The following is a 57,671-nucleotide window of genomic DNA, read 5'->3' on the forward strand; positions in this document are numbered from 1 at the left end:
TACCATTATTATCTAGAACAACTTGGCTAAGTTTGTCATTAATATCATCAATATATTCTGATACAAATTCAGGAATTTTATCGCTTGGAATGACTGACTCAATCACTTGTAAATTATTATTAACTGCAATCGTCATGATAATCTCCAATCTTTAAATACTAATCAGGAGTTATTAGTATTTAATTTTTCCATCTTTTGATAATGATTCATATCCCATCTTATCAAGCCATTCTGGGAGTGTAATGTTTTCCATGATATCCATATCTTTATCAGGAGTAAGAATAGAGCCACCAGGAATCGAATCAATAGGCATAGCAATGTAAGGCGCAACGGTGATTGCGTTACCAACTTGACCTGGTTCCATCATTGCATGAGCAAATCCAATCCATGAGCTTGTAAATACGGCACCGCCATTTTCACCAGTTGTGTTTTCACCACAAGCAGCGATTGACTTAGCCATAGCTTCACGACGACCTTTTAAATATTCAATCAATTCATCTTCATTAGGTGTTTCCCATACACCAGCATCTTCAACGTACATGCTGGAATACTTAGTAGGGTCTTTTGCAAATGAGATTGCAATAGCTGACCAAACACCATATCCTTGACCAGGCTTCATATCGGCATCATTCTTTGGACGTTCTGCAGTAACACCTTTATTAGCACAAACAATGAATGAACCCGGAGCTGGGTAATGACGCATATCATCTTTAGTACCAAAATATTCAACAAGAGTATCTTGTAAAGGCTTTGCGTCATAAATAGGAAGTTCACTACCATCCCATTGTTTTTCAGTAAACAATGGTTTAGCTTTATCAATTTCTGGGTTATGTAAAATATCGTAACCTAGAACAGTACCTTGTACTCCGGAAAAACTTGATGCTGTAGTCATATTAATTTGACCGATATAAGCATTCTTAGTTTCAGCACGGTCGTATGAAACGATACCATCAAGTACCATATCATCTGTCTTATCAACAACGCCTGCATCTACTTTCAAACCAGAAACATATCCAGCACCAATATTATCTGGTTCCATGTAACCACGTGACCATTTCTTATAGGGACTGATAGAGGTGCGATCAACACCAAGTGAATGTAACTTTGCTTCTAATTCTGACATATATGAAACCTCCAAATGTATTATTTGAAAAACTTCAAGAAAGCGCTTTAATGTTGTTTACAAGCATATGATAACACAAGTTAATAAATTAACAAGGCTATTTTCATAAATTATTTAATTATTTTATATAGTAATTCCAAAAAGTTTATACATCAATGTTTTAGTACATTTAAGTAAAATAAAAAGTATCAAATTCAAGAATTAGGCTGAAGGAATTCATGAATTTGATACTTTTTTAATTATTTATGAAATTAATGCATAGACACCGTAAATCCCCACCACAATAATGATTGCGGCAAAAATCCATTCTCCACGAGTAAATACTCGCTTATTATGTTGTTTTCTTGCCCATACGTAGAATGGAATACCAATGGCATAAACAATAAACGCAATTGCAATATATCTAATACCGGCTGAAAATGCCATAATTAAAGTATACAAGAACGCTAGAACGCCAATTATCATGGCCTTCTTTGGTGAATGTTTTGAACCTTGATCGAATTTTTTGGTCTTATGACTAATCTTTAACAGATACATTTCTGAAATCAAATAAGGTGGAATGGTCATTGTACCAACAACGGTTAACAGCATTTGATAAGCATTCAAATCAAAGTGAGCAAAAATAATAACAATTTGAATTACTAAAGTAGCCATAAGTACTGAAAAATCTGGAACACCATTTTTAGATACATGTGCAAAAGCTTTTGGGAATGACCCATCTTCTGCAGCAGCGTGTTGTGGCAACTCCGCTGACATTTGAATCCACGAAATCCAACTTGAAAATACAGCAAAAAGCAATGCCACAGTAATCACATCACGACCAATAGTACTATGCCATAAGTCAGTTAAAATATATGCCGTAGATGGTGATGTTAAATTGGCCAATTGACCATATGAATAAACACCAAGCGACAACATACCAACTAATGTGTACATAACAATACAAATCACAAAACCAGCAATGGTTGCCTTAGATACTTGCTTAGGATCTTTTGCTTTCCCTGACATAACAACAGCACCTTCAACACCACCAAATAACCATAGTGTAACCATCATAGTAGCCATAACCTGGTGAAATACACTTCCCATTGGTTTATCACTAAGAGATGGAACGGCCTTTGTCGCATTTGCATTAGTAGTAAATGTGGTTAAATTAAAATGTGAAATAACAGTTACTAAAAATACCACAATAACAGCTAACAAAATTGCGGTTGCTACTTTTTGAACAGTGCTTGAAACTTCAACACCCTTTAAAACCAACGCCGATAATGCCCAAGTAATAATTGAAGCACCAATGACAGAAGGCCAATTATTTCCTCCAGTAAATGTACCTGGGAAGAAATAATCAAGAGTACTCATTGTTAAAACAGCATATGCCGCATTAGCTGCACACTCACATATGAAATATCCCCATGCAGTAAAGAAACCTGTAAATGAACCAAAACCAACTTCGCCATACTTATATAATCCAGCGGTTAAATCCGGTTTTACATCACTAAGAATTACAAAAGTTTCTGCAATAAACCAAATACCAATAGCCGTGGTAATCCATGCAATTATTTGTGCATTAACCCCAGCAACAATCGACATATTTTTAGGTAAATCAAATACACCAGAACCAACCATTGCGCTGACACAAAGAGCAACAAGGCCGACGAACCCCATTTTACCTGCTTGAACATTCTTTGACTTTGAATCGTCCATAGTGCAGACACCCTTTCTTAAAAGCATTAATAAATGCTTCACATATTTAATTTTTGTAAACAACATGTAGTCAGCGCTTTCAAAGTTCATTATTACACTATTATCTTACTAATACAACAAAAATTAGCCAATCAGTAATTAAATGATATATCACAACTGATAGACTAATTTATGTCCTAATTTCTTATAATCACTTATTTCACAACACATCCAACGGTTGCTTCTTAATCGGTTTTGGATAGTATTTCGCAATTGCTTGCCACTCAGTCGCACTTAACTCTAAATCCATGGCCGCCAAATTAGCCAATACGTGTTTTACTTGGCTAGACTGTGGAATAGCCAAGGTTTCACCATTGCGAATTACCCAGGCTAACATCAACTGAAAAACCGAAACTTGGTGGTTAGTTGCAATCTCTTTTAAAACTGGATTAGCAAGCAAATGATTACCTAACGTATCCGCTTGAGCGATTGGTGAATAGGCAATTAGCGGTAACTGATGAGCTTGCATCCACGGTATTAAATCATATTCAATTCCTCGTGAACCCAAATTATACAGCACTTCATTAGTAACACAGTGATTACCGTTTTCAATTTGCCACAGGGCTTGCATATCTGCGGTGTCAAAATTAGAAACGCCCCAATGCAAAATTTTTCCGGCCTTTTTAGCGGCTTCCATTGCGGCCACCGTTTCGGTAAGAGAAATATTTCCCGTCCAATGCAGTAAGTATAAATCCAAATAATCGGTGCCCAAACGCTGTAAACTCGCATCTAAACTTTTAGGGAGTAAATCCATGGAAGCATTCCACGGATAGACCTTGGAAATTAGATAAAGGTCGGAACGAACAAACGAAGAAATCGCTTCCCCCACTAAGGTTTCCGACCGACCTTCACCATACATTTCAGCAGTATCAACTGCCACTACCCCTCGTTTTAAGCCCTGCTTAATTCCCGCCTGTAAGGCCGCAATTTCTAAGGATCGTCGGCTAGTATCATCCCCCATATGCCACGTTCCTAGTCCCATTGGTAATACTTTTTGCCCGGCCAAATTTACCATTTTCATTTGTTAACGCTCCTTTACTAGCTTTAATTATCACTTTACCATTAGTCCCCCTGATAAAAAAAAAAAACATCCGGCACTGGATACTTTTTAATATTTCACTGTAAAATTTTGGGGTTGTTGAGCCACCACTAAGGGATGTTTTTCTAAATAATCCGTAATTAACTCTGTCATATCCATATTAACCTCACGCACTACTTTATCCGCTGAAAACATCGGGTAGTCACCGCCACCGTTACCCCGGTACTGATTCATTGTGATCAATAAAGTTTGATTAGGGGTCACCGGTTGGCCATGGTATTGTAACTGGATTACTCGCTCGCCCACTGGACGGTTTAAATCAAAAGTGTACTCAATCCCCGAGTAAAAATCATAATTAAAATGCTGGAACTTGGGTTTTAAAAAAGCTGCTGCTACCACTACTCGATTAGCTTGCAACGCAAAGTAGCTGGCACTCCGTTCTAATGCTAACTTCAAATCGGCACCACTAATCCGTTCTACTACCAAAGTATTAGGATAAACGTAACTATTTAGCACTTGTCTAATAGTTATCACAGACCCATAACCATGCACTTCGTCATTAAAAAGGGCCGTCGCTGCAATATCGGTCTTAGTGGCTGCCATTTGTACTTGATTAATAAATTGTAAGTACGCATGCCCTTCCAGTCGTGCTTTTAAGGGATCAGTGACAATCATCTGGTCACCCACCACTCGTCCAAGTGGTTGATCCAACCAATGTTGCATATCATTCTCCAATTGTAGGGTATTGCTCATTAACGTCGGATCCGGAGCTTCAGTTGCCGTTGCCAGTAATTTAGCAGTAGAATTCGTCACTTGGTTATCGGCATTTAATTGAAGTTCAATCAACCCCACCATTTGACCACGTTCCCCCGGCTGAGTTACTGGCACTCCGTTAATTAGTTGGGCAATTTGACGATGTTGATGTCCCGTTATCAAAGCATCAATCCCAGAAACCTCAGTTAAAATGCGAGAACCTTCATTTTCATTAGTTAACGGTTCCGTGGCTAAGCCAGTGTGAGGATCATATTCTAAGCCGCCATGATACGAAACCACCACCACATCAGCCATCTTTCGTAACTTTGGTACCCACTTTTTAGCGGTAGCTAGGGCTGATTCAAATTTCAAGCCGGGAAGATGTTCTGCTCGTTCCCAGCGGGGGACAAAGGCGGTGGTCAGGCCGAGGATCGCGATCTTAACGCCTTGTTGTTCAATAATTTGATAGGGTTGATCCACAATATGTTGCGCCCTTCCCCCCTTGATATTAGCGCCTAATAAGGGGTAATTTCGCTCTGTTTCAGTGGAACGAAGATAAGCTAAGCCATAATTAAATTCATGATTACCTAATACTCCCGCATCATAGCCGATGTCAGCTGTAATTTGCGAAAATATACTTTGCTTAGCAACCGGCAGCTTTTTCACTACATAACTAGTTAATGGTGAGCCTTGAATCCAATCACCATTTTCAATAGCTATTACTATCTCATCAGCCGATGCCGTTTGTTTGTACCGTTTAATAATCCCCGCGGCCTTAAGCATGCCGTATTCTGCTACGTTAGTTTTGGTACTGTAATTAGTAGGATATAAATATCCATGGACATCACTAGTAGATAAAATTTTAATTTTCATTTTAAACTAACTTCTTTCGTAACCAACCCGATAGACTATCAATGGCTAACACCATGATAATAATTCCCAACAAAATAATTCCGACCCGCGGCCAATTTCTAGTCTGAATGGCAAACAGCATCGGCGTACCAATGCCTCCCGCCCCAACCATTCCCAGAATAGTAGCGGAACGAACGGCAATTTCAAACCGATACAATGTATAAGAAATGAATTCGGGTAAAATAGTCGGTAACGTTGCTAAAGCAAAAACTTGCGTTGCATTACCTCCTACACTTACAATAGCCTCTTCAGCGCCGTCATCCATATTTTCAATAGCTTCACTAAATAGTTTTCCTAACATTCCCACTGAATGAACTCCCACAGCTAGTACTCCCGCATACGAACCGGGCCCAACTGCTTTAATAAACATGATCGCCAATACAATTTCGGGAAATGTTCGGATTAACGTTAAGACAAATTTGCCACTGGTCGAACGGACGTGCCATTTTTCACTTGGACTTTGAGCAGCCCAAAAGGCGAACGGAACACTAATAACCGCTGAAATAATAGTTCCCAAAAAGGCAATTGCTAGGGTTTGGACAATTAAAGATACTAAATCTTCGCCACTACCATTATAGACATAGGCCCAATCGGGATGAAAAATACCTGAAATAATAGATTTAGATACTGAACTAGCCGATGCCTGAATGCCACTTAGCTTTAGTCCTTGCAGCGACCAAACATAAATAATCAAGACAATCAAAGCCCAAAAGAGCCAACCGTAACGGTCATAGTAACTTTTTTTAATTGTTAATTCCGGTGATTTTTCCATTACATTAATCGCTCCCTCAAGTAATTACTAATGATATTAATGATAAAGACTACCACTAAGGTCATAATGATAATTACTGCTGTTTGACTATAGTTAAATTCATTTAATGAGCGCTGTAAGTACACCCCAATTCCGCCGGCACCCAAATATCCTAGAACCGTGGAAGCTCGGACATTAATTTCTAAAGTATACAAAAAATAACTAATAAATTGGTTAAGGACCTGCGGGACAACCGCGAAATGAATGATTTGTAATTTACGTGCCCCCACAGATTTCATAGCCTCGATAGGGCCTTCATCAATGGTTTCAATAACTTCATAAAATAATTTAGAAACCATCCCAAACGAAAAGATAGCCAAGGTCACCACCCCGGCGGTAGCGCCAATACCAAATACCGCGACAAAAATGGCGGCTAATAACAAGTCGGGTAAGGTTCGGACCAAATCCAACCCAAACCGCACCAGCCCCCGGATCCATGAATTTTGCACAATATTGCTAGCAGCTAAAAATGCCAATGGGATTGCAAAGCAGGTACCAATTGTAGTCCCAATAATGGCCATTTGGATCGTTTCTAAGATAGGTTGCCCAATAATAGTAATGTAAGCCCAATCGGGATGGGCCATTCGGACTAACAAATTGGTGAACTGATCTAAATTACCCCAAAACATGGCCAGATCCACCCCGGCTACTTGTGCCGATAAAATAATTAATAGCCCGGTAATTATTACTAGACTAATAGTTTTAAGATGATACTTTTGCCACCAAGATTGTCGTGGCAACCGCTTCATTACATCCATGCTGTCCTCCTACATTGGCTGATAAATTTGATTTAGATCCTCTTCCGTTACCTGATCAATGGGTTCGTCATATACTAATTGACCAGCTCTCATTCCCACAATCCGATCCGCATATTTCAGAGCTAACGGTACTGAATGTAGATTAACAATCACTGTAATGCCATCTTCTTGATTTAATTTTTGCAAATCATTCATAACCGCTGTCGTCGTTAACGGATCCAGCGACGCAATCGGTTCGTCAGCTAAAATAATCTTGGGATCTTGCATCAAGGTACGAGCAATTGCTACTCGTTGTTGCTGACCGCCCGACAATTGATCAGCACGCATATAAATTTTTTCTAACAAGTTAACTCGATCCAACGCTTGGGCGGCTTTTCGCTTGTCGGCTTTAGAATAAAGACCTAAGATGCTTTTCCAGGTAGGATAATAACTAATTTTGCCCGATAAAACGTTATGTTCCACGCTAGAGCGCTTAACCAAGTTAAAATTTTGAAAAATCATCCCGACTTTGCGCCGCAACTCCCTTAATGCGGTTCCTTTCAGCGTGGCCACTTCAACCCCATCCACCAACACCTTACCGGAACTGGGGCGGTGCATTTGATTAATCGTCCGCATTAAGGTACTCTTGCCAGCTCCTGATAGCCCTACCACCACCAAAAATTCTCCTGGATTAACTTTTAAATTAATCGCTTTTAATCCCACCGTACCGTTGTCATAAACTTTATTAACATTTTGAAATTCAATAATTGGTTGGGCCTTCATCTGGTATATCCTCCAAAAAAATGGCTGGAAATACTCAATAATCATATTTCGGCAGCCATTTCTATTATTAATTTTTACGTTCTCAATTTAATTAATTATCTAATTTCGCAGCTTCTTTGTCGTATTTACGAATAATATCAAAGTTACTATCTTTGGAATCAACATATCCTTCGTGACTATAGACACTCGAGATGATTTGGTGACCTTTCTTGGTTTTAGCAATATCTTTAAAGGCTTGCGAAATTTTCTTTTGCCATTTTGCACTCATATCGCCTCTAACCGTGATGGTATCATTAGGAATTTTATCAGTAGTATAAATCGGTACTACTTTTTGCATTACGTCCGGTTCATCTTTTTGCACTAACTTGCGTGCCCCTTGGAAAACAAAGGCGGCATCGGTATTTTTGTTATATACCGACAAGACCCCTTGATCGTGGCCTTTTACTTGTACCGTTTTAATCTTATCTTTGTTGATGTTAACGCCGTGATTAAGCATTTCTACCGCCGGATAAATCCAGCCAGCAGTGGAGGTAGTATCTTGCGTAGCAATAGTTTTATTCTTTAAATCCTTAAGATTTTTAATCCCGCTATCTTTGCGAACCAAGATTTGCGAACGATAATAGTCAACTAATTGTTTAGTGGCTTGGTCATTGGGCTCCTTAACTCCATACCGTTGTGCTTGTAATAAGACCTTAGCGTTATATTGTTTATGGGCCAAAACATAAGCATCTGGTGGCAAATAACCCACATCGACTTTCTTAGATCCCATTGCTTCCACAATGGTATTGTAGTCAGTGGAAACAGCGACTTTTACCGGAATCCCCAATTCCTTTTTCAATAGTCCTTCTAGGGGTTTAGCCTTAGCCTCAATTGTGCCCGCATTAGACGATGGCACAAACTCAACGGTTAACTTCTTAGGAGTGTAGTTGGTACTCTTTTGAGCCGTTTTACCACAGCCGACAAGGCCAACGGACAATAAAAGCAACGAAGCCGCAACAATTCCGTATTTCACATGGTGGTTAGATATCATCAAATGGTCCCTCCAAAAATATATTATCGTTCCTGGTTCATGAAATATCTTAGTCCATACGAACGAACTTAGTCAATAATAATTTAATTTAAGTTCGTGTTTTATCGTTTTAAAAGCTTATATACAGCTTTAAATTATTTTTTAAACAACAAACACGAACTATATTCCTTAACAAGCACGAAAAAAGCCTCTTGTCTGTTCAGACAAAGAGGCTAGTTTTTAGTTGCGTTGATTTAGAGGTTCCCTAAATAAAGGGAGCACTTTACCGGCAACTTGATAGCCTCACGGGACTAATTTAAAGTTACTTATCGATTTAATGGGTTAATTTATCCTAGCATGTTAATCCTGATTTGACTAGCCTAACTTGTCGGCAAAGACACCGTGATGGCGGGATGATCACTTGTTAATTCAATCGTTTGGTTGGCAATCACCATTTTGCCATACCCGCCCTTGACAAGCGTCACTGTCACTTCAGTCTGCATAATTTCAAACGCATATTCGCAATCTCGTAACGTTAACTTAAATGCTAATCGTTGCCATTGAATCGGTAAATGGGGCTGTAATGTAAAGACAGCAGCGTTATTCATAACGCCAGCAAATCCATAAATAATAGCTTGCCATGATCCGCCAGCATTACCAGCATGAATACCGTTAGCAGTGTTTTTTTGTAGGTCTAATAAATCCGTTTGAACTGCTTCCGTAAAGAAATTATAGGCTTCATCGGCATACCCAATTCTAGCTGCCAAAATAGCAAATGACGAGCGAGATAAGCTGGAATCGTGACTGGTAATGGGTTCATAGAAATCATAATCTCGTTTGAGTTGTTCCAACGGGTTACCATTAGGAAATAAAATATCCGCTAGCACCGTATCTGCTTGCTTGTTAACCTGATAGTGATAAAGCGTCAGTGGGTGGTGATGCAGTAGCAATGGAAACTTACCAGAGTCAATATCTTCTAGCGGCATTCGTTTAAGTTGATTAAAGTCTTGAAACTGAAGTTTAATTTGCTTTTGCTGATCGTATGGCAAGTAAATCGAGCGAGCTGCATCAGTCATTGCCTCAATTTCAGCATCAGTAATCCCCAACCAACTCAATAAATCAGCATCCTTTTCACTAAGAATATGGGCATACTTGACCGCCATTTCTAAATTATGTTGCACCATGACGTTAGTGTAGTAATTATTATTTACCAAAGCACTATATTCATCAGGACCAGTTACTGTATTAATAACAAACCAACGTTTTCCATCAATTTCAGCGTAATTACCATATTCAAGCCAAAAGCGGGCCGTTTGCACTAACATTTCAAAACCACTTTGCCGTAAAAATTCATAATCTTCGGTCACCGTAACATATTGATCAATAGCATAGGCAATATCTGCATTAATATGAAATTGAGCTAACCCTGCTGGCCAGTACGAACTAGCCTCTCGACCATTAATAGTGCGCCAAGCAAAAGTCGCCCCAGTTAAGAAGCCCAGGTTACGGGCTTGTTGCAAAGCCATCGGTAAGGTTTGCGCTCTAAATTCCAGTAGTTTGCGAGCAGTTTGCGGTTGAGTATAAATGAAAAATGGTAGCATAAAAATTTCAGTATCCCAAAAATATTGACCGCCATAGCCGTTACCGGTCAGGCCTTTAGCTGGAATGTTAGTGCGTCCATCACGACCAACTGATTGATTAAGTTGAAATAAATCAAATCGCAAACTAGTTTGCACACTCTTATCACCATCAATTGCAATGTCACTATGCTGCCAGAATTTGGCCCACTTCTCGGCTGAAACTGCGAAAGCTTCATCGAATTTCACCTGGTGCATTGCCTTTAAGAAATCAGCGTTAGAAAATCCCTCATTATTATTAACCACTGGTCCAATACCGTAAATAAAACTCAGTTGCTTAAGTCGCCCTGCTTCTGCTTGGTAGGTAGTGCGATAGCCCAATTCATCTGGAGTATTCAATTCCATTTCACTGACCATATCATCTTCTTGATCCACCAAATGCCAGGTTAAGGTCACTGATTGTTGACTTTGTGAGGTCATGACCTCGTATGCCGGTTGTAATTTATTAGACAACGGAAAACCATTTAATAAGCCCATACTGTGATTAACTCGGACATCATCAGTAGGTTCATTGGTGTTTTGATTAACATTATCATGTTGCTTAATGATGGTTACCGTCCGGTTAAAATTAAGTGGTAACACTGAATAACGAATACCATATACCGCCTCATCGGCTAAGCTCGCAAAGCTTTCAATCATTAGATGAAATTGTTCTTGTGCTGGTGTGGTTACGGCAAATTTTTCTTTTAGTTGCCCCGTTTTCATATCTAAGTTTTTATCGAGTAACAAGATATCAAATGGCGTTTTTCTAGAATCGCTAGTACCCACAATCATTTGGAGGGCGCGCGGATCCATTAAGCGATTAATAATTTGATCATTTTCCGCGTAATTACTATATTTTTCCCCGTAGCTTAACGGTCGATAATCGTAAAAACCGTTCACAAATAACCCCGGTGCTCCGAGGAACTGATCCGCATTACCTTGAAACGGATTAGAATCTCGCACCCCAAAATGTCCGTTGGCTAAACTATAAATTGTTTCCAAGAAAAGTTGTTCATTGCTTTTAAGATCTGGCAAATGAATTTGAAATGACGGTTCTTGCACCATATTGATCCCCCACTTATTTCTTAATGACCTGTTAATACCAATTTATTAATCGCTTCCGCCACGCCCGTACTGTAATCGGCAGTGGTGACATAATCAGCAATTGCTTTAATTTCAGGGATACCATTGGCTACTGCCACGCCCGTCCCGGCCGCTGTTAGCATGGTCAAATCATTAAAATTATCCCCCAAGGCTAACACTTCTGCGCGTTTAATTCCTAATCTGGTCGCCAAAGCTAACACCGCCCGACCTTTATCAACGCCCGCTTGATTCACTTCTACATATAATCCCGAAGAATAAGTACAATTAATAGTGGTACCTAATGCATGGATTAATGCATCGTGCATTTGGACTTGGACGGCGCGATCAGGGTGCATCGCAATAATTTTGATGATGGTTTGATCAGCGAAAATACTAAAATCTAACTCAGTCATTTCGTGATAGCTAACGTGGCGGGTGCGCATATACTCCCGATCATCATCTAAAATACGATAAATATAAATATCATCTAACGTGTAAACGTGAATATCTGCTGTCTCAAATTGCGCCAAAGTATTAAAAACCTGCTGGGCTTGTTGAAAAGCCATGCCGTGACTAAAAATCACGCGGTTGCCTGCGTTTTCTACCGTCGCGCCCCCATTAAACGAAATCACATATTCATTGGGTTGTTGTTTTAAATCCAGCTTGTGCAATAACCGTTGGACCGTTTGAAAGTTACGCCCCGTTGTCGGCACAAATTTGACTCCTTGAGCCACGGCCGCTTTAATAGCTGCAATATTTTCCGCTGAAATACTACCATCTGCTTTTAGTAAAGTTTCATCCAAATCACTGGCAATTAATTTATACATAAAAAGCCTCCCTATCCTTTTTAAATCCCGCAGGCTATTCCTCATATAGTGCTTTTGAATGGACCATTTTCCGATCTAATAATAGTTCTACCGTTTGATTCATCCGCTTTTTAAAGGTCGGATTTTCTAGCAACATCGTGCTCAAGACATCTAAAACGTACACGATTCCTAGTTGAGAATTGACAAAGCGGGTATTTTTAACCAAATCGCTGTTCTTAACGACCACCGAATAATCTGCCAGCTTGACTAAGGGACTGTTAACGAAAGCGGTGATAGCCACCACGGTGGGGTGACTGCGCTTAGCTAGTTTAATGGCATCATTAATTTCACTGGAATTACCTGAGGTCGACAAAGCAATGATAATATCGTCTTTTTTGATCAAGCGACTAGTAACATAAATCATATGAGTATCAGATAAAGCTACCGTGTTTAAGCCCATTCGCACCATGCGTTGAGCCATTTCTTGAGCACTGTATCCAGAGCTACCTAATCCCACCACGAAAATTCGCGGGGCCGCAGCAATCAATTGCACGATTATTTTAAGCATTTTAACATCTAACTTACGCCAAGTATATTCCAAAACATTTTCATAAAATGATTCCACTTGCCCCACGATAGTATTAGGAATCGTTTCCTTTTTGATGGTCGTCAACGATGCTTCAGCTAGCTTGACTTTAAATTCAGCAAAATCAGTGCAATCCATTTTACGAATAAATCGGGTAATCGTAGAGGTACTTACTTCGGCTTTTTTAGCTAAAGTAGTAATTCCCATTGATTTAACATGATCTGGATCTTGCAAGGATTTCATCGCGACCTTTCGTTCTTGCCGTGATAAGGTTGGAAAGCGTTGTTCGATCGTTTCCACAATGTTACTATTCATTTCTATTCACCTCATATCGCTTATTTTAGCGAAAATAAAAGCGCTTCTCTTTATTATAAATGATAATTAGAGAAACGCTTTCATAATTTTTATTTAGGGAGTGCTTTCATAAATTCGGTAGCGATAACTAGTGGTCGAGTAATTGCACTTCCCACGACCACCGTATGAGCGCCTAAATCTAGAGCTCGCCGCATTTTAGTCGGGGTATCAATTCGACCCTCTACCACAATCGGGGTCTTGGTAAATTCCAGTAATTGCTTTAAATAAGCAAAGTCATCATCAGCAATATTTAAGCCTTCAGATGCTGGTGTGTAACCCCGCATCGTCGTCCCAATCATGTCAAAGCCTAATTGATCAGCTACTTGAGCATTTTCAAACGTATCCGTATCGGCCATTAGCAAGGTATCCGGAAATTCTTGCCTAAATTGAGTCACAATATCACTCAATTGCTCATCATGTGGTCTTTTTTGACCAGTTACCTGACAAGCTACTACTGCCACACCAGTAGCGGCAATCGCCCGCATCTCTTTCATCGTGGGGGTAATGTATACTGGTGAATCTGGATAATCAACCTTCGCAATGCCAATCATCGGTAAACCTGTTTCATCTTGAATAGCCTGAATATCGACAACCGAGTTGGCACGAATAGCTGCTGCTCCAGCCTGTTTAGCCGCACGAGCCATCCGGGCCATGATAAAGGAACTGTGAAGTGGCTCATCTGGCAAAGCCTGACAAGAAATGATTAACTTGTTTTTCACATCATTTAAAAAATTATTCACCATTTTTTGAGCCCCTTTTCTATTCAGCAAAATACTTTGCGATAATTTTGCGGGCTCCGTCCTTCATTTCAGGAGTTGGTTTGCTCATTGGTGATTTGCAGACCCCGGCATTAACTCCTTTTTCAGCAAAGAGTAACTTAATAGTGGGGTAAAGATCATTATCAATTACATCCATAATGTAGTCGTTAGTTTCGTGTTGTAATTTCAACGCTTTGTCCATGTCACCGGCTTCAAAAGCTTCGATTTCTTGTTTGGCACGTGGTGCGTTCAAATTATAGGTTGAACCAATGGCCCCATCCACTCCTAAGACTAAAGCTGACAATAAAGTTTCATCAGTACCGTAATAGATGGTCTTTTCTGGGAAACGTTCCGTAAGACGTTCCAACAATAAGAAATCATTATTAGTATATTTGATTCCCACAATCTTAGGATTATCAAATAATGAAGCAAATTGATCTAACGATAAAGAAACCCCGGATAAGGCTGGAATTGAATAGATAATTAATTGAGTGTCAATACCAGCCAAAATTTCATCATAATAATTTTTAATTTGGTCAAAAGTAAAGTGATAATAAAATGGTGGAACAGCTGAAATCGTCTTGTAACCTAGTTCAGTAACGTATTTAGCCAATTCTTTAGCTTCCGAAACATTGACTGAACCTACTTGAGCAATCAAATCAACAGCACCATTATTTTCTTCAAAAGCGGTTTTATAAACTAATTTCTTTTCATCAGTACTTAACATGAAACTTTCACCGGTACTGCCACCGACGTAAAGTCCATCGATATGATTTACGTCAATATTGTAACGAACCATTTCACGAATGCCCTGTTCATTGATTGTGTCATCATCATTAAAAGCGGTCATGAGTGCAGAATACAGTTTCTTCATAGTAAAAGATCCTCATTTCATTTTTTTGGTTTGTGTAATAGTTAGTGACTTATCAATCGCTGACTAAAAGATAGCCTAAGAGAATTTTTATTTCAAATATTAATCACGGTAATTATTTTCATTTTGTCTTTTTATACTTGCTATTATCCATTTTCAATTTGTTTGAAAAATATTTATTTGAGGAAGAAAAAAACATATGATACCATGAAATCGCTTACTTTTATTGCAAACTTTTTCACAGCCAAAGGAGATTTCCACAATGACATATTTAGCTTTCGACGTTGGTGGTACCACCATTAAATACGGCTTAGTTCACGATGATTTATCCATTTCTCAACATGGCAAAAAAACGACCAATAATAACTTAAATAACCAGATTCTAAATACCATTTTAATCACTGCTGAATACTTTCAGCAAATGGAGCCAACCATTGCTGGGATTGGGATTAGCACCGCTGGTACAGTAGGTCATGATGGTAGTATTCAGTATGCTGGTCCCACTATTCCTAATTATCAAGGAACCAAGTTACAGGAAATAGTTACCCAACAAACCGGCCTACCCACTCACGTTATTAATGATGTTGACGCCGCTTTGTTAGGAGAATGGCAGGCTGGAGCTGCTCAAAACAATCAACGGGTATACTGCGTTGCTATTGGAACTGGAATTGGTGGCGCCTTTTTAGTGAACGGTCAATTAATCCAAGGAAAACACGGCACTGCTAATTCTTTAGGAACCACCCTATTTGATTCTCGTTCCCAGACTAATTACGAACAACGAGCCGCTACCTTGGTCTTAGAACGTGACTTAAAACCTTTAGCTACCAGTGTACAAAAAGCTTTTGAACTCGCTAAACAGGGCCAACAACCGTTTAATAAAATGATTCGTAATTGGGTGAGTGAGGTTGCATGTGGCTTGGCGCAAGTGATCTTGTTACACGATCCGGATCTAATTATCATTGGTGGTGCCGTCTCACTTCAAGGGGATTATTTGCTGAATATGTTAACCGCTGAACTGAAAAAACAATTACCACCCGAATTAAATCAAACTCAAATCAAAATGGCTCAACTCGCTAACGACGCTCAATTGATCGGGGCTATTACTCCCTTTTTGTAAAAAAAAATAAAAGAAACCGTTTTCAAAATCAAATAAATCTGTTACACTTTGGCTTGTAATAGTTAAGCAAAACTTCAATCGCTACAAACAACGCATCGTGGTGCGTTTGTTTGTGGCCTTTTTTAATACAAATTTTTTGGAGGACGAAAATATGTCTGTTTCGATTAATACTGCTGTATTTGAAAATGAAGTTAAGAAAAACGGCAAATCTCAATTGGATTGCTTAAACGAATTAGTAGGTCAACCAATTGATGCCATAGAAGTTCGGGGCGAGTTTTTTAATGAAGCTACCAAAATAGCTGAATTAACTGCCATTCAACAGTTATGTGTACAAAATAATTGGCAATTATTTTACTCAGTGCCTGAAGAAATGTTTTATGAAAATCAAATCAACGAACAGCTTTCGGATTATCTAAAAATGGCTAAGGACTTTAACATTACTAATTTAAAGTTTAGCTTAGGAGACTTAAACTTCAATGACATGGATCAATTAAACGACACCTGTCAGACGCTAGAAATGCTACTAGCTAGCACTTTACCCACCGTTACTATCGAAAACCAACCGAATGATAACGGTAAGATGCCCCAATTTCTCACTAAAATTGAATACTTGACAAAAACGGTGACGCATCTCGGTTATACGTTTGATTCTGGTAATTGGTACTGGATTAATCAACAACCAGAACAAGCCTATAAACAATTGGCTCAATATACCACCATCTTTCATTTAAAAAACGTCCACGATCGTCAAACAACCATGTTAGCTGATGGTGATACTGATTGGCAACAACTGTTAAGAATGACTAATCCCGTTGTTCCGGTGTTCTTGGAATACAATATCCCCACCAATTTAATCGCTTCTGAAATCAAACTAGTGAATGATTTTCTGGAAGCTATTCACTAATTCAACTACTAAAATTGTTTAAGAAATGAGGTTCATACCGTGGAAAAAAGTAATTTCGGGACCCTTAATTGGATCGTCCTAATCGCTTATTTGATCATTATGCTTCTAATCGGGTTCGGCTTCAGTCGTAAAAGTCAAAAGAGTTCGCAAGATTTCTTTAAGGCTTCTAGCAGTAAAATTCCGGCTTGGGCTGTTGGATTTAGTATTTTTGCGACTACCCTTAGTGCCATTACTTATATGTCGACTCCCGAAAAATCATTTTTAACTGATTGGTCGTACGCTTTTGGTAACCTTGCTATTTTTTTAATCGCTCCGATTTTGATTCACTTCTATATTCCGTTTTATTCTAAGCTACACGTGACTACCGCTTATGAATACTTAGAGTTTCGTTTCAATCCCTTTTTACGAGTTTTCAGTAGTTTGTTGTTCGTTTTATTTCATATCGGTCGAATCGCAATTGTAATTTACTTACCAACTATGGCACTAGTATCTTTTGTTAATATTAATCCATATTTGATTGCCACCTTAATTACCGTTTTATGTATTATTTATACTTACTACGGTGGAATGGAAGGGGTTATCTGGAGTGATGTTATCCAGGGATTCTTACTACTGATCGGGGCCGTCTTAATTATCTTCTTTGCCGTTAAGTACACCCATGGGGGCTGGGCAACGGTAGCCCATGATACCGCTGTACACGGTAAAATTTTAAAGAAAGCCGACTTCTCATTTAGCTTGATGCAGGCTACAGTTCCGGTTATTTTAATCGGGCAAATCTTTAATACTTTATACCAATACACCGCCTCTCAAGATGTGGTACAACGCTATACCACTTCAACTGATAATAAAGAAATTGCCAAATCTATTTGGACCAATGCCTTACTATCTCTGATTACCATTCCACTATTTTATGGGATGGGAACTATCTTATACAGTTTCTATCACCACGGTGGTCATTTACCAGCTGGCTTTAACACCACCGCGTTGGTACCATACTTTGTATTAAAGGAAATTCCTGCTGGTGTCGCTGGTTTGATTATTGCCGCCATTTTTGCCGCTTCACAAGCAACCATTGCCTCTAGTTTAAATAGTGCGGCTGCTTGTATTGTGACTGATTTCCAAAAACGATTCATGAAAGATAAAAGCGATAAAATGAGTATGAAAATTACTCGTTGGAGTATCTTATTAATCGGCTTCTTTAGCTTGATTGTCACCTTAGTTTTAATCAAGTTACACAGTTCTGATATGATCGATACATACCTAGGACTCTTTGGCTTATTCGGCGTTCCAATCGCCGGGATCTTTGCTCTCGGTATTTTAAGTGAACGGGCTAACGGCTTTGGTGCCACAGTAGGGTTAATCGTCATTTCTCTGATTTGTTACTTCATTCAAACCAATGGGGTCAATGCCTTGTTAGTAAGTATTATTGGTTTCTTAGGGAGTATGCTCTTAGGTTATATTTTCAGTTTGATGAAACCAAGCAGCAACAAAGATGTCCGTGGTTTAACTTATAAAACTATCAATGAAAATTACGATATGCGCGGTAAAAATTAATTAATAAAAAAATCAGTAACTATTCTCACTACGAAATTAGTTACTGATTTTTAGTTAGTTTTCAAATTATTGATCATCTATATTTTATGCTACACTGCCTAGTAAGGAGGTGTCAAAATGAGTGATTTTTACAATTTTACTGAAACTGAGATGAGTGGTCAAAAGATTGATTTCAACGAATTTAAGGGTAAAGTCGTCCTCTTAATGAATACCGCCAGTAAGTGTGGCTTTGCTCCCCAGTTGGAGGGCTTTGAAGGTCTATATCAGAAATATCATGAGCAAGGACTGGCCGTACTGGGACTGCCTTCCAACCAGTTTCGCCAAGAACTAGCCAGTGACGAAGAAACTGCCGAGTACTGTTCGGTTCATTTTGGAGTTACCTTTCCGATGACTAAGCAGATTTGGGTTAATGGTAAAGAGGCTGATCCACTTTTCACTTACCTTAAAGAACAAACTAACACCGGTCGCATCAAATGGAACTTCACTAAGTTCTTAATTGGCCGGGATGGTGAAGTAATCAAGCGTTACTCACCACGTACCAAACCAGAACAAATTGAACCAGATATTATTAAAGCGTTACAAAAATAAAAAAAGAACCGCCATCCATAGCGATGGCGGTTCTTTTTGATTGTAGCTCAGTGGTCAAAAAGAATCCCACCCCAGCTGAACTGAAATGAGATTCTTTTATTAACTATTGTTAGCTGCGCTTCTTTCGATACAGATAATAACCGCTCACTGCTAATATCATTAAGCCGAGTACGGTCAATAAGAAGTATGCTCGACCTTCACCAGTTTGTGGTAAAAATCCTAAGCCGCCCTTCTTACCAGTATCTGATCCGGTAGTGGTGGTTGTTCCTGAAGTTGGCGGAGTTCCAGTATCATCAGTATCCGGTGGCGTGATTCCTTCTTCTTCAGGTGGTTCAATTCCAAACTGATTGTAGAAGTGAACTGATTGAGTATTATCGCTAGTCAACGCTAACTCACCACTCAACTTATTACCAGCTCGTTTAACGTTATTACCTTCAACTTCGGTAGTGAAGCGTTCATCTTGCGTCGATTCTACTACCTGGTAACTGATGCCTGCTGGCAATTTGAAGGTAATGGAATCTTGATTACTTAACTTGAAAGTGTATTCGTTTTGTTCGTTTACTTCCAAATTAATAAATGGATTGTGATTCTTGGAAGCGGTAATTGGAGTTACATATGGTTCCGTATGGTTTTCAAAGAGCCGCAACTTAAACTCGAAAGCTTCCTTGGTCGTGCTACCGGTAACCGTCTTATCGATGGTTAATGTATGCACCTTTGGTTGGTCCAAGTATTGGTTATTAACCAATAATTCTTGAGCCTCATCTAATGTGATGACTGGAGCAGTATCACTTGTTTCACTACCTTTAACTTGATAAGTAGCTTGGTAAGTGTCACTATTTTGTTCCTTAGCCATCACCTTTTGGCCCTGTTTCAAGTTCTTGATGTGAATTGTTTGGTCCTTTTTTAAAACCGTAGTCGTGTGACCATTATTAACGGTCAGCACTCCTTCCGTTACTTTATGACCATCTTCTAATAAATCATAGTCGTATTGGTGGAAGTCACTCAACAGATAATCGTCTAAATTAGCTTCAGTTAAACCACTGGTATCATTCTTCAATAGGTAAATATCGAAGCGATACTTGCCATCTGGATCAATTGACGCTTTATCAGACTGAGCAGAAACGGTTTTAGTTAATTTGAAATCGGCGGTTAAGAATTCATTACGGAATTGGAAACCACCTAGTTCATCTTCTTGAACTGTTAATGCTTCCGTTTGGTGACCAGCAATCCAATCATTAGCGGCCACTTTGCGGTGAGAAGTTTGGTAATCTGCATTTGTCGTTTCGACTACCGTGGCCTTCGTACCAGTCTTTAAGCCACTAATTAAGGCTTGTTGTCCATCCTTTAATTTAAATTCTAGTTGGTTATCAGTAGCACTCACATCCGTACTACTAATCTTTTTGCCGTTTTCTAAGATGGTTAATTGGAACGTATTATCGACGTCACCATCAAAGTTAACTTTAAAGGTAAACTCTTCCTTAGCTTCATGAGTTGGCAAATTAGTTACCTGCTTTTCAACTAGCAAGGCACCAGTATGATCTTGGTTATAGAAAGTGATTGCTTGTGTATCATCATCTTTAATTGTGGCAGTGTCAGATGATAATCCACTTTGCAATGGTTTGTTATTTAATTGGTTGCTAGTCTGGTACTGGGTATCGGCTGTTTCCGTCACCTGAATTGTCGTTTCGACTGCTAAACCACTTAAAATCAAACGCTCATTATTCTTTAACGTTACTTTAGCTTTACCTTCATCATTAAATGATACCGTGGTAGCTTCACTGTCACCATTGCTCTTGATGAGTTGTCCCTTAACTTCACCAGTTAATTTATCGGTAGTTAATTCAAACGCGAAGTCCTTATCAGTAGCTGCACCCACAACTTGTTTAGAAAGTTGGAAGGTTCCGCTTGGTAAGTGATTATTGAAATTAATTAGTCGATCAACGTCTTCGTTAATTTCCACGTGACCTGAAAGGTAACCTTCATCAGTAGTTTCACTACCGGTGGCTGGGGTAGCAGTAGTTTCGTATGGATCATCGGCATCCTTAACTTCTAAGGCCCGGGCTTTTAATGCTTGCGGTAAACCGCTAATAAACATTCGCTCACCATCTTTTAATTCAAAGTCTTTAGTTAATCGGAAATTACCATCGGCATCAGCATCTGTGATAAACGTAACGTCTTTAGTAGCACCAACAGTTTGATCATCAGCATTTAAAATCTTAGCCGTAAAGGTCTTCCCCGCTACCTTAGTTGCCTGTTCGCCACTAACTAACACATTGAACTTAAAGACCTGGTCTTTGTCAGCGGTGGGGCCCGTGACTTGCTTTCTAACTACTAAATCACCTAGATGATTAGAGTTGATAATATCAACGACTGTTCTTTCAGTTTCACTTAGTTGAATACCATCTCGTTCATTACTTAGGATAGGTTCATCACCATTCACTGACATTTCCGTTTGGTAACCTTGACTATCAGTTTCGGTTACCTTATAGTCAATGGTCTTCTTGGTCAGTGGGTTGGTAATAAAGAGATCCATTAACGTCGCTGATTCCGTTGCCTTGAGCTTAATTACATCACTCTTTCCGCTAACAAACTGAACCTTACCCGTAGTGCCATCTGAATAAGCAATGTTGAAACTACCGTTAATGCTATCGTCAATTTCCTCACCGTTCATGGCTTCGACCTTAAAGCTAAATTGCTTGTTGGTACTTTCGCCCTTGGTGGTCTTGTGAAGCTTGAGGGCACCGACTTCGGGGTTGTTGGTGTTAGGGATATTCATCACATGTAATCCATTGTCTTTATCTCTGTAACTAAACTCTGGGCTCGTGTAATTACCGTGATAACCGTCAGGGGCCTTGGTCTCAATTACTCGATAAGTTTTAGAGCGGTTCAATAGATTAAATTGAAGAATACCAGAACTACTAGTAGTCCCCACTTGATCTAAATTAGCCATATTTTTGGTGTCTTGCCAATTACCATCAGCATCTTTTTCTTGCAGCTTGAATTCGGCGCCTACTAAAGGCTTATTAGTTTGTTGATCATATTTTTTAATCAAGACTTCATAGGAGTAGTAAATACCACTAGTATGCACGCTCAGTTCAGATTCAGTATTAACCTCGTAGTCTTCTGCCGTTAAACTTAGTTTATTTTGAATCTTGTTACTACTACTATTATCAATCTTAGTAAGGTATTCAATATAGAGTGGTTTATTTACCTTGTAGCCATTAGCAAATGTTAGGGTAAATCCTTCAGCGTTATTTCCAATCATATCGATCTTATAATCGTAATCATTTGGATCGGTGATATTATCGACTAACATTTTATTAGTCTTAGTCAATTCCGGAGTGCCATCAGATTTGTAGCCTGTCACCTTAGCCTCATATAGCTTAAAGGCCATGTTTCCGCTAGCATCATTTAACATTAAATGGTGACCGCCCGTTGGCGTATCCGTAATTTTTAGGTTTGAGTAGTTACTTAAATCTTTAGCCGAAATATTGATGTAACCATCCCATTTAATCGTTCCATCGCCTTGATCCTTACCCGTTTTTTGCATGTAGTAATCTTGCATTTGCATGGAAGTTGAGGCCTTAACGTTCATATCTTTTCCATTATAGTTAACCACTGCCTTATTATAATATTCTTCTTTCGACGGTTGGGCTATTTCAGCTTTAACCCAGGCATCAAAATCAATCGGCGTCTTAAACTTCAGCGCAAGGGCCTTATTTCCCATATCTTCTTTAAATCTAATCTTAAAGGTTTGGGCATACTTTCCATGGCCAGCTTCGGTAGTAACCAATTCGTACTTATCCGCGCTAACTTTTTCTTCGGCAATAACGATTTTATCGTTATTATTTTCATCATTAGTCCGTGTAATTTCATAAAGTTCATAACCGGCTTGCTCCGGATTTTCGTTAAGAAATGATAGATAGTTAACCCCATCTTTATTTAAGGTATCAGTAAAGGATACTTCATTTCCTTTATTAAAGGTGGTTAATTCTCGCGTGTTAAACCCGATAGTCCACGCTACATTTCCCGTCAGCGGTGTATCATCAGTATCTAAATTCAACTTGGCGTCTTTGTAAGCATCCTTGAATATTTTTTCAGGTAATATAACGTCTTCGTAATCTTTGCCAGTATAACCATCTACCTCATAATTAGCCAAATTACTTAACTTTTGATTTGTAATTAAGTTATAGTCGTAAGTGGTTTTATTAACTTTTACGTTAATCTGCTGTCCAGAATATTTAGACGATGGTAGGTTGATGGTAAAAGTATTTTTCCCATCAACTTTCTTAAATTCAAAACTATTTTCCGTAATCCCACTAGTGTTATCAGCAATCAACTGGGTTAAGGTTTGTCCATTAATTATAATTTGTTTTAAATCGTAACTAGTACCTTCTTTAGCAAAATCCATTCCCACTGGTAAAGTATCGGTTAGGACGTAATTGCCAGTAAAGGTCCATTTTTGTCTGTTGGCAATAATGTTCCAATCAATAGTTTGCTTCTTAACATCGTGAGCAGCGGTGGTCTTATCAATGCCCGAATATGTCTTGGAAGTGTTGGCATCGCCTTTTTCTGTATTATTGACGTACCACTTAAATTCGTTCTTTATATTATCAATATTCTCGTCACTGGTACTATTAGAAATTTCACTAGTATAAATAATACGGAGATACTTATTCTTCAATGCCGTCACGTCCGCATCATTCTTAACCGCTCCCGTAATATTATCACCACTGGAAGTAGTAGTAAATAATGAAGTTACATCCTCGGATGGATTAAAGTTTTCAAAATTACTAGCTTCGATCGCCTTAATAGTCGGATTTTTAGTTCCTACCATCGTGTCTTTAAAGTTTAAGTTTTTTAAGTCTGCTTCACTAAGTTCGAAGGTAGCCAACTTAACTGTCCATTGATATTTGCCACCGACAACATCCAACTTCTTAGTTGTCCCTGTATTCGTTCTTTCAACCGATGCTTCTACTGAACCAATATTGCTATCGCCCATTTGCGCTTCAATTTTGTTCCAGTATTTTGTAACGTCAAAATTGGTAACCTTAGTCTTCAGGACAATGCTAATCTTCGTGATTTTGACATCCTGGCTAAAGGTGATTTTTCCGGTCCGTAAATCAAGATTATAATGACTCTTATCTAACTGACTATCACCATTGATAAGAATCGCCATTTCCTCATTAAATAATTCATGGGTATCATTAAGGGGGGTATCAATTAGCGTTAAATCAGTTAATGAACCATTAGCTTTAACATCGATCGTCCAATCAATTACGTTAGCTTCAGTGGTACTAAACTTACCTGATTTAGCAATTAACTTCGTACTTTCATTAACCTTTAATTCAAATTCATAATCTTCCCGATATTCTACGCTCACTGGCCCTGAACCGGGATATTTACCTTCAATACCAAATTGAAATTCTCCGTCACCTTCTAAAGGACCGGAATTAGTGAACGTAAAAGTTACCCTAGCATCGTTACCATCAGCTGTTTCTTCAATCTTGTAAGTACCAAAAATTTCATCAACCCCTAATGGATTTTTCCCCACCAGATCACCAGAAAGGTCTCCCTTACCGTTATTGATATTTGAGAGTCCTTTGATAGTGAATGAATAACTATCACCTTTCTTTAGTCCTTCCGGTTTACTATCCTTAATTTTTTCATTAATGTCATTAACTTTAAAATCATATGTTAATGCAAATTTAGAACCGTCTTTGATATTAGCTGGTAATTGATCCCCCGAATTAATGATATAAGGAGTCCCACTACCAATTTGCAATTGAATTTGGCTAAAGAAACTTTTTCCGTTTAGCATCTCGCTAACGTCAGTGCCAGTCTCTGCTCTCGGTGACAAATTACTCTTCAACTTCTCTATATCCGCACCGTCGTCGGAATCACCGTCAGCATCATCGTCACTAGATTCTGACTTAGCATTGTCACTGCTACTATTTTTGGGGGTCTTATTCTGCTTTGAAGTACCACCATTAGTCTGTGATTTAACCGTAGTTTGGTCTTTACTGGTTGCTTTGATGGAAGAATTTTTACGATCTTCTTTAGCCTGGCTACTTTCTTTATCGTTACGACTTTTACTCTTTTTAACAGTAGTATTATTTGTGCTGTTATTGACATTAGAATCATCTGAACCGGCAGACAATGCATCTTCAGTAGTAGTCACTTCAGAAATATCATTTTGAGCCTCGGTATCATTAGCAGCCGTTTGCTTTTTAACAATACTAATCTCACCAAATTCAAACTTTTCTTGTTGTATTTTCAGTGTTAAATCTTGTTTATCCATTAAACCAGCGGCAGTCACTTGTAAATAAAGATGAACTTGTTGTGTCTCATCAGCGTTCAAATTCAAAGTATAGCCTTGCTTTTTATCGCCCGCTAAAGAAACCCGTTCTGGTAACGGTGCTTGTTTAAATTCTGCAATACTAAATTTATCAGCTGAAAAAGCCAGTTTATTCTTACCTGGACGCAGTTCAGTCGTTAAATCAAACGTATATTGTTCACCCTTAATTAAATCAGCAGTTACTTTTTGCTGTTGATCTTTAAAGGTCAACTTTTTTTCCTGTTTATCTGCGTCACTGCTATCAGCAAATGCGGCCACAGCACTCATTTGGTTCCCAAAAACGAAAAGAATCGTAATTATAATATTTACCACTTTTAAGATGGGGGTAGCTGTTTTTTCTTTCATTTTGATTGCCTCCATTTATTAAGTATTATGCGTCAATTCGAATTTAGATTAATCTTTTTCTTATCAAGAATATAAAATATATGTGTGATTAATCTGTGGTTGGAATATGAAGTTTTCCTGTTCTCAATTCACAAATGACATCGCTGTTTAGTTATCAATTCTTGATTTTATAATAGTTAACGGGGTTGTGAAATCGACTATTATACCTTAAAAAAACTGTTATTATCATTTAAAAAATGATAATAACAGTCTCTTTTTTATATTATTAATTTTTTTGGTAATCAACATGTGCCATTTGTGGTACTTGATCCCAAGCCACTGGGTAACCGGCGCCATGAGCGCAAAAAACGGAATCGGGAGTATTGGCTAAATCACCCGCCGGATTGTAATTCATGTCTTCAACCACCCTTTTCTCATCATGGCAGGGTTGGTAGCCAGCGAAAACACATTCTAATTGTCCCTGACCGTGAGTATAGGCGTTTACTTCTTGAACATAGGTCTGCATAGTGGCTACTGGTGCCGTCCCAGTAATAGTAGTCATTTCTTCATTAGGGTCGTCAGTTACTAACGGAGCCATTTGACCCTGCATCCGTTGAATATCAGTCATGGCGCGCCCGATTTGATCAGCCGGAATAGTTAGCCGAAATTGATACCAGGGTTCTAATAATTGCAGCGCTCCCCGTTGTTTTAACATCATCAACCCTTGCCGCAAAGCCCGCCAAGTGGCTTCACGAAAATCGCCGCCCACCGTATGCACATTACTAGCGCGCCCGTTAATTAATGTCACTTTAATATCAGTAATAGGCGCACCAATCAGTACCCCGCGGTGTTCTTTAGCTTGCAGCGCCGTTAAAATTTGGTGTTGCCAGTTGCGATCCAATACTTCAATGGCACAGTCACTCTGAAAACTAATCCCACTGCCTCGAGGGGCTGGTTCCATCAATAAATGCACTTCCGCATAATGCCGTAGCGGTTCAAAATGCCCCACCCCTTCCATCGGCTCCGTAATGGTTTCTTTATATAAAATAGAACCCTCACCAAACTCAACCGTCAAATCAAATCGATCGCTTAACAACTGCCGCAAAACCTCCAACTGAATGACTCCCATTACTTGGATTCGAATTTCTTGTAATTGCTCCGACCAGGTTACATGTAATTGAGGGTCTTCATCTTCTAATTCTTTAAAGGCTGCCAAGCAGGTTTGAATATCGTTGCCATTAGGTACCACCGTGTAATTTAATACCGGTTGTAATAAGGGGCTTCTCTCGTCGTTAGTCTGCCCTAATCCTTGGCCCGGATAAGTCTGGGTTAGCCCAGTTAAAGTGCAAACTTGGCCGGCGCTGATTTCCGATTGAATCGTGAACTTGGTACCGTTATAAACGCGAATTTGATTAATTTTTTGCTCATCAACGATTACTTGTCGCGGTTGTAAACGGCCCCCGGTCAAGCGTATCCATGTTAAACGTTCTCCTTTTGCGTCATGCGATATTTTAAAAACTCGCGCACCAAATTCGCGTTCGGTTTGCGTCTGAACACTCCATTTTTTTAATCCGGCCAACAAGGTAGCGACTCCGTCTAATTTTAAAGCTGCCCCAAAATAAACGGGAAAAACTAAGCGTTTGGCAATAGCTTGTTGAATGGTTGGCGTAGTTAAAGCATCACTAGCTAAATATTCATCTAACATATCATCACTTTGCATAGCGATTTCTTCTAACGATTCTGAAACATCATCAAACGCGACACATCCAGTAGCCAATTCCGTTTTTAATTGATTTAGTATCCCCTGCTCGTCGGTTCCGGGGGCATCCATTTTATTAACAAAAATAAACGTTGGTACTTGATACTGTTCTAACAATCGCCATAACGTGCGCGTATAGCCCTGAATGCCATCCGTGGCCGCTACTACCAAAACCGCATAATCCAATACTGAGAGTACTTGTTCAGTTTGTGACGCAAAATCAACGTGACCCGGTGTATCTAATAATGTGACTGCCAAATCTTGATACTGAAATTGGGCTTCGTGAGAAAAAATAGTAATTCCACGTTGTTTTTCTAAATCATCCGGATCTAAAAAGGCATCGCCATTGTCCACCCGACCTAATTGCCGTAACATGCCGGCTTGATACAACATTGCTTCTGATAACGTAGTTTTGCCGGCGTCAACATGGGCGACAATTCCAGCCACAATTTTTTTCATATCGTTCTCCTTAATTAATCATGAAAAAAGGCGTTGGAAACTAAGTCCCCCGCCTTAATTATTTTGTAACAAGGTTGCAAAGGCAGCCGTTGTCATATTTGGAACCACTCGTTGTCGTTTTAAATTATACCATCCCTGTTGCTTAACATTAGCCATTCCTGGTTCCGTAGTAATGCCAATCTTGTAACCCGCTTGTTTCGCCAGTCGGGCCGTGGCATTATTCACCCGTCCGGCCGGATAACAAATCAATTGGGTATCTTGATGCAGTTTTTGATCTAGCCAACGTTTGGAATCAGTTAATTCTTTTTCTTGTTGCTGATCCGTTAACTCATTTAAATCCAAGTGTTTTACCGTGTGACTTTGAAATTCTACCAAATGAGTTTGACGCATTTTTTGCACCTGTTTCAAAGTCAAATGATTATGGTGTTTAGCAAAACTAGTGATGTAATTAATAGTAGTTTTAATATGGTATTTTTTGATAATAGGTAGCGCCTTGGTGTAGTTATCTTTGTAAGCATCATCCATCGTTACCCAAACTACCTTTTTTTGTGGTAATTGGTTGGTCTTAAAGGCGCGAATGGCCTCTGCTGTAGTCAAAGTATAATAGTGGTGTTTATGTAAATAGTTCATTTGTTGCTCAAACTCAGCACTAGGAACTCGTAAACTATTACCTTGCGAAATGCTATGATACATCAAAATCGGAATATTCACGTTTTTTTGGTATTGATGCCATGGTTTGGCTTGTGATTGTTTTTTGGGCTTAACTGGTTGCAAACTCGCTGCCTGAGTACTTGAAGAGGCAGCCGAATTACTTTTTTTCGCCTGACAACCGCTAGTTAACAACATTAAGCTCATTAGTCCCCCGACTAAAGCCCAACTAGTTTTCATAGATAATTCCCCCTTGATTATTCCCTTTTAATATAACATAACTTTCCAACAAACAAATCGAATAGTATGTGCTTACGTTTTTATTTTAAAGTCCCAAAACCGTCCTAGTCGCTGCCAAATCATTCATTGAAAAGATATGAATACCGTCAACTTCGTGTTGCTTTAAGTCCTCAATTTGATGCCTAGTAAATGCCAGTCCGGCCTGGCGAAAGGCCACTGGATCATCAGCGTATTGGTCGATGATCGCTTGAACCGCTGGAGTTATGGGGATATGCAAATTTTGGGTAAGGTTCTTCATCAAATGCAGACTAGTAATTGGCAGCACTCCAGCAATTATTGGTACTTGGATTCCAATCGTGCGAGCCTGTTGAACGAAGCGGTAAAAAACGTCGTTAGCAAAAAATATTTGGGAAATCACTTGTTGCGCTCCAGCGGTCACTTTTAATTTTAGATAGTCTAAATCAACCGCTAAAGATGGGGCTTCTGGGTGTTTGGCCGGATAACCAGCGACACTAATATCAAAGCCGCCCAGTTGCTGCAAATACTCAATTAAATCCAGCGCATGCAAAAAATCCCCCACGGGTTGATTGCCTTGCAGCGCTCCCCGGAGTGCCATAACGCGCGAAACCCGCATTGCCTTTAATTGCTGCACCATTTGTTGCACGCTGGCTTTAGTTTCGTACAGTCCTGGTAAATGGGCTACTGCTGGTAAATGAAGTTGATTTTCAATCACATCTAATGTCTGCATACTGGCTGCTTTGTTAGTTGGTGTTTGACCGGCTCCCAAGGTTACCGCTACCGTGGTTGGATGTAATAATGGGAGTCCCGCTAGCATTTCTTGATATGCCGGTAGTTTATCCGGGCTACTGGGCGGTACGATTTCGATAGAAACGGGAATGCTCATGGTAAGATGCTCCTTTCACATAAGATACTATTGTTAATTATAGCTTAATTCAGCGCGATTATAAGCCGCACTAATTAAATAGTAGTTAACACCCCTGCTTGTTTTTATTTTTCCACGCGTTAAAATTACACTTACAAATAGTTATTAAAGATAAGAGGAGGTTCTCTAATGCAACCCACTGATTTATTAACTCAACGACATTCTACCCGGCGCTTTACCAACCAACCTGTACCCTTGGATTTATTAAAGACCATCATCACTGAAGCCCAACGGAGCCCTTCTTGGGAAAATACCCAACCCTGGAAATTATACTTAGCCGTGGGGCAAACAGCTGCTAAGATCAGAAACAGTCACGCCGCTCACGCCCAAGCTCATGACAAGAGTTGGACAGAAGTGGTCCCACCCAAAGAATGGGCCGCTCATCCCCAAGCCAATATGGATCAGTGGAGTCAAGACCTCAAGTCTCAATTAAGTGCCCCTGATGTGGACGATTTTATGCAAGCCCAAGGCCAATTATTTGATGCTCCAGCCATTTTATACATCACTATCCCTAAAGATGCTTCGAGTTATTCCGTTTATGATGCTGGAGGCTTTGGTAACAGCCTCGTCTTAGCCGCTTATAATCACGGCGTAGATTCAGTCACTGCCTATGAATTCATCCGGTTTCCGGCCGAGGTGCGCGAACAGTTTGCGATACCAGCTGATGAATCGCTATTGATTGGCATTGGTCTGGGGTATGCCACCAACTCTAAGGTAAACAAATTTCAGACTCAGCGGGAACCATTAGCTGATATTTTACAAATTAGTGGTCAATAAAAAAGAACCAGTGACTAGCTCTTGGGCTAATGACTGGTTCTTTTATGGTATCTAATACTTGCTTATGGTAAATCATTACCAGCCATAATATCCCTCTCATAAATTTGGCAAACAAAAAAAGGTCGATTACTGCTCATCGACCTTTCTCTGATTATTTTTGATTTAATTTGTCCTTCACTGCATCCGGTACCTTATCTTTACTTACGTAATTAGGGCCCTTGACCACGCGCTTGTCTGAAATTTCTGCCTTTACCGTTGCATTAGGGGTAAATGGCTTAGGATCAGATCCCATCACTTCGTATGGTAGGGTTTCGGTTTTACCATCTGTTCGCACAAAATGCAGCTTATAAGAATAGGAATAGGAATCAGCAACCTTCTTACCATTATCATCGACCGTGGCTTCGCGCTTAGGTACTTGATTAGGAATTACCGCATAGGCGGGATGTCCTTGATAAGTTTGGGTATAATACTGCCAGCCAAAGTAACCACCAACAGCTAATATTAAAAGTGCAATAAGCGAAATAATTTTTTTCATAATTTTAACCCTCCATCTTTAAAAATAATTGTAGCATACATTTTTCTGGAGTCTTAGCAAAAGAACTTCCAAAATTAAAAATAGTTCATAATGGTATAATAAGTGCCAAGATCATTCTTCGGAGGTTATCATGAGCTTTTATCTTATGCCCGTCATCACTGCAATTATTTTGTTCCCGCTTGCGGCCTTTTTATTAAGTATTCCGTATGCTGCTTGGCAATATCATGTTTATGGTTCCATTTCTAAATTTAAACTACTCATCGTTTTTAGCTTCATCTTTTATTTATTATGTGCTTATTTTTTAATTATTCTACCACTGCCCGATAAAAATTTTGTCGCGCATTTGCGTACCCCTTGGTGCCAACTAGTCCCCTTTAACGCGCTCCACTACTTTATTACTCACACCAGCTGGCGCCCGCTAGAATTCAGCACTTATTTAACTGCCTTCAAGCAAAATGCCTTTATTCAACCGTTCTTTAACCTCGTTTTAACAATTCCTTTGGGCGTTTATCTACGTTATTTGACTAAATGGTCCTTGCCAAAAATTATTTTAGCTAGTTTTTTACTTTCCCTCTTTTTTGAATTAACTCAACTAAGTGGCCTTTATTTCATCTATCCCCGTCCTTATCGCTTGTTTGACGTTGATGATTTAATTTTAAATACCAGCGGGGGCGTTTTCGGTTACCTGCTCGAACCAATGCTAACTAAATTATTTCCTTCTATTGATCAATTAAATCAATTAGAAAGAAACGATCGCGATACCGCCAGCTTTTGGCGCCGACTGACCGCTTTGACGGTGGATTTGCTTATTTTCAATCTGGGCTTTGATCTGCTAGCCCTCCTGAATCCTAATTGGGGCCTGACTAACTTGAGTAGTTTTATCGTGGGGGTCAGTCTTTATTTTATCGCCTTACCTTATTACTGGCAGGGAGCCACCCTGGGGAAACGGTTAGTCAAAATTAAGTTAGTCAACGCCGATGAAACTCCCATTAAGTTACCAGCGCTCATTAGTCGCCAAATATGGTTACATGGCTTGGGGTTAGCTAATCTTCATTACCTTATGCCAACCATCTACCAACATTTCACAGCAGCTCACCAGCAATATCGGGTCTTTTACCTCCTGATTTTTATTATCGCAATCCTAGTTTTAGGCTTATTTTTCATCAATGCCGTGATTTTAATTATTAATAAAAAACGACGGATATTTTATGAATATCTCACTCACACCAAAGAAATTGGTTATTAATTAGCTTGTAAAAAGTAAGTAGTAGTGGTATTTTAAAACTACTTTATTAATAGGAAGTGACGGTAAATGGTGATGCGTGATCTTAATTTCGATACTAAAGTCGGACTTAAAATCTTAGCCCAGCGCTGGTATGCAGTCTTGTTGATTCAACTTCAGTCCACTCACATTGATTTTATGACCATTAGAAACCAAGTCCGTGGCCTCTCCACACTGCACCTGCTTACGACCTTGGTGGAATTAGAACAAATGGGCTTGGTGGCGGCTAACGACCATTACCAATATCAATTAACCGCGGCGGGCCTAAAAGCCCAAGAGTTACTCCGCCAAATCACGGTATTGGGCCATCATGAATTAAATCAACTAAGCGGCCGTTGGAGCTTATAAAAAAAGATTAAGTCTAAAGACTTAATCTTTTTATTATTTATCTAACTTTTAAAAACGAACCAGCGTCCAATAAAATCTTAGAATATCCCGGTACGGTGGCTTTATTAATATCGTAATTACGTTGAAATTCACAAGCTAGTTGCGGAATGGAAGTCATTTGGGCTCCCTTAACTTGCATCCGCATAATCGCTGCATTGTGCGCATCAACTGACGAACCGGCCACACAATCTAGCACGGGATACACTTCATAGCCTTCTTTTAACGCATCCAAAGTCGGAAATGAAAGGCAGGCTTCTGTCCAAAGGGCCGCAATGATTAATTTTTTACGGCCGGTAGCATGAACGGCATCGTAAAAGTTTTTGTCTTCCCAAGCATTAATAGACATCCGATCATAAACGTTAATGTCACCAAAAGCTTCTCTTAAAGCTGGAAATGATGGTTCATTCCCACCAGAAGTAACGTTAACTGTCGAAGCAATCACGGGTACGTTGTATAGTTTTCCTAATTCTACCAAATCAACGACGTTGCGCATGATTTTGGCAGTGTTAGCTGATTCTTGGGTGAGCAACTGCGTTGGTTGATAATCAATTACCGCAATCACTGAATTTTCTGGATCAATTAAATTATCTTCCTTAGAATCCCGTAACTTCATACTATTTGGCTTAATCAGTGGCATAAATAAATTCCCCCTAAAATATTTATATGTAATCTATGGAACACTCACAGAATAAATTGGCCGGCAGTTAAAGTCAACGAAAGCGACTTACTAAACGATATTAACTAATGCCCCTTATCCTAAATGACAAATATGGCACACATTACTCTAAACGAAACATTCGCCTCAAAGTTGTAAATTCAGCAAAACTGCTTCGTAACATTGATGCCGTAAGATAAGCATATAAATTTGAGAAATGAGGAATTAATTTTGAAACTTTCATTACGATTAACTTTACTAGCAACTATGGGCTTGATGGGCGCCACTATCGCTACTACTGATACAGCCAGTGCCGATACTTACACTAACTATAATGGTCAAGCAACTACTCAAACCTATAACTACAATTATGCAAACTCAACCACTACTAACCAAACTGATGCTACTAGCGGGGTTGTCAGTTATGCTAAAAAATTGGCTAACATGAACATCCCTTATGTTTGGGGCGGAGCCAGCTTAAGTGGCATGGATTGTTCTGGTTTAACTGCTTACGTTTACCAACATGCGGCGGGCATTAACCTAGCTCATAATACCGTTGCCCAAGAAAGCCAAGTGACTTACAAGAGTGTTAGCCAAGCTCAACCTGGTGATTTATTATTCTGGGGTAGCAAGGGCGCTTCATATCACGTCGCCATTTACATTGGTAACAACCAATATGTGGCCGCACCACAACCAGGTCAAAATGTAGAAGTAGAAACCATCAATGCTGCCTTCATGCCAAGCTTTGCTGGCCAAGTTAAATAATTAATTGTAAAAGTCGGTTATGACCGACTTTTTTTGTGGTTAAATTTAAATGTGATAAGATAATAACTATCATATTATGTAACTTTATAATCAATTAAACTCGTAAGGAGATTCATTCATGACCTGGTTCATCCTCATTATTGCCGCTTTTTTAGGCGCCCTAGTTCAAGGTCTCACTGGTTTTGGTTCCGTCATCATCATGATGATTTTTTTACCATCTATTTTACCAATGACTCAAGCAGCCGGAATCGGTGGCGTCATTATGTTCAGCAGTGTGTTAACCCTCACTATTCGTTATCGTCACGAATTTAAGCTCAAACGAGTACTGCCACCGTTTATCGTTTACGCAGCCGTTGCCACTTGGTCCGTTCATCTTAGTAGCGTGTTAGATACCCATGTTTTGCGCTTAATGCTAGGAGGGTTACTGGTAGCATTATGCCTTTACTTTACCTTTTCCAAAACTGCTGGCAGTCAAAAATATCCTTTATGGATTTCTCTAATTTTCATGATTATTTCCGGTTTTTTTAACGGTCTTTTTGGTATTGGTGGCCCCTTAATGGCGCTTTATTTCTTATCATTATCTAAATCCATGCCGGATTATTTGGGTAATATTCAAGGATTTTTCTTAATTGATGCTATTTATATCACTGCCATTCGAGTCTTTAACGGTATCTTAGGTACGACTGAAGTCCCAGCAATCATTGTTGGGATGATTGCGGCTACGTTGGGAACTATCGTAGCTACTCGGCTATCAACTCGATGGAACTTAGAAACATTAAAACCCCTGATTTATGGTTTTATTGGACTGAGCGGAATATATTATCTTTTCTTCTAAATACTAAAAAAGGAATACAATCAAAGCCTATAAATAGCTTTGATTGTATTCCTTTTTTATTTGTTCTTCAAATCTTCAATCGAATTAATATTAGTCATATACTTAGGTACTGCTAAGCCGACTCGTGCCCCCTTTAAATTAGGACCCAAATCGACAAACTTACCTTGATAGTCATGATAATACTTGGCGGACGTAGTCGGTAACCAAGCTGCCACTTGAGCATCGGCAACATTGGTAGCAATGGAAGCCCACATTGGTTGCATTTCCATCGCTTGGGTAGTGACATTATAGCCTAAGCCACGAAGAACTTCCGCTACTACATTAGTTGAAGCAATTTCGGAATCCCAAGCTACATAAGTTAGTTTAATAGTTGTTTTTCCAGTTACTTTGCTAATTCCTTTGGTCCAAGTATGAACCTTATCCGGATTAGCTTTAAGCCACTCTTGAGCTGCTTTTTGTGGATCTTTACCGTTATTAATTTGCATCATTACTTGAGACATTTCTGCTGGCGTCCAGTTAAAGCGATCCAACATTTCATAAGCTTGTGGTTGATCCTTTTGTAATCCTTTACGCACAATAGTATGAATACTTTCAGTTTTACCATAAACTTGCTTGGGATCTTTTAAAAATTTGATTGGATATTTAGTAAACATCCAGTGTGGTTGCCACCCGGTAATCACAATTGGTTGTTGGTGCTTAATAGCTTTATCCAAAGTACTAGTCATTGCAGCTGTCGAACTAGTTTGTAATTGCCAGTTATTTTGAGCCAGTCCGTATTGAGTTAATGCTGTTTGAGTAGAGGCCATGATGCCAGCACCTGCATCAATTCCCGTAATGGTGTAATTAATTTGAGATCCCAACTTTTGCTTAGCATTATACTTAGGAGCTTCAGTGCTACAACCACTCAGCAGAAGGACTAACGTTAAAACGACTGGTAATAAAAAGGTCAATTTCTTTTTCACGCTCGTCCTCCTATTTATTTTTGCTCTGAGATTTATTGAAGGCTTGCGTTACCCGGTCAAGAATAATTGCCAACACAACAATAGCAAAACCAGCGGTAAAACCACTACCAGCATCATTACGTCCTACGGCAAAGTACACTTGAGTACCCAATCCCATTGCCCCAATCATTGAGGCAATTACTACCATAGATAGAGATAACATCATACTTTGATTGACCCCAGCCATAATAGTAGACTTAGCAATTGGTAGTTGCACTTGAGTCAGCGTCTGCCAACTAGTAGAGCCAAATGAATTGGCAGCTTCTATCAGGTCTTCTGGCACTTGACGAATTCCCAAGTTAGTCATTCTTACAGTTGGAGGCATCGCAAAAATAACTGATGCAACTACTCCTGGAGCCATCCCAATTCCAAAGAATGCAACCGCAGGAATCAAATAAACAAAGGCTGGCATTGTCTGCATAAAATCTAAAATCGGATTGACAATCGTTTTAACTTTATTGCTTTTAGCCATCCAAATCCCTAACGGAATTCCAATTACAATCGCAATTAAACTAGAAGTTAGTACTAACGTAAGGGTTTGAGTCATATCTCGCCAATATCCTTGATTGGCAATATACCAAAATCCCAGCACTTCTAAAATTATTAAACTCCATTTTTGTTTATTGCGGTTAGCATACAAAGTAATAGCCACAATTATTACCACAAATAACCATGCTGGTAATAAATCAAATAACCATTGAAATGAATTAATAATGGCATTTAAGAAATTAGTGATTCCTTGAAAGAAACCTTCAAATTGAGTTAACCAATTAACAAATTCATTAACCCATTTTGCAAGTGGCAACTTAGGTAAATTAAACATAGTCTACACCTCCATTACCGTTTAATGCATCTAAAATCGCACCACGAATAATAATACCTCGTAGTCGTTTTTTATCATCCAATACCGCAATTGGAATTGGAGAATGTGATGCTTCGTCCATCATATCTTTTAGTGGTGTATCTAGTGCAACGGTTGGAACATCATGCCTAAGAATCCCCGTCAAAGAACGATTATTATCTTTAATCAATTGAATTACATCAGCTGAATCAATTAAGCCCACCATTTGATGCTTATTATCAATCACGTAAAGACTGGAGATTTCATTTTCTCGCATCCGCCGTAATGCTAGACGCGGACCATCCTTTTCAATATTTACCGTAACTGGTCTAATCATAACCTTGCTGGCAGTCAGCACTTTACTTCGATCAACGTCTTCAATAAAGCGTTCGACATAGTCATTAGCTGGATGTGTCAAAATATCTTCTGGCGACCCAATTTGCACAATCTCACCATCACGCATAATCATAATATGATCCCCAATTCTCAATGCCTCATTAAGATCATGAGAAATAAAAATAATGGTTTTTTGCATATTTTCTTGTAAATCTAATAATTCATTTTGCATTTCTTTTCTGTTAAGGGGATCTAACGCAGAAAAAGCCTCATCCATCAATAAGATTTCTGGATCATTAGCCAATGCTCTAGCCAGCCCAACTCGCTGCTGCATTCCCCCAGAAAGTTGAGTGGGATATTGATCGTTGTAGCCGGTTAAGCCCACCATTTCGAGAGCTTTAGCGGCTTTTTGTTGGCGATCAGTTTTATCCATTCCTTGAATTTCCAAGCCATATTCAGCATTTTCTAAGACCGTTCGATTTGGTAATAACGCAAAATTTTGAAACACCATACTCATTTTATGACGACGCATATTTCTTAGTTCATCTTTGTTCATAGTCATTACGTCCTTGCCGTCCAAAATGACTTGACCATTAGTGGGGTCAATTAGTCGATTTATCATTCTAATCGTAGTGGATTTACCACTACCAGAAAGGCCCATAATCACAAATATTTCTCCGTCTTCCACCGTAAAATTGGCTCGATCAACTCCGATCGTAGCTCCAGTTTCCTTCAAAATATCTGCTTTACTAGCTCCATCCGTGAGGAGTTTCTTGGCCTTATTGACCCGTTTTCCAAAAATTTTAGTTAAGTTCTTAACCTCTACTTTAGTAGTCAAGCAACAACCTCCTTAAGTTATAAATTTGGCCCTTGAGACCAATATACAAAAAAGAACTCATCCAATTAGATAAGTTCTCTTTTTTTAAAACGTATATACTACCCTAACATAAATAAAATATGTTGTAAAATCAGTCTTTTTGATTATAAAAGTATACCTTTTCACAATTAAATTCGAATTTTATAAATATCTCACTCTTTAAAAATCAACCGAAAATTGTTACTATCAACGTTTCTCTTCGATTTACATTTTCAATCAATCCTTTTATAGTTAATTCACAAAAACAAGTTCTTGACCTTGACGCCACGGCAACCCTTATATTCTTAATTAGGAGGTGCAAACATGCAGTATACCATTAAACAATTATCCGATTTGGTGGGAATCAGTACGCGGACGTTGCGCTATTACGATCAAATTAATTTACTTAAACCAGCTACTATTAGCGAGGCCGGTTACCGACTTTATGGCCCAAAGCAGGTGCAGCGGTTACGCCAAATCATGACCTACCGCGCTTTAGATTTTTCATTGGCGGATATCGCGACAATTTTAACGAAAAAGCCAGACCAGTTGACTGCCGATCTCAATCAACAGTTACTTCACTTACAACACCAAGCTCAACAACTGCAGTTAACTATCGAAACCGTCCAACAACAAATTTTAATTAATCAAGGAGTAAGTCAAATGACAGACCAAGAACAATTTGAAATTTTTAAGCAACAACAACTAGCCGAAAACGAAGAGCAATTTGGAGCCGAAGTTCGTGATAAATATGGTGAAGCAACTATTACGGCCACCAATCAAAAATACGCCCAATTAAATGAAGAACAGTTTGCGGCCATACAAAAAACGGAAAATCAATTAATTGAATTATTGAAAGCCACTGTGGCCCATCCCACCACCAGTGCTGAAAATCAAACCACTATTTTTCAGTTGCACAAACAATGGCTAACCTATACGTGGTCCAACTATTCTAGCGCTGCTCATCGGGGATTAGCTGATATGTACTTGGCCGACGAACGGTTTACTCGTTATTACGATGATCGTGCCGGTAGTGGTGCCACTCAGTTGTTGTGCAATAATATTTACGCCGCCACTAAATAGCCGGGTACTATGTTAAAATGTTGGTATCAATTTCTAGAAACGAGACTAGTAATCATGAAAATTATCATTGCGCCCGCCAAAAAAATGATCGTTGATACCGATAACTTTGTAGCCGAAACGACGCCCCTTTATTTAAGTGAAGCTAGCCAATTATTAGCTCGATTACGTCAATTAACTTTTACCGAGCTTAAAGCCCTTTGGCATTGTAGTGATCAGTTAGCGACTGCCAATTATCAACGACTCCTAAAAATGAATTTAACCACGGATTTAACGCCCGCCATCATGGCCTTTACTGGCTTACAGTATCAATACATGGCTCCCGATTTATTCACAACCGCAGCCTTAGAGTATGTTAAAAGCAATCTACGAATTCTATCTGGATTTTACGGTAGCTTACGGCCATTTGACGGAATCACGGCATATCGGCTAGAAATGCAGGCACCATTACAGCTAGGCCAGACTACGAACTTATACCAGTTTTGGGGTAACAAGATTTATACCGCTTTAGCAATTAATAATGAACCCGTGATTGACCTCGCTTCTAACGAATACGCCAAAACTATTCGACCATATCTACAACCAAATGAAGTCTTTATTGATATCATTTTTGGACAGTTAATCGAGGGAAAAGTCAAAACTAAGGCAACTTTAGCTAAAATGGCGCGGGGGGAAATGGTGCGGTATTTGGCAGAAAATAACGTCCAAACGCTTACCGAATTAAAACAATTTGATCACTTGAATTACCAGTTCCAAGCGCCTTTGTCGACGCCCACTAAATTAGTGTTTATTCAAAAATAGGACAACGCTTTTATAGCGTTGTCCTATTTAATATTATGCATTCACATGAGGTTCACCTTTAATTTCATGTTTAACATGATTCATCATATCGTCAACCAGCTCCACAATATGGGGATCATCCAACCGATATAAGATGCGGGTGCCTACTCGTTTTTTAGCAACTAACTGGTAGCGAAATAACACCCCCAGATGTTTAGACACCACTGATTGGGGGAGGCTCATTGCCGCGATAATTGTCGAAACGGTCACGTAGTCCGTTTGTTCCCGTAAAAAATATAAAATATCAATTCGAATACTATTGCCTAACACCCGATATATCTGGGCCGCTTCAGCAATCAAGGCCGCTTTATTAGTCATAATGATTACCTCACCTTATTATATCCATGCAAGGATGTGGTTAAGAAAGCCACTGTCCCAAAAAACATATAAGCCAATCGCCACATAAACTATTTTAGTCCCCATTTCACCATAGCGATTCATTATTGTTTGAACTACTGGAATATTGCCAATTAGCTTAATTATAACCACAATAACGATGGAGAGCCCGATTAAAAATAATAAGACTAACAAAAATTGGCTAAGGGTTAGCCCGGTCAAAATCGGTAAAAAGATGGAGAGATTACAACCCGCACAAACGGATAAATAAGTAATAAAAGTGGCCATAATTGGTGCATGATGTTGGTTGTTGCTAATATCATCCGGATCGTCTTTAAATGCCATGTAAATGGGTAAAATACCGAGGATACCCAGTAACCATTCTGGTAAAAATAACGCTAAAAGTTGGCCCGCAAAAAAGCTAAGACCAACTAATAGTGTAATACCCATAATGTAGCCCACCATTACTTTTTTAAGTTCGTACTTTTTCAGTAAAAATAATAAAATAAAGAAAAAATCCAAGTTAACTCCGATAAAAGTAATTAATATTAAACTCCAATTCATCCCATCATCCTCTCTATATATTCTGTTCACGGAATATATAGAGCATACTTCGTCTCGCTAAAAAGGGCAACCCTCTTATTGAAGGGCTAAAGCCAAAATTCGTTGTTCAATCTCATCACGGACCTGGCGAAAGACAACTAATTTTTCAGCGACCGTGCCGGCTGCTAAGGCCGGATCAGGTAAGGGCCAATGGATTTTTCGAACGGCGGGCGGTGTGACTGGGCACCGATCCCGTGCATCCCCACACAAAGTAACCACTATATCACAGCTATTTAAATACTGCTGATCAATCAACTGTGATTGTTGCTGGGAAATATCAAGGCCTACCTCTTGCATCACCTGCACCGCTAGTGGATTGAGTCCGTGCGTTTCAATACCCGCGCTGGCTACCTGCCACTGCGATCCTAAAATTTGCTTAGCAAAGCCCTCTGCCATTTGACTGCGACAAGAATTACCGGTGCAAAGAAAATAAATTTGCTTCATGTTTGCTCTCCTTGTGAGTGGTATAAGTGCTACTAGTATGATAGTTCTTAGTAAAATAGGCAATTAATTTTACATTATCCCTAATTTATGTTTATTTTAGCTTTTCTTTAAGACCCGTTAAAGTTCCTTCCCGTAGGCTTAACTCATCTTCTAAAAAATTTGAGTAAAGGTTGTGTACATATGAATTTTATTAAACGGGCGTGGTTAAATACCAGTGCCAAATGGGGGCGGACGGCCTTACTAACTTTGGTCACCTCGGCCATCTTAATATTTGTGCTGGCTGGTTTATTAATTAGTAACGCTGCTAATAAAGCAACGGAACAGGCTAAGCGAAGTGTCGGTTCCACCCTCACGTTGTCAGCGAACCGGGAAAAAGCTTTTAAAAAAATGCAAGCATCAGCAACTAGCTCAAGTAGTAGTAGCCGGCCTAAGCTAACGATGACGCCAGTGAAACTAAGTGATGCTAAAAAAATTGCCCAAAATAAGAATATTTCGGATTATAACGTTACCGTGAATAGTTCGGTGAACGCCAAATCCTTTGATGCGGTTTCCACTACGTCGGCCAGTCCGATGGGTAACAAGATGGGTGGTTCCGGCAGTTCTACCAATGGTGATATCACAGTTACCGGGGTTTCCAGCACTAATTTAGTAAGTAGTTTTCAATCTAAAAGTAGTAAAATCACCTCTGGTCGCGGCCTAACGACGGCTGATGCAGGCACCAATAATACCGTTATTGAAAGTGAATTAGCCTCCCAAGATAACCTTAAAGTTGGCGATACCATCACGGTTAAGAATCCAAGTAATAGTAAGAAGACTTACAAGCTTAAAATCGTGGGGATTTACAAGGCATCTAGTATTTCATCAACGACCATGATGGGCAATGATCCTTCCAACACGATTTATACTTCCTATACTTTTGCTAATACCGTTAAAGGCAGTAAATATGCCAACACTGCTGATGATGCCAGCTATCAAACCGTTAAAAAATCTATGAGTACCGTTAGTGGCTTTGCTAATAAGATCGTGTGGTTAGTAGCCTTAGCGGGTACGATTATCCTCGCTTTAATCGTTATCTTGATGGTTAGAGAGCGACGGTATGAAATTGGCGTGCTCTTATCTCTAGGCGAATCACGCCTCAAAATCATTGGACAATTTTTTGCAGAATTAGTAATCGTACTAGTAGTCTCGCTAGTCATTGCGGGAGCTGGCGGCCAGTTAGTAGGGAATAAATTAGGCCAGCAACTAGTATCGTCAGCCCAAACTACCCAAACCAGCAGTTCGCAAACTACTGGAAACCAACCTGGTAGTCGTGGCGAGGCTCCCGGAGGCAACCGTGGCGGTGCAGCTGGCGGTCACGGCCCAATGGGTAGTTCGCCTACTGCAACCCAAAAGCAGAAAGCAACGAAAACCAAATTAGAAACTAAGGTCAACGCGACTGAATTAATGGAACTAGGCGGCTTTGGTCTCTCCATTATGTTTATCGCCGTCTTAATCGGCTCATTTGGAATTTTGCGACTCGAACCGAAAAAAGTCTTAATTGACGATTAGGAGGAATCAAGATGACAGTAATGCTAACCACTAAAGACTTAACCTATTGGTACGAAAATAGTGATAATCCCTTATTTCAAAACGTCAACCTGCAATTCGAACCCGGCAAACTATATGCCATCGTGGGCAAAAGCGGTTCTGGTAAAACAACCTTCCTCTCTCTTTTGGCTGGGTTAGATCAACCTAAGGCGGGAGATATTTTATACGAAGGCACGCCGCTTAAACGGATTGGCCTCACCAACTACCGCCGTCACGACGTTTCAGTCGTCTTTCAGGCTTACAATCTTTTCACGTATATGTCGCCACTAAACAATTTAATGACCGCAATGGCGATTACTAATTCCACTCATCAAGGTAACAAACAATATGCTACCGAGATCTTAGCTAGCGTGGGAATCGCTCAAGCAGATATTACTAGAAACGTCACACATCTTTCCGGTGGTCAGCAGCAACGAGTGGCCATTGCGCGGACGATGGCCTGCGATGCTCCGCTGGTAGTTGCTGATGAACCAACGGGTAATTTAGACGAGCAAAATACCCAATCCATTATCAAGCAGTTTCAACAATTAGCCCATCAACAGGGTAAATGTGTCATCTTAGTTACCCATGAGCCAGATGTTGCCAAACAATGCGATCAACAAATCCAGCTCGTTAATCACAAATTCAGCGTAGTGTAAGATATATAAAAAAAAGGAAACCTAAATAGGTTTCCTTTTTTATTTAAATACCATTATCAATCGCCTTAGGCTGTAGTTCATCGTTAGCAACGAAGCGATCCAAAAACAACATTGATTGCACAAATACTTCATCCAAATATCCTTTGGCATGCTTAGTGCCAGCCACAAAATGGCTTTCTGACGGAATCTGAAATTGATTTAACGTCTCCACCATTGTAGTCACTCCGGTCGTTGGCACAAATTCATTCAAAGAGTTGGCCATAAAAATCGGACCCGTTTTTTCATTAACGCGGTGGTACGGTGTTGCTTTAAACCAGAGTTCTTCACTTTCACTATTATCAAAGTAATTCATGATAAACCACTTGTAAAAGGCATCATTAGAGCCATCTTGATTAATCGTAGCACTCGCCCCATTAAAATTTTGCTTAGTATCTGGTTGCGCGACCACTTCCTTATGCGTGGCCAACCAGTCATCAATATCTAAAATCCCGGATAAAGAAACTGCCGGAATCCCATATTTAATCGCTAGTTCCACGGCCATGTTTCCCCCAACAGAAGAACCGACGACTCCAATTTTATTCTTATCAAATCCAAACCGATTAGCGTGAAATTGTAACCATTCATAAACATTTTCCATGTCCACTAACGGATCAGGATAATGGCCTTGTGGCACAATGCGATAATTAGGCACTATCACAAAGTAGCCTTCCCCCGCTAATCGAGTTGCCCAATCGGCGTCTTTTAATTTGTCACCACGAAACCAGCCACCACCATGAATATCAATAATGGCCCCTTTATTCGTAATACTATCGTCCCAATAATAATCTAATTTCAAGTTATTTTGTGGATCGTAATCCACATCCAATTTCTGCTTAATTGTCATTAAAATCCCCCCTGAATTAAAATTTCATCAACGTTAGGTTTACTTTATGCCAATCTCTAATCTTTTACCAGTAAGTCGCTTATTAATAATAATTAAAATCGTCCTAATTATAATCATTAAGACCTAATAGGCATTATTTTTGATTTATTTATACCTGATTTAGTATGCTAAAGGTAATTCAAGATAACTAGCAATTCAAAGAAAAGGAGTGATTGATATGTTCGGTTGGATATGGTCATTAATTGTCGGTGCAATCATTGGGGTCATCGCTGGAGCTATTACAAATAAGGGTAGCTCAATGGGCTGGATTGCAAATATTGCTGCCGGTTTGATTGGTTCTTGGCTCGGACAAGCCTTACTGGGTACTTGGGGACCACAGTTAGCCGGAATGGCACTAATTCCTTCGATTGCAGGAGCGGTTATTTTAGTTATAATTGTTTCTTTAATCGCAGGATCAAGCCAAAAATAAGGTGGTGCGAACATGCGATTAGTTAATAAAATCCTGTTCGGCTTAGTGGGCATAGTGTTAATGGGATTTGCCCTTTATCAAATTAGTCTATGGTTTTTCATTCCGGGGCTGTCCGATTGGGCTCACACCATCGATAACAGTCAACAAGTGGTCTTACCCTATGTTTGGTTAGTTATTTTAGTGCTTATCGGTTTAGTCGGGTTAAGCCTGCTGCTCCTGGGTATTTTTCGTCCCGTTACCCAAAAGAAACTAGTGCTTACTAACACTACCGGAAAACTAGAAATTCCTGAAGCTATTTTAGCTAAAAATTTACAATATGCCTTAGTGGAACAATTCGGTCTAGTGGAACCCAAAGTCGACATTAAGTTATTACGGTCCCAGCGAGCTAAAGTCAAGGTCCGCGCTAACGTTAACGATGAACAAAATATCGAGCACTTAGCCACGGCGATTAATCAATATTTGAGTGAATATTTACAAGATCGCTTAGATATCACCGCGGTGAAGCCAGTCGCTCAACTATCACCGCTCAATCGGAACAAACGAGTTACCGTGGTTTGAGGGGGTGGATGAGATGAATAACGGTTTAATTGGTGCGGGAATAGGTATAATCCTCGGCATCGTATGGGTCTTTCAAGGCTTCTTGGCGGCCCTTTTGGTAGCTATTTTAGGTATTATTGGCTGGCTCATTGGCCGCTTTATCAAAATTGATTTTGCGGCATTAGGACAAAAGATTCAACAACTGCTTTCAAAGTAAATTTATTTAAAGGAGAAATTAACCATGAATACAGAACACCCTAATCCGCAAACTAAGTTAACTTTTAATGATGATGTGATTAAAAAAATCGCCGGAATTGCTTCTCGCAATGTTGATGGCGTGTTATCACTGGAAGGCGGGATGTTTAGTAATCTCAGCAATCGTTTCCGCAGTGATTCCGACCCGACTCAAGGAGTAAACGCCCAAGTCGGCGAAAAGCAGGTCACAATTAGCCTAAACATTACTGTCGAATACGGTAAGGATATGCGGCAAATCTTTAACCAAGTTTGTCAACGAGTTACCCAAGATATTCAGCGACTCACCGGGCTAGAAGTAATCGAAGTGGCCGTAGAGGTAGATGACGTAATGAGTAAACAAGAATGGCAAGAACAAGCCACCGGCAAACCTAATTCAAATATTGAAAATAACAGCCAAGTTGAATAATGAAAGGAAGCGCGATTATGGATAAAACTACTAACCCAACTAACACTGAACAGGTCATTTATTTTGATGATGAAGTTTTAGAAAAAATTGCTGGTAAAACCGCTGCTGAAATCGATGGAATTTTGAGCTTACAAGGTAACCTCTTAGATAATATTTCTGATCGTTTCACCAGTGGTGATAATCCCGAATCTGGTGTTGATATTGACTTAGACCCTGATCAAAAAACGGTTGCGATTGAACTAAATGCCATTTTGGAATATGGTAAACGGGCTGAAGATATTTTAGATAAATTAACTACTAAAATTGCCAGCGCGGTCAAATTAATGACTGGTTACCAAGTGACTGAAGTAAAATTACAGGTTAAAGATCTCTTAACCAAGGAAGAATGGCAACAAAAACAAACACCTAAAAAAGAAAAAAGTAAGAAACATGATTAAAAAAAGGTGCTGGCAAAAATCTGCCAGCACCTTTTATTTTTGTTTCAAAATAACATTGCCCACCATAACTGATACCGCCACCGCTACTCCTAGTGGCAAAAAGGCCGAGTAGTTCAAATGACAAATTTCAAATAACATAAATAAAGCCATTAAGGGTGCTTGTTGTGAAGTAGCCAATAAGGCGCTCGCCCCGATTACACCAGCCTGCCAAATCGCAATACCTGGGAAAAAGAGGTTAACAACAAAACCAACGATTACACCAATCACGGCTCCTAATGAAATAGAGGGCGTTAATGTCCCACCGGCTGCGCCCGCCTTCAAAGTTAACGGTGTCACTAGTGCTTTGGCCAACCCGCCTAACAGTAAAATCACAATCATTTTCGAAGTATGTAACTGCAGCGCCAAGGCTGCTAAAGCACGCCCATTACCCATAATTTGAGGAAAGACCATTGCAATTCCTCCCACTAATAAGCTCACTAATGGCAATTGCCACAAAACAGCTGTGCCCGTGGCCTTCTTAACCCCTGCTTGTTTAAATAACCGACGAAAATAAGCCCCGACGACCCCACAAATTGGGGCAATAACTACCACCAGCCAGAGTGACGAACTACTAAAATCACTGCCACCAACCAAGTAATAAGGGTGAAAGCCATGAGTAATAGCGCCCACTACCATCGCTGTAGTCGACATGATTAAGCTAACTGTAACCGTTCGTTTAGTCACTTTATTAAGTAAAATTTCCACGCTAAACAACATGCCCGTAATCGGGGCAATATAAATTCCGGCAAAGCCAGCCCCTGCGGCTGCCGCAATGAATAATTGCCGGTCTTCATCGCTGACTTTAACCTTGCGAACTTTATCTAGTAGCTGGACCAAAGTTTGCGCAATTAGGGCTCCTAGTTGCCGTGGAGCTAACTCACGCCCCACCGAGCCCCCCGTACCAACATAAAAGATTTGGGTAAAGACATCTAAAATCGTGGACCACCACGGTAAGTGTTCCCCCTTAATAGCTGCACTAATAGTAACGGTCGGCTGCATTTTAGTACTAAGAGCCCACCAACTAATAGCTGCAATAATCCCGCCCAAGGTTAAAGACAGTAACCGCTGGATCGGGGTGACCAAAATAGCAGTTGGCTGCAGCGCACTTTCGTTAAAGCCTAGAAAGAGGGCCTCAATCAGATCCAAAAATTCTCCAATCACGATGGCCCCCGCTCCCACTAGCCCTCCTAAAATAATTGTGGAGACAATTAGTGTCACGTTACTGTGGCGATTTAGCATTATAGCGTCTTCCTTTCTTCAGTTAAATCACATAACTGCTACTTATTCTAGCATTTTTAGCGGGACCAAAGAAAACGCAAATAAAATATTTTTCCGTTTTTAATAGCGTAATCCTTACCTTGCTTTATTAATGATAAAATATCAATAAAATAATTTAATTAAGAGGTGGTTGCATGTCCATACGTTTAGGTAGCATCGAAGCTGGAGGGACTAAGTTTGTTTGTGCTGTCGGTGATGAAAATTATCAAATCCAAGATATGATTAGTTTTCCCACCACTACTCCTCAAGCAACTTTACAACAAGCTATTAATTTTTTTAGTCAGTTCCCTGATTTGGCTGCGATTTCTGTGGCTTCGTTTGGTCCAATTGAAATTCGTCCTCATTCACCTCAATACGGCTATATTACTAATACCCCCAAAGCAGGTTGGCAGAACGTGGACTTTATTGGTCCTTTAAAAACAGCGTTTAATCTTCCTATTGTCTGGACCACTGACGTGAATGGTTCGGCTTACGGTGAATTTATTTTAGCACCAGAAGCATTGCAATCACTAGTCTATTACACTATCGGTACCGGCGTCGGGGCTGGTATAGTTACTAATGGTGATTTTGCTGGTGCTATCGGCCATCCGGAAGCCGGCCACATTCGGGTAAAACGTCATCCCGCCGACTTAGATTTTGCTGGTATTTGTCCATATCACGGCGACTGTCTAGAGGGCTTAGTAAGTGGTCCCACCTTTGAAGCACGGACCGGCCATCCTGGTAAAGAGGTGCCCTTAAGTGATCCAGTTTGGGACATCATGGCCTTTTACGTTGCTCAAGCAGCCCTTAATACCACGTTAATGTTACGACCTCAACGTATTATTTTTGGTGGTGGGGTGGTTAGTGAACCCTTCTTGCAAAAGGTACGAAGTGAATTTCAAATATTGTTAAACGACTACGTAGCTATTGGAGATTTAACCCAATACATTACCATGCCAGTAGCTGCTAACAATGGTTCGGCTACTATTGGTAATTTTGCGTTGGCCTTGCGTGCGGTAACTAAATAATTCAAAAACACCCACCCCATTAGGTGAGTGTTTTTTTTGACAGTTTGTAATTTCCATGATAAAGTTATCGTCGATGTAAATGGTAATTATTATCATTTACTCGATAAAAGTTATTAACTCATTGAATTTCAAACAAGGAGAATTAACATGGAAAAAACAGATTTAGCTAGTGCTTACAGTCGCTTAAAAAGTCCCAATATCAAAACCCGCAAGCGAGCCCTTAAAACCATTAAGGAAGCCAAACAAAATCATCATAAGTAGTTGTTAATTTACCAGTGATGAACTTGGTGAATTTTTAGTAATCACACTGTAACTTCATGTCTTGTGCCAACCCTAATTCGTTTAAGCGATGCTGACCCCAGGCAAACATTTGCTCAATAATTGGCACCAAACTTTCCCCGACGGTAGTCAAACTGTAAAAGACCGCTTTGCGATTATTTACTAATTTTTCTGTTCGCGTAACTAAACCATCATCTCCCAGTTCTTTTAACTGTTGCGCCAACATTTTATGGGTTACATCTACTAGTAATCGTTGAATTTGATTAAATCGCATCGTGCCATCATGACACAAGTGATAAATAATCACAATTTTATATTTACCTGAAAACATCGATAAAGTATATTCCTTCGCACAATCAATTTCTTTTCTGGCAATTTTTTCTTGAGCGTATTTTCTTACACAATCAGTCATTAAACTCTCCCAAATTCATACGCACAAAAAAGTGCGTTATTGCTATTCGTTTGTAACGGTATCTATAATATACTTACAAGTTCTCACGAACAAATTATTACAGTAGTTTTGCTTGGAAAGGAAGTAAATTATGGAAAATCAAACTTTAAGTAACGGGGTTACCATTCCTATGATGGGTTTTGGAACCTACCTAATCGATAAGGCCGATGTCAAAGACATGATGCAAACCGCTTTGGATGCTGGTTATCGTCATTTTGACTTTGCTGAAATTTACGGCAATCAAGCAGAAATTGGTGATGTACTAAGTCAAACTGATATTAACCGTGAAGATTTATTTTTAACTTCAAAGGTTTGGAACGCTGACCAAGGTTATGAAAGTACCTTGAAAGCTTTTGATAAAGCACTTCATGATCTTCAAGTTGATTACTTGGACCTTTACCTAATTCACTGGCCTAATGAAGAAAACTTCCAACTATCACTTGATACTTGGAAAGCCTTGGAAACTCTTTACAAACAAAAAAAGGTTCGTGCCATTGGTGTTTCGAACTTTTCACAAGATCAATTAAACCAAGTTTTTGAGATGGCTGAAATCAAACCGATGGTTAACCAAATTGAACGCCACCCTTATAAAACACAAGCTGATTTAGGTGCGTTTGATACTGCTAACGATATTGTTAATGAAGGTTACTCACCAATCGGCCATGGTCACTTAATTTTGGAAGATCCCGTTATCTTGGAATTAGCCGCTAAATATGGTAAGACCCCTGCTCAAGTAGTTTTGAGATGGCAAATTGATACTGGTTTCGTAGTCTTTCCTAAGTCAACTAAACCAGCTCGTATCCAAGAAAACATTGATATTTTCGACTTTAAGTTAACTGATGAAGATATTCAAAAAATTAACGCTTTGGATCAAGACAAGCATTTAAACTATGACTAAACAAAAAGCATTCCGCCAATCGGAATGCTTTTTGTAATTACCTCCTCGAATTGACTTTAACTAGCAGCAATGCTAAAGTAAGTAACAACTAAATGGTAATTATTATCATTTGTCACTAACGGAGGATTTTTTTAATGCGTAAAAATATTATTCTAGAATGCTTAGAAACTGGTGAACGACTTTATTTAACCAGCAAAAACGTTCGCAACACCCCGGATCGATTGAAGCTGAAAAAATACTCACCTAAGCTCAATCGCCCCGCCGTTTTTCAAGAAATTAAATAATTACAGAAAGGAGCCACTACTATGGCAGTTCCCGCAAGACGAACATCCAAGACGAAAAAAAATAGTCGTCGTGGTCAACAAAAACTAAAGCAACCCGCTATCTCCATTGATGCTCGGACCGGTGAATATCATTTGAGTCACCACGTCAGCGCAGATGGTTATTACAACGGTCAAAAAGTAATTAAATAAACTTCATAGTGCCGTTACTTCCCCCGTTAATTTAATTAGCGGGGGTTTTTTGAAGGTAAATGATTGTCACCAATGATTACTGGGATTATGATGACAGCCAAAAGGGGGAGATTTATCGTGAGTAAGAAGGATAATATTGCCGAACAACCTGGTTTTGGCGCCCTGTTAACAATGGTAGCAGGTGCCATTGATGCCTATACTTTTATGCTGCATGGTGAAGTCTTTGCCGGTTTGCAAACTGGAAACTTAATTTTGTTGGGACTTAACTTAGGTAAAGGACAATTTGAGATGAGTGTACGCTACGCATTATCGTTATTGGCTTTCTTTTTAGGGACTATCTTAATTCGGCTATTACAACGAAGTCATTGGTTTAAGAACGCTGATAAGTTCCGACGCCAAATGATTTTAGCGTATGAGTTTATGTTATTAGTAATAGTGGCGGTGATTGGACAAATTTTACCCAATTTATTAACTACTTCTATTTTATCTATGGCTGCCGCTGCGGAATTACAGGAATTTCGGCGTTTAGCAGGCGGTCCCTTTACCCCATTGATGATGACTGGTAATTTACGAACCTTAGCGGAAAGTAGCTTTGATGCCATTATTTATCATGAAACCTCGGCTCAACAAAAGCTCAAAGTAACTGGTCTGATCATGGTAACCTTTGCTTTAGGGGCAGGGTTGGTGGCCGGTCTAATTCCATTACTGGGAGCCTTCACCATCTTATTTCCAGCCGGGCTCATCGTAATTGCTTTTCTGCTAATCACTTTCAATAATCATTAAAGGCCTCAGGCAATAGATGTTGTCTGAAGCTTTTTTATTTTCAGTTAAATCCTCAATGCAAAAGGTTGAAAAAACTCACTTTAATCAAAAATGAGATTTTTCAACCTTTTTCACATATTTTTTATCCGCATTAAACGGCTATATATCAGCATAAACCACGTTTGTCATTTGTTAAATGAGAAAATTTCTCATTTACAAATAGATTTTTATCATTTAGTATTGTCCCTAACTTAAATAGACCTTAAAAATTTTGGAAAGTGAGTGAGTACATATGAAACTTAAACCAACGATTACATTTGGAGTGGTAGCTTTATTTGGTAGTACCCTTTTAGCAGCCTGTGGTTCCGGTTCGGCCACTGATAGTAGCAAGGCCACCAACAAAACCTTGAATATTCAAACTCCTTCTAGCTTAACCACGATGGATATTTCGAAGTCAACCGACATTGTTTCCGCCCAAACCTTAAATAACACTAACGAAGGTTTGCTGAAATTTGGTAAAAACAGTTCGCTGCAAAAAGCAATTGCTAAAGATTGGCAGATTTCTAGCGATGGTAAACGTTACACTTATAATTTGCGTCCTGCTAAATGGAGCAACGGTGATGACGTTACTGCCCAAGATTTTGTTTACTCTTGGCAACGAACGGTCGATCCTAAAACCGCATCCCAATATGCTTACTTGTTTGATAACGTTAAAAACGCTACTAAGATTAACTCCGGTAAATTAAGCCCAAATCAATTGGGGGTCAAAGCCGAAGGAAAACATAAATTAGTAGTCGAATTAAACCACGCTCAAAGTTACTTCAATCAATTAGTAGCTAACCCTCAATTTTACCCACAAAATAAAAAAGCGGTGAAAAAATATGGGAGCAAATACGGTACTACCAGTCAAGATATGGTTTACAACGGTCCATTTAAACTAACCGGCTGGAATGGGACTAATGATACCTGGACCATGACTAAAAATAACAACTACTGGAATGCTAAAGACGTTAAACTCAATAAAGTTAAGTACTGGACTGTTAAGGATCCCCAAACTGCTTTATCTCAATACGAAGCCGGCAAACTTGATTTAACCAACTTATCTGGTAGCCAAGTACAACAATATACCCACAACAAAGATTATGTTTTAAGAAAAACAGCTTCTACTTTCTACCTAGAAATGAATGAAAAGAAGCAACCCATTTTCAAAAATGTTAAAGCACGCCAAGCATTATCTTTGATTGCTAATCGAAAACAATTTACTGACAAGATTTTAAAAGATGGCTCTCAACCAGCCAATAGTTTAGTACCAACCAATATGCAATATCGTGATGGCAAGGATTTCGCAACTGAATCCACTAATAAAACAATAACGGCTTATAACCAAACTAAGGCGAAGAAACTTTGGCAAGAAGCCCTAAAAGAAACTGGTAAATCAAGTATTAACTTGAATCTTTTGTCTGATGATACTCCTGCTGGTAAAAATACAACTGAGTATCTACAATCTCAATTTGAAAAACTACCCGGATTAAAGATTACCAACCAAAATTTACCATTCAAAACGAGATTAGCTCGTTCACAAGCTGGTGATTTCGACTTAGTAGTATCTGCTTGGATCGCCGACTATCCGGATGCTAGTTCATTCCTAGATTTGTTTACTACCAAGAGTTCTTACAATAACGGTAAATGGTCTAATGCTGAATACGATAAGTTAGTAAAAGATGCTGGTGGTAGTTTAGCCAACCAACCAGCTGCTCGTTGGGATGCAATGTTAAAAGCAAATAAATTAATAGCCAATCAAGCTGGGGTTATTCCGTTGTATCAACAAGCACAATCACAATTAGTTAAATCAAACGTCAAGGGAGTCGTTTACTTCCCAACCGGATCAAGCTGGGATTACAGCCACGCATATTTAACTAAGTAAATTTGGAAAGGACGGGGATTAGCCAATGGCCAAATACTTATTAAAGCGGCTCTTTTACCTCTTATTAACCCTATTCATTGTTATTACCATTACCTTCTTCTTGATGAAGTTACTACCCGGAACACCCTTAAATAATCAGGCCAAGCTAAGCAAATCACAAATTGCCGTGATCTATCAGCAATATGGACTGGATAAGCCCGTTTGGCAGCAATACCTATCTTATTTAGGCAACATCTTACACGGTAACTTCGGAACTTCTTTTCAGTTCAGTGATCAACCCGTTTCCTATCTCATTAGCAGTAGAATTGGGGCTTCTTTACAACTTGGTTTTCAAGCCATCATCGTTGGGGTACCTATCGGAACCTTGATTGGGGCCATTGGAGCGGTCAAGAAAAATACTTGGGTGGATACCACTACTACCATTATTTCGATTTTAGGAATCTCAATTCCGAGTTTCGTCTTGGCAGTCCTCTTTCAATACTTCTTTGGAGTTAAATTACACTGGTTTCCGATTGCCAATTGGGGCAGTTTCATCTTCACCGTTTTGCCAACCCTAGCATTAGCAGTCTCACCTCTAGCCGAATCAGCACGGTTTATGCGAACCGAAATGGTCGATGTCATGAACTCTGATTATATTGAGTTAGCTAAAGCTAAAGGATTAACCAAAATTGGTATTATTTATCACCACGCCCTAAGAAACAGCTTGATTCCTTTGTTAACCGTGGTGGGTCCGTTAGCCGTTGGTATCATGACTGGTTCAATGGTAGTCGAGAATATTTTCTCTATTCCCGGCATTGGTGAACTATTTGTTAAATCCGTTTTGACCAACGATTACCCCACCATCATGGGACTCACCATCGTTTACAGTGTCATGTTAATGGTGGTACTGCTTATCACTGATATTATCTACAGTCTGGTTGATCCACGGATTAGATTAACTGATAAGGGCTAAAGAAAGAAGGTTATCAAATGACTAATCAAACTAATCAACCAACTGAAGCAGAACTCACAACTAATTTGCCTACTGATAATAATGAGCCAGCAGCTTATCAACCAGTTGCCACCGACTTTCAGGTTATTTCGGCAGACGAAAAAAAACATCTGGATGACGAAAAAATTTCAGCACCATCCCTAACGTTTACCCAAGATGCTTGGCGCCGCTTAAAGAAAAATAAAAGCGCCATGGTCTCCATGGTTATTCTCTTGATTTTCTTTGTTTTGGCTTTTGGTTCGGGAATCTTTGAAACTCATAATCCTAATGCACAAAATCCAGCGGTAACTAATTTGCCCGCTAAAGTGCCAGGAGTTCCCATTCCGGGACTTAACGGAACCATCATGCAAGGTGGAATTAGAGTTGATGCTTATAAGCAAGCTGGGGTAAAGCCTGGCACCTTTTACCTAATGGGAACCGACCAATTCGGGCGGGACTTGTTCTCTCGTGTCCTTTACGGTACTCGAATTTCGCTAACGATCGCGTTAGTGGCCACCTTCTTTGACCTCACCATTGGTATTGCTTACGGGATTATTTCGGGCTGGAAAGGTGGTCGCATTGATAACTTTATGCAACGAATTATTGAAATTATCATGTCGATTCCCAACCTAGTAGTTATCATTTTATTGATTTTAGTTTTAAAACCCGGAATGGTTTCCATTATCTTGGCAATTGCCATTACCAGTTGGGTTAGCATGGCTCGGTTGGTGCGAGCGGAAACCATGCAACTGAAAAATCAGGAATTTATCTTAGCAGCGCGATCATTAGGTGAAAGCCCAATCAAAATCGCCCTGAAACACCTGTTACCTAACCTTTCCAGTGTCATTATTATTAACACAATGTTCACCATTCCTAGTGCTATCTTCTTTGAAGCCCTCTTATCGTATATCGGGATCGGAATTTCAGCACCACAAGCATCTTTGGGAACTTTACTAAATGATGGGCAAAAGAACTTTCAATTTTTGTCATACCAAATGTGGTTTCCAGCCATTGTCCTTTCTATCTTAATGATTTGTTTTAACTTGTTTGGCGATGGTCTTAGAGATGCCTTTGATCCAAAGTCTAAAGAGTAGGTGATAATATGGAAAATGCTAAGAATATTTTAGAGGTTCGTAATCTCGAAATTAACTTTAATACCTACGCTGGTACCGTTCGAGCTATTCGTAACGTGAGTTTTGATTTGCGTCGTGGTGAAACGCTAGCGATTGTTGGTGAATCAGGTTCGGGTAAATCAGTGACCACTCGAGCTATCATGGGCCTCCTCGCTAACAATGCGGTGGTTGCTAATGGGACCATCGAATATGACGGGAAAGACCTATTAAAGCAGTCCAACCGCCAAATGGAAAAAATTCGCAGCGTAGACATCGCGGAAATTTTTCAAGATCCGATGACTTCTTTAGACCCCACGATGAAAATTGGCAAGCAAATTGCCGAACCGTTGATTGTCCATAAGGGTGTCAAGCCTGATAAGGCTCGAGAAGCCGCGTTAAAAATGATGGAGGCTGTGGGCATCACGAATGCCCAAGAGCGTATTAACGACTATCCGCACCAATTTTCCGGGGGGATGCGGCAACGAATCGTGATTGCGATTGCCTTAATTAACCATCCGGATATTTTAATTGCGGATGAACCTACCACAGCCTTGGACGTTACGATTCAAGCCCAAATTTTGAATTTAATGCGTCGACTCCAAAATATGATTAATACGTCCATTATTTTTATTACCCACGATTTAGGGGTCGTAGCAGGCATGGCAGATCGTGTTGCCGTTATGTACGCTGGTAAGATTGTGGAATATGGCAAAGCCGATGAAATTTTTTACAATCCTAAGCACCCGTACACCTGGGGCCTACTAGAATCAATGCCAACCTTAGATACTGATGCTGAATACTTGCCCTCCATTCCGGGAACGCCTCCTGATTTATTGAACCCACCAGTGGGCGATGCCTTTGCTCCTAGAAATAAATATGCTTTAGAAGTGGATTTAAAAGCGGAGCCACCGTTCTTTGAAGTTTCGCCCACGCACTTTGCCGCTACCTGGCTGCTTGATCCACGAGCCCCCCAAATCAATCCACCCGAAATTATTGTGCAACGCCAACAAAAATATGAAAACGAACGGCAACAATTAATTAATGCCGACCGTTTAAATCATCATAGTGCAGAGGAGGACCTCTAAATGACAGAAAATAATTCGGATAAGATTCTTGAGGTCAAGCACCTTAACCAGTTTTTCAACGTTGGCAAAGCCGATGAGGTGCGGGCGGTCAATGACGTTAGTTTTGATATTTATCGGGGCGAAACTTTTGGTCTCGTGGGCGAATCTGGTTCAGGTAAAACCACTACCGGTCGTGCCATCATCCACTTATACGAGCCCACTAGTGGTGAAATTATTTATAATGGCCAAAATATCGATGCCCTCAAATCACGCTCGCAGCAACAACACTTTCGGCGGCAGATGCAAATGATTTTTCAAGACCCTTATGCTTCATTAAATCCCCGGATGAAGGTCCAAGATATTGTAGCTGAGGGAATTGATATTAACCACCTTGCCCAAGATAAGGATGATCGTAACCAACAAGTTGCTCAATTATTGGAAACTGTCGGGTTAAACAAGGACCACGCGAGCCGGTACCCGCATGAATTTTCCGGTGGTCAGCGGCAAAGAATTGGGATTGCCCGGGCCCTTGCGGTTAATCCAGATTTTATTATCTGTGATGAACCCATCTCCGCTCTAGATGTTTCGATTCAGGCTCAAGTCGTCAACCTGTTAAAGAAACTACAAAAGGAAAAGGGCCTAACCTACCTCTTTATCGCTCATGATCTTTCGATGGTGAAGTATATTTCGGATAGAATCGGCGTGATGCATTATGGCAAAATGCTAGAAATTGCTAGCGCTGATGAAA

The 57,671-nt window shown here is 39.6% G+C and carries 57 protein-coding genes and 1 pseudogene (2 of these 58 cut by a window edge); 29 read left to right on the plus strand and 29 right to left on the minus strand.

Going from position 1 to position 57,671, the window contains the following annotated elements:
• From hdcB to HII32_RS02515, 14 genes are all read right to left on the minus strand, one after another.
• On the minus strand, positions 1-136 hold the 5' end (the start) of the coding sequence (hdcB, locus tag HII32_RS02450) for a histidine decarboxylase maturation protein HdcB (protein WP_172187944.1). The gene continues 389 nt to the left of window position 1, outside the view; only the first 136 of its 525 coding nucleotides appear in the window; the start codon lies at positions 134-136; its stop codon lies beyond the left edge, outside the window.
• 36 nt (positions 137-172) lie between these two features.
• Positions 173-1,123 (minus strand): histidine decarboxylase, pyruvoyl type, encoded by a 951-nt coding sequence (hdcA, locus tag HII32_RS02455; protein WP_172187946.1) that lies wholly within the window; start codon positions 1,121-1,123, stop codon positions 173-175.
• 243 nt (positions 1,124-1,366) lie between these two features.
• Entirely contained in the window at positions 1,367-2,827 is a 1,461-nt protein-coding gene (gene hdcC / locus HII32_RS02460) for a histidine-histamine antiporter (RefSeq protein ID WP_172188755.1), read from the minus strand.
• Positions 2,828-3,026: 199 nt separating this feature from the next.
• Entirely contained in the window at positions 3,027-3,887 is an 861-nt protein-coding gene (locus HII32_RS02465) for an aldo/keto reductase (RefSeq protein ID WP_172187948.1), read from the minus strand.
• An 87-nt stretch (positions 3,888-3,974) separates the two neighbouring features.
• Positions 3,975-5,531: a bifunctional metallophosphatase/5'-nucleotidase gene (locus tag HII32_RS02470; protein ID WP_172187949.1), complete on the minus strand. Its 1,557-nt coding sequence runs from the start codon at positions 5,529-5,531 to the stop codon at positions 3,975-3,977.
• A gap of 1 nt (position 5,532) precedes the next feature.
• Positions 5,533-6,342, minus strand: coding sequence for a phosphonate ABC transporter, permease protein PhnE (phnE, locus tag HII32_RS02475; protein WP_172187951.1), 810 nt, complete (start codon positions 6,340-6,342; stop codon positions 5,533-5,535).
• The gene (gene phnE, locus HII32_RS02480; protein ID WP_425483260.1) at positions 6,342-7,130 is read right to left on the minus strand and encodes a phosphonate ABC transporter, permease protein PhnE; all 789 of its coding nucleotides are present in this window, start codon (positions 7,128-7,130) and stop codon (positions 6,342-6,344) included. Before phnE (HII32_RS02480) ends, phnE (HII32_RS02475) begins: the two co-directional genes overlap by 1 nt.
• Positions 7,131-7,148: 18 nt before the next feature.
• Positions 7,149-7,901: a phosphonate ABC transporter ATP-binding protein gene (gene phnC, locus HII32_RS02485; protein WP_172187954.1), complete on the minus strand. Its 753-nt coding sequence runs from the start codon at positions 7,899-7,901 to the stop codon at positions 7,149-7,151.
• Between the two features lie 91 nt (positions 7,902-7,992).
• Complete coding sequence (locus HII32_RS02490) at positions 7,993-8,931, minus strand: phosphate/phosphite/phosphonate ABC transporter substrate-binding protein (RefSeq protein ID WP_172187956.1); 939 nt, start codon at positions 8,929-8,931, stop codon at positions 7,993-7,995.
• Positions 8,932-9,290: 359 nt separating this feature from the next.
• Positions 9,291-11,594 (minus strand): glycoside hydrolase family 65 protein, encoded by a 2,304-nt coding sequence (locus HII32_RS02495; RefSeq protein ID WP_216655618.1) that lies wholly within the window; start codon positions 11,592-11,594, stop codon positions 9,291-9,293.
• A gap of 20 nt (positions 11,595-11,614) precedes the next feature.
• Complete coding sequence (locus HII32_RS02500) at positions 11,615-12,439, minus strand: Cof-type HAD-IIB family hydrolase (protein ID WP_172187957.1); 825 nt, start codon at positions 12,437-12,439, stop codon at positions 11,615-11,617.
• Positions 12,440-12,473: 34 nt separating this feature from the next.
• Entirely contained in the window at positions 12,474-13,319 is an 846-nt protein-coding gene (locus tag HII32_RS02505; RefSeq protein ID WP_172187959.1) for a MurR/RpiR family transcriptional regulator, read from the minus strand.
• 89 nt (positions 13,320-13,408) lie between these two features.
• Positions 13,409-14,101: an N-acetylmannosamine-6-phosphate 2-epimerase gene (locus HII32_RS02510; protein ID WP_172187961.1), complete on the minus strand. Its 693-nt coding sequence runs from the start codon at positions 14,099-14,101 to the stop codon at positions 13,409-13,411.
• A gap of 16 nt (positions 14,102-14,117) precedes the next feature.
• The gene (locus tag HII32_RS02515; RefSeq protein WP_172187963.1) at positions 14,118-14,990 is read right to left on the minus strand and encodes an N-acetylneuraminate lyase; all 873 of its coding nucleotides are present in this window, start codon (positions 14,988-14,990) and stop codon (positions 14,118-14,120) included.
• Positions 14,991-15,249: 259 nt separating this feature from the next.
• Between HII32_RS02515 and HII32_RS02520 the strand changes: the two genes are divergently transcribed.
• The 4 genes from HII32_RS02520 to HII32_RS02535 all read left to right on the plus strand — a co-directional run bounded on the left by HII32_RS02520 (position 15,250) and on the right by HII32_RS02535 (position 19,150).
• Entirely contained in the window at positions 15,250-16,104 is an 855-nt protein-coding gene (locus tag HII32_RS02520) for an ROK family protein (protein WP_172187965.1), read from the plus strand.
• 151 nt (positions 16,105-16,255) lie between these two features.
• Entirely contained in the window at positions 16,256-17,008 is a 753-nt protein-coding gene (locus tag HII32_RS02525; RefSeq protein ID WP_172187967.1) for a sugar phosphate isomerase/epimerase family protein, read from the plus strand.
• Between the two features lie 39 nt (positions 17,009-17,047).
• On the plus strand, positions 17,048-18,562 hold the full coding sequence (locus HII32_RS02530) for a sodium:solute symporter family transporter (protein WP_172187969.1): 1,515 nt from the start codon (positions 17,048-17,050) through the stop codon (positions 18,560-18,562).
• 117 nt (positions 18,563-18,679) lie between these two features.
• Entirely contained in the window at positions 18,680-19,150 is a 471-nt protein-coding gene (locus tag HII32_RS02535) for a glutathione peroxidase (protein WP_172187971.1), read from the plus strand.
• A 109-nt stretch (positions 19,151-19,259) separates the two neighbouring features.
• Here HII32_RS02535 and HII32_RS02540 read toward each other — a convergent pair whose 3' ends face one another.
• From HII32_RS02540 to HII32_RS02555, 4 genes are all read right to left on the minus strand, one after another.
• The gene (locus HII32_RS02540; RefSeq protein ID WP_172187973.1) at positions 19,260-25,853 is read right to left on the minus strand and encodes an LPXTG cell wall anchor domain-containing protein; all 6,594 of its coding nucleotides are present in this window, start codon (positions 25,851-25,853) and stop codon (positions 19,260-19,262) included.
• A gap of 265 nt (positions 25,854-26,118) precedes the next feature.
• Positions 26,119-28,050 carry an elongation factor G gene (locus HII32_RS02545; RefSeq protein ID WP_172187975.1) on the minus strand — a complete coding sequence of 644 codons (1,932 nt, stop codon included), beginning with the start codon at positions 28,048-28,050 and terminating at the stop codon, positions 26,119-26,121.
• 54 nt (positions 28,051-28,104) lie between these two features.
• A complete protein-coding gene (locus HII32_RS02550) occupies positions 28,105-28,938 on the minus strand; it encodes a polysaccharide deacetylase family protein (protein ID WP_172187996.1) in 834 nt (277 codons plus the stop codon).
• Positions 28,939-29,023: 85 nt separating this feature from the next.
• Positions 29,024-29,842 carry a methylenetetrahydrofolate reductase gene (locus HII32_RS02555; protein ID WP_172187998.1) on the minus strand — a complete coding sequence of 273 codons (819 nt, stop codon included), beginning with the start codon at positions 29,840-29,842 and terminating at the stop codon, positions 29,024-29,026.
• Between the two features lie 168 nt (positions 29,843-30,010).
• On the opposite strand from HII32_RS02555, the gene HII32_RS02560 reads away from it, so the two are divergent.
• Complete coding sequence (locus tag HII32_RS02560) at positions 30,011-30,658, plus strand: nitroreductase (RefSeq protein WP_172188000.1); 648 nt, start codon at positions 30,011-30,013, stop codon at positions 30,656-30,658.
• Between the two features lie 151 nt (positions 30,659-30,809).
• Here HII32_RS02560 and HII32_RS02565 read toward each other — a convergent pair whose 3' ends face one another.
• Positions 30,810-31,193: a DUF1093 domain-containing protein gene (locus tag HII32_RS02565; RefSeq protein WP_172188002.1), complete on the minus strand. Its 384-nt coding sequence runs from the start codon at positions 31,191-31,193 to the stop codon at positions 30,810-30,812.
• Positions 31,194-31,323: 130 nt separating this feature from the next.
• Here HII32_RS02565 and HII32_RS02570 point away from each other — a divergent pair, with 130 nt between their 5' ends.
• Entirely contained in the window at positions 31,324-32,439 is a 1,116-nt protein-coding gene (locus HII32_RS02570) for a VanZ family protein (protein ID WP_172188004.1), read from the plus strand.
• Positions 32,440-32,505: 66 nt separating this feature from the next.
• A complete protein-coding gene (locus HII32_RS02575; RefSeq protein ID WP_172188006.1) occupies positions 32,506-32,823 on the plus strand; it encodes a winged helix-turn-helix transcriptional regulator in 318 nt (105 codons plus the stop codon).
• A 37-nt stretch (positions 32,824-32,860) separates the two neighbouring features.
• On the opposite strand, the gene HII32_RS02580 is transcribed toward HII32_RS02575, so the two are convergent.
• Entirely contained in the window at positions 32,861-33,499 is a 639-nt protein-coding gene (locus HII32_RS02580; RefSeq protein WP_246224799.1) for an isochorismatase family protein, read from the minus strand.
• Between the two features lie 441 nt (positions 33,500-33,940).
• Between HII32_RS02580 and HII32_RS02585 the strand changes: the two are divergent.
• Positions 33,941-34,282: pseudogene (locus HII32_RS02585) on the plus strand (C40 family peptidase); the annotation flags it as partial.
• A gap of 118 nt (positions 34,283-34,400) precedes the next feature.
• Positions 34,401-35,117: a sulfite exporter TauE/SafE family protein gene (locus HII32_RS02590; RefSeq protein ID WP_172188008.1), complete on the plus strand. Its 717-nt coding sequence runs from the start codon at positions 34,401-34,403 to the stop codon at positions 35,115-35,117.
• A 56-nt stretch (positions 35,118-35,173) separates the two neighbouring features.
• Here HII32_RS02590 and HII32_RS02595 read toward each other — a convergent pair whose 3' ends face one another.
• The 3 genes from HII32_RS02595 to HII32_RS02605 are packed head-to-tail and all read right to left on the minus strand — an operon-like array spanning position 35,174 to position 38,133.
• Positions 35,174-36,079: a glycine betaine ABC transporter substrate-binding protein gene (locus HII32_RS02595; protein ID WP_172188010.1), complete on the minus strand. Its 906-nt coding sequence runs from the start codon at positions 36,077-36,079 to the stop codon at positions 35,174-35,176.
• Positions 36,080-36,089: 10 nt separating this feature from the next.
• The gene (locus tag HII32_RS02600) at positions 36,090-36,941 is read right to left on the minus strand and encodes an ABC transporter permease (RefSeq protein ID WP_172188012.1); all 852 of its coding nucleotides are present in this window, start codon (positions 36,939-36,941) and stop codon (positions 36,090-36,092) included.
• The gene (locus tag HII32_RS02605) at positions 36,934-38,133 is read right to left on the minus strand and encodes a quaternary amine ABC transporter ATP-binding protein (protein WP_172188014.1); all 1,200 of its coding nucleotides are present in this window, start codon (positions 38,131-38,133) and stop codon (positions 36,934-36,936) included. The genes HII32_RS02600 and HII32_RS02605 overlap by 8 nt, the downstream gene beginning before the upstream one ends.
• Positions 38,134-38,475: 342 nt before the next feature.
• Here HII32_RS02605 and HII32_RS02610 point away from each other — a divergent pair, with 342 nt between their 5' ends.
• Both HII32_RS02610 and yaaA read left to right on the plus strand, forming a co-directional pair.
• Positions 38,476-39,234, plus strand: coding sequence for a MerR family transcriptional regulator (locus HII32_RS02610; protein ID WP_172188016.1), 759 nt, complete (start codon positions 38,476-38,478; stop codon positions 39,232-39,234).
• A gap of 54 nt (positions 39,235-39,288) precedes the next feature.
• Positions 39,289-40,032, plus strand: coding sequence for a peroxide stress protein YaaA (gene yaaA / locus HII32_RS02615; RefSeq protein ID WP_172188018.1), 744 nt, complete (start codon positions 39,289-39,291; stop codon positions 40,030-40,032).
• A gap of 33 nt (positions 40,033-40,065) precedes the next feature.
• Here the strand turns inward: yaaA and HII32_RS02620 are convergent, their stop codons facing one another.
• The 3 genes from HII32_RS02620 to arsC all read right to left on the minus strand — a co-directional run bounded on the left by HII32_RS02620 (position 40,066) and on the right by arsC (position 41,454).
• On the minus strand, positions 40,066-40,389 hold the full coding sequence (locus tag HII32_RS02620) for an ArsR/SmtB family transcription factor (RefSeq protein WP_172188020.1): 324 nt from the start codon (positions 40,387-40,389) through the stop codon (positions 40,066-40,068).
• An 18-nt stretch (positions 40,390-40,407) separates the two neighbouring features.
• Complete coding sequence (locus HII32_RS02625; RefSeq protein ID WP_172188022.1) at positions 40,408-40,971, minus strand: cadmium resistance transporter; 564 nt, start codon at positions 40,969-40,971, stop codon at positions 40,408-40,410.
• A gap of 75 nt (positions 40,972-41,046) precedes the next feature.
• Complete coding sequence (arsC, locus tag HII32_RS02630; RefSeq protein WP_172188024.1) at positions 41,047-41,454, minus strand: arsenate reductase (thioredoxin); 408 nt, start codon at positions 41,452-41,454, stop codon at positions 41,047-41,049.
• Between the two features lie 180 nt (positions 41,455-41,634).
• Here arsC and HII32_RS02635 point away from each other — a divergent pair, with 180 nt between their 5' ends.
• Positions 41,635-43,002, plus strand: a complete 1,368-nt coding sequence (locus tag HII32_RS02635) for an ABC transporter permease (RefSeq protein ID WP_172188026.1) — start codon at positions 41,635-41,637, stop codon at positions 43,000-43,002.
• 20 nt (positions 43,003-43,022) lie between these two features.
• Positions 43,023-43,679 (plus strand): ABC transporter ATP-binding protein, encoded by a 657-nt coding sequence (locus HII32_RS02640; protein WP_172188763.1) that lies wholly within the window; start codon positions 43,023-43,025, stop codon positions 43,677-43,679.
• Between the two features lie 43 nt (positions 43,680-43,722).
• Here HII32_RS02640 and HII32_RS02645 read toward each other — a convergent pair whose 3' ends face one another.
• Positions 43,723-44,562: an alpha/beta hydrolase fold domain-containing protein gene (locus tag HII32_RS02645; protein ID WP_172188028.1), complete on the minus strand. Its 840-nt coding sequence runs from the start codon at positions 44,560-44,562 to the stop codon at positions 43,723-43,725.
• A 217-nt stretch (positions 44,563-44,779) separates the two neighbouring features.
• Between HII32_RS02645 and HII32_RS02650 the strand changes: the two genes are divergently transcribed.
• The 5 genes from HII32_RS02650 to HII32_RS02670 are packed head-to-tail and all read left to right on the plus strand — an operon-like array spanning position 44,780 to position 46,666.
• Positions 44,780-45,031 carry a GlsB/YeaQ/YmgE family stress response membrane protein gene (locus tag HII32_RS02650; RefSeq protein WP_172188030.1) on the plus strand — a complete coding sequence of 84 codons (252 nt, stop codon included), beginning with the start codon at positions 44,780-44,782 and terminating at the stop codon, positions 45,029-45,031.
• A gap of 12 nt (positions 45,032-45,043) precedes the next feature.
• Entirely contained in the window at positions 45,044-45,589 is a 546-nt protein-coding gene (gene amaP, locus HII32_RS02655) for an alkaline shock response membrane anchor protein AmaP (protein ID WP_172188032.1), read from the plus strand.
• Positions 45,590-45,602: 13 nt separating this feature from the next.
• On the plus strand, positions 45,603-45,785 hold the full coding sequence (locus tag HII32_RS02660; protein ID WP_172188034.1) for a DUF2273 domain-containing protein: 183 nt from the start codon (positions 45,603-45,605) through the stop codon (positions 45,783-45,785).
• Positions 45,786-45,809: 24 nt separating this feature from the next.
• The gene (locus HII32_RS02665) at positions 45,810-46,229 is read left to right on the plus strand and encodes an Asp23/Gls24 family envelope stress response protein (RefSeq protein WP_172188036.1); all 420 of its coding nucleotides are present in this window, start codon (positions 45,810-45,812) and stop codon (positions 46,227-46,229) included.
• 17 nt (positions 46,230-46,246) lie between these two features.
• Positions 46,247-46,666: an Asp23/Gls24 family envelope stress response protein gene (locus HII32_RS02670; protein WP_172188038.1), complete on the plus strand. Its 420-nt coding sequence runs from the start codon at positions 46,247-46,249 to the stop codon at positions 46,664-46,666.
• A gap of 33 nt (positions 46,667-46,699) precedes the next feature.
• Here the strand turns inward: HII32_RS02670 and HII32_RS02675 are convergent, their stop codons facing one another.
• Complete coding sequence (locus HII32_RS02675; protein ID WP_172188040.1) at positions 46,700-47,944, minus strand: chloride channel protein; 1,245 nt, start codon at positions 47,942-47,944, stop codon at positions 46,700-46,702.
• Positions 47,945-48,123: 179 nt separating this feature from the next.
• Between HII32_RS02675 and scrK the strand changes: the two genes are divergently transcribed.
• The gene (gene scrK, locus HII32_RS02680) at positions 48,124-48,990 is read left to right on the plus strand and encodes a fructokinase ScrK (RefSeq protein ID WP_172188765.1); all 867 of its coding nucleotides are present in this window, start codon (positions 48,124-48,126) and stop codon (positions 48,988-48,990) included.
• 147 nt (positions 48,991-49,137) lie between these two features.
• A complete protein-coding gene (locus HII32_RS02685; RefSeq protein WP_172188042.1) occupies positions 49,138-49,251 on the plus strand; it encodes a putative metal homeostasis protein in 114 nt (37 codons plus the stop codon).
• Between the two features lie 34 nt (positions 49,252-49,285).
• On the opposite strand, the gene HII32_RS02690 is transcribed toward HII32_RS02685, so the two are convergent.
• Positions 49,286-49,681 carry a winged helix-turn-helix transcriptional regulator gene (locus tag HII32_RS02690; protein ID WP_172188044.1) on the minus strand — a complete coding sequence of 132 codons (396 nt, stop codon included), beginning with the start codon at positions 49,679-49,681 and terminating at the stop codon, positions 49,286-49,288.
• A gap of 130 nt (positions 49,682-49,811) precedes the next feature.
• Between HII32_RS02690 and HII32_RS02695 the strand changes: the two genes are divergently transcribed.
• The 9 genes from HII32_RS02695 to HII32_RS02735 all read left to right on the plus strand — a co-directional run.
• A complete protein-coding gene (locus tag HII32_RS02695; protein WP_172188046.1) occupies positions 49,812-50,618 on the plus strand; it encodes an aldo/keto reductase in 807 nt (268 codons plus the stop codon).
• A 134-nt stretch (positions 50,619-50,752) separates the two neighbouring features.
• Complete coding sequence (gene rpmG, locus HII32_RS02700; RefSeq protein WP_172188048.1) at positions 50,753-50,902, plus strand: 50S ribosomal protein L33; 150 nt, start codon at positions 50,753-50,755, stop codon at positions 50,900-50,902.
• 21 nt (positions 50,903-50,923) lie between these two features.
• The gene (gene rpmF, locus HII32_RS02705) at positions 50,924-51,091 is read left to right on the plus strand and encodes a 50S ribosomal protein L32 (RefSeq protein ID WP_172188050.1); all 168 of its coding nucleotides are present in this window, start codon (positions 50,924-50,926) and stop codon (positions 51,089-51,091) included.
• Positions 51,092-51,163: 72 nt separating this feature from the next.
• On the plus strand, positions 51,164-51,874 hold the full coding sequence (locus HII32_RS02710; RefSeq protein WP_246224800.1) for a YoaK family protein: 711 nt from the start codon (positions 51,164-51,166) through the stop codon (positions 51,872-51,874).
• 271 nt (positions 51,875-52,145) lie between these two features.
• The gene (locus tag HII32_RS02715) at positions 52,146-53,777 is read left to right on the plus strand and encodes a peptide ABC transporter substrate-binding protein (RefSeq protein WP_172188052.1); all 1,632 of its coding nucleotides are present in this window, start codon (positions 52,146-52,148) and stop codon (positions 53,775-53,777) included.
• Between the two features lie 25 nt (positions 53,778-53,802).
• Positions 53,803-54,729, plus strand: coding sequence for an oligopeptide ABC transporter permease (opp3b, locus tag HII32_RS02720; protein ID WP_172188054.1), 927 nt, complete (start codon positions 53,803-53,805; stop codon positions 54,727-54,729).
• Between the two features lie 17 nt (positions 54,730-54,746).
• Positions 54,747-55,841: an ABC transporter permease gene (locus tag HII32_RS02725; protein WP_172188056.1), complete on the plus strand. Its 1,095-nt coding sequence runs from the start codon at positions 54,747-54,749 to the stop codon at positions 55,839-55,841.
• Between the two features lie 8 nt (positions 55,842-55,849).
• Entirely contained in the window at positions 55,850-56,944 is a 1,095-nt protein-coding gene (locus HII32_RS02730; protein ID WP_172188058.1) for an ABC transporter ATP-binding protein, read from the plus strand.
• A protein-coding gene (locus HII32_RS02735) for an ABC transporter ATP-binding protein (RefSeq protein WP_172188060.1) crosses the window boundary here: on the plus strand, positions 56,945-57,671 show its 5' portion. Its footprint extends 218 nt past the window's final position; only the first 727 of its 945 coding nucleotides appear in the window; it begins with the start codon at positions 56,945-56,947; its stop codon lies off the right edge, out of view.

It is taken from the genome of Lentilactobacillus kribbianus (genome assembly GCF_013184075.1).
Taxonomy (GTDB): Bacteria; Bacillota; Bacilli; order Lactobacillales; family Lactobacillaceae; genus Lentilactobacillus; species Lentilactobacillus kribbianus.

Bases quoted from the DNA above. Each gene is read 5' to 3' on its own strand.
- HII32_RS02470 (WP_172187949.1), bottom strand. From the start codon at position 5,531: ATGAAAATTAAAATTTTATCTACTAGTGATGTCCATGGATATTTATAT.
- HII32_RS02570 (WP_172188004.1), top strand. From the start codon at position 31,324: ATGAGCTTTTATCTTATGCCCGTCATCACTGCAATTATTTTGTTCCCG.
- HII32_RS02555 (WP_172187998.1), bottom strand. From the start codon at position 29,842: ATGAGCATTCCCGTTTCTATCGAAATCGTACCGCCCAGTAGCCCGGAT.
- HII32_RS02505 (WP_172187959.1), bottom strand. From the start codon at position 13,319: ATGAATAGTAACATTGTGGAAACGATCGAACAACGCTTTCCAACCTTA.
- HII32_RS02515 (WP_172187963.1), bottom strand. From the start codon at position 14,990: ATGAAGAAACTGTATTCTGCACTCATGACCGCTTTTAATGATGATGAC.
- HII32_RS02690 (WP_172188044.1), bottom strand. From the start codon at position 49,681: ATGACTGATTGTGTAAGAAAATACGCTCAAGAAAAAATTGCCAGAAAA.
- HII32_RS02710 (WP_246224800.1), top strand. From the start codon at position 51,164: ATGATTACTGGGATTATGATGACAGCCAAAAGGGGGAGATTTATCGTG.
- phnE (WP_172187951.1), bottom strand. From the start codon at position 6,342: ATGGAAAAATCACCGGAATTAACAATTAAAAAAAGTTACTATGACCGT.
- HII32_RS02510 (WP_172187961.1), bottom strand. From the start codon at position 14,101: ATGGTGAATAATTTTTTAAATGATGTGAAAAACAAGTTAATCATTTCT.
- HII32_RS02550 (WP_172187996.1), bottom strand. From the start codon at position 28,938: ATGAAAACTAGTTGGGCTTTAGTCGGGGGACTAATGAGCTTAATGTTG.
- HII32_RS02590 (WP_172188008.1), top strand. From the start codon at position 34,401: ATGACCTGGTTCATCCTCATTATTGCCGCTTTTTTAGGCGCCCTAGTT.
- HII32_RS02670 (WP_172188038.1), top strand. From the start codon at position 46,247: ATGGATAAAACTACTAACCCAACTAACACTGAACAGGTCATTTATTTT.
- HII32_RS02575 (WP_172188006.1), top strand. From the start codon at position 32,506: ATGGTGATGCGTGATCTTAATTTCGATACTAAAGTCGGACTTAAAATC.
- opp3b (WP_172188054.1), top strand. From the start codon at position 53,803: ATGGCCAAATACTTATTAAAGCGGCTCTTTTACCTCTTATTAACCCTA.
- HII32_RS02540 (WP_172187973.1), bottom strand. From the start codon at position 25,853: ATGAAAGAAAAAACAGCTACCCCCATCTTAAAAGTGGTAAATATTATA.
- HII32_RS02695 (WP_172188046.1), top strand. From the start codon at position 49,812: ATGGAAAATCAAACTTTAAGTAACGGGGTTACCATTCCTATGATGGGT.
- HII32_RS02580 (WP_246224799.1), bottom strand. From the start codon at position 33,499: ATGCCACTGATTAAGCCAAATAGTATGAAGTTACGGGATTCTAAGGAA.
- HII32_RS02715 (WP_172188052.1), top strand. From the start codon at position 52,146: ATGAAACTTAAACCAACGATTACATTTGGAGTGGTAGCTTTATTTGGT.
- HII32_RS02535 (WP_172187971.1), top strand. From the start codon at position 18,680: ATGAGTGATTTTTACAATTTTACTGAAACTGAGATGAGTGGTCAAAAG.
- HII32_RS02565 (WP_172188002.1), bottom strand. From the start codon at position 31,193: ATGAAAAAAATTATTTCGCTTATTGCACTTTTAATATTAGCTGTTGGT.
- HII32_RS02625 (WP_172188022.1), bottom strand. From the start codon at position 40,971: ATGAATTGGAGTTTAATATTAATTACTTTTATCGGAGTTAACTTGGAT.
- HII32_RS02620 (WP_172188020.1), bottom strand. From the start codon at position 40,389: ATGACTAATAAAGCGGCCTTGATTGCTGAAGCGGCCCAGATATATCGG.
- rpmG (WP_172188048.1), top strand. From the start codon at position 50,753: ATGCGTAAAAATATTATTCTAGAATGCTTAGAAACTGGTGAACGACTT.
- phnC (WP_172187954.1), bottom strand. From the start codon at position 7,901: ATGAAGGCCCAACCAATTATTGAATTTCAAAATGTTAATAAAGTTTAT.
- HII32_RS02665 (WP_172188036.1), top strand. From the start codon at position 45,810: ATGAATACAGAACACCCTAATCCGCAAACTAAGTTAACTTTTAATGAT.
- HII32_RS02675 (WP_172188040.1), bottom strand. From the start codon at position 47,944: ATGCTAAATCGCCACAGTAACGTGACACTAATTGTCTCCACAATTATT.
- HII32_RS02725 (WP_172188056.1), top strand. From the start codon at position 54,747: ATGACTAATCAAACTAATCAACCAACTGAAGCAGAACTCACAACTAAT.
- HII32_RS02610 (WP_172188016.1), top strand. From the start codon at position 38,476: ATGCAGTATACCATTAAACAATTATCCGATTTGGTGGGAATCAGTACG.
- HII32_RS02640 (WP_172188763.1), top strand. From the start codon at position 43,023: ATGCTAACCACTAAAGACTTAACCTATTGGTACGAAAATAGTGATAAT.
- HII32_RS02500 (WP_172187957.1), bottom strand. From the start codon at position 12,439: ATGTATAAATTAATTGCCAGTGATTTGGATGAAACTTTACTAAAAGCA.
- HII32_RS02495 (WP_216655618.1), bottom strand. From the start codon at position 11,594: ATGGTGCAAGAACCGTCATTTCAAATTCATTTGCCAGATCTTAAAAGC.
- amaP (WP_172188032.1), top strand. From the start codon at position 45,044: ATGCGATTAGTTAATAAAATCCTGTTCGGCTTAGTGGGCATAGTGTTA.
- yaaA (WP_172188018.1), top strand. From the start codon at position 39,289: ATGAAAATTATCATTGCGCCCGCCAAAAAAATGATCGTTGATACCGAT.
- HII32_RS02685 (WP_172188042.1), top strand. From the start codon at position 49,138: ATGGAAAAAACAGATTTAGCTAGTGCTTACAGTCGCTTAAAAAGTCCC.
- HII32_RS02545 (WP_172187975.1), bottom strand. From the start codon at position 28,050: ATGAAAAAAATTGTGGCTGGAATTGTCGCCCATGTTGACGCCGGCAAA.
- HII32_RS02660 (WP_172188034.1), top strand. From the start codon at position 45,603: ATGAATAACGGTTTAATTGGTGCGGGAATAGGTATAATCCTCGGCATC.
- HII32_RS02730 (WP_172188058.1), top strand. From the start codon at position 55,850: ATGGAAAATGCTAAGAATATTTTAGAGGTTCGTAATCTCGAAATTAAC.
- HII32_RS02635 (WP_172188026.1), top strand. From the start codon at position 41,635: ATGAATTTTATTAAACGGGCGTGGTTAAATACCAGTGCCAAATGGGGG.
- HII32_RS02525 (WP_172187967.1), top strand. From the start codon at position 16,256: ATGTCTGTTTCGATTAATACTGCTGTATTTGAAAATGAAGTTAAGAAA.
- hdcA (WP_172187946.1), bottom strand. From the start codon at position 1,123: ATGTCAGAATTAGAAGCAAAGTTACATTCACTTGGTGTTGATCGCACC.
- phnE (WP_425483260.1), bottom strand. From the start codon at position 7,130: ATGAAGCGGTTGCCACGACAATCTTGGTGGCAAAAGTATCATCTTAAA.
- HII32_RS02465 (WP_172187948.1), bottom strand. From the start codon at position 3,887: ATGAAAATGGTAAATTTGGCCGGGCAAAAAGTATTACCAATGGGACTA.
- hdcC (WP_172188755.1), bottom strand. From the start codon at position 2,827: ATGGACGATTCAAAGTCAAAGAATGTTCAAGCAGGTAAAATGGGGTTC.
- HII32_RS02520 (WP_172187965.1), top strand. From the start codon at position 15,250: ATGACATATTTAGCTTTCGACGTTGGTGGTACCACCATTAAATACGGC.
- arsC (WP_172188024.1), bottom strand. From the start codon at position 41,454: ATGAAGCAAATTTATTTTCTTTGCACCGGTAATTCTTGTCGCAGTCAA.
- HII32_RS02645 (WP_172188028.1), bottom strand. From the start codon at position 44,562: ATGACAATTAAGCAGAAATTGGATGTGGATTACGATCCACAAAATAAC.
- HII32_RS02490 (WP_172187956.1), bottom strand. From the start codon at position 8,931: ATGATATCTAACCACCATGTGAAATACGGAATTGTTGCGGCTTCGTTG.
- HII32_RS02600 (WP_172188012.1), bottom strand. From the start codon at position 36,941: ATGTTTAATTTACCTAAGTTGCCACTTGCAAAATGGGTTAATGAATTT.
- HII32_RS02650 (WP_172188030.1), top strand. From the start codon at position 44,780: ATGTTCGGTTGGATATGGTCATTAATTGTCGGTGCAATCATTGGGGTC.
- HII32_RS02560 (WP_172188000.1), top strand. From the start codon at position 30,011: ATGCAACCCACTGATTTATTAACTCAACGACATTCTACCCGGCGCTTT.
- rpmF (WP_172188050.1), top strand. From the start codon at position 50,924: ATGGCAGTTCCCGCAAGACGAACATCCAAGACGAAAAAAAATAGTCGT.